Here is a 57,671-nt window from a genome sequence, read left to right as displayed (position 1 = left end):
TGCTATCATGAATTTTGTTGATAGCTTCCAGATGAGTTTGCACCACGGGAGCAGTTTTTGCGGCGAAACCCTTCAATTCGGCATCTTTTCCGTCTTTTGCTTCGTCTTTCATCAAATCGAGAGTCTTTTTGTGCCCGTCAACCATAGCGTCAACATAGGCCTTGTCAAAATCTTTGCCGGTTAATTTAGTCAGGTCATCCATTTTTTTCTGATGATCCGCATCAACAGCGGCTGGTAAAGTAATGTTTTTTTCTTTAGCTATCGCCATCAACTCATCGTTGGCTTTACCGTGATCGGCAACCATCATGGTTGCAAAGTCTTTAATTTGTGCGTTGCTGGTTTTGGTTAAAGCTAATTTTCCTAAAGCAACTTCGGCCATACCACCGTTAGCGGCAGCTGTGGCAAATTTAGCATCATCATTGGTAACCGCTATACCACCTGTATTCATAGCGTTGGATGTAGTGTCCTTGGTTTTGTTTAAACTGTCGGCATTTTCTTTGGCATCTTTGGCCGGGCCATTACAAGCCTCAACAGATACAGCAACAGCTGCAATCATCAATAAATAACTTAACTTTTTCATAGGATTTTTTTTGTATGAATAACATTATTTTATTGGTTAAGTTTTTAAACTATAAAAGAAAATTATATCTCCATGGTAATTTATCTTTCAGTTCAAGTATGCGTGGGAAGTATACCTGGTTTATAATGCCATCGTACCAACCAATTGAGGTATGTTCTTTCACGGTATAAAATTGCTATCCAGTTTCAATTTTACCTATCATATCAATAAATAAAATTCAAATCAATTATAATCCTGACAAACATCATTTTTTAGCCCATGCGGCGGCCCTTACTTTGTGCGTTCATTAATTTATAAAAACATGAGTAAGGTAAAAAACAGGTGGTTGGTTGCGGCATCTGCTGTAGGGATACACCTATCAATCGGCTCGGTATATGCCTGGAGCGTATACACCAAACCCCTAATAGAAAAATTTGGCTGGAGTTTAAAAGAAACACAGTTTACTTTTAGCCTCGCTATATTTTGCCTGGGCCTGTCGGCAGCTTTTTTAGGCCATTTTCTTGAAAAATATGGTCCCCGGAAATCCGGTTTGCTTACAGCCATTTTGTTCGGACTTGGCATAGTGGGCTCGGGCCTTGCCGTACACCTGGCATCGTTACCCTTGTTATATGTATCTTACGGTATTATTGGTGGTGTTGGCCTTGGTATAGGCTACATCACGCCGGTAGCTACACTGGTTAAATGGTTTCCAGACAAAAGGGGACTGGCAACCGGCCTGGCCATTATGGGCTTTGGTTTTGCAGCATTGGTAAGCGGGCCACTTATTGTTAAGCTTATTGCAACTGTAGGTATTGCCAATACCTTCTTTATCATGGGGAGTATTTATTTTGTAGTGATATTTGCATCCTCGCGTTACCTTACCCCGCCACCCGAAGGCTGGTTGCCCGAAGGGATGAAGGTTGCCGCCGAAACAGGCAAAAAAGAAGCCGATACCGATCTTTCTCAACTAAGTGCTAACGAGGCTATTAAAACCCGGCGCTTCTGGTACCTCTGGACCATGCTTTTCATCAATATCAGTTGCGGAATAGCTATTATTTCGGCAGCATCGCCCATGGCGCAGGAAGTTGCAGGTTTAAGCCCTGTAGCCGCAGCGGCCATGGTTGGTTTTATGGGTATATTTAACGGCGGTGGACGCATTGGCTGGTCGTCGCTATCAGATTATGTGGGCAGGCCAAATACCTTCTCCATGCTTTTGGGTATCCAGATCCTTGCATTCTTGCTTATCCCTAATATATCAAACGCTATTATTTTCCAGGCAGTTATATTTTTAATTATATCCTGCTATGGCGGTGGTTACTCAACACTGGCCGCGTACATCGGCGATATGTTTGGCACAAAAGAAATTGGTGCTATCCTGGGTTATATCCTTACAGCATGGGCTGCTGCAGGCTTAGCAGGCCCTTTATTTGCCGCTATGATCCGCACGGCTACCAATAGCTATAACGGAAGTTTGTATTGTTTTGCAGGCCTACTGGTAGTGGCACTGATAATATCCTTTATGTTGAAAAAAGAAATTAAAAAACTGAAGGCGGAAAAAAAACTGCTGGAAGAGTTAATGGGTGACTATGTGGACATGAATGTTACCGAATTTATGGATTGAGAGAGAGTGTGTGTTTAAATCAAATAGTGAGCATCGGCTGGTGAAAGGGCCGGTGCTTTTTTTTGTAAAAACCAGTATCGGTCTCGAGCCGGTAGTACTAAGTGGGGGCGCCTGTTTCACTTCCGGATCCTGACTCAAGCCTCAAGTCCGGCGCGATGATTAATACCCCAGAGTAGTAGCTCTTTATACATTAACTGCACAAAAAAATCGCTTTTTTAAATTGTCAATATGTTAAAAAACAAGCAAAATAACTATCACAAATTATTATTTCTGCTATTTACTTTAGTGTTTACAATATAAATGCTAATAATTTTTATTAATATTTAATTAGTGATTGCCGTCATTCTTCTCCCTGAAAAGCCGCCATACATTTGGGGTATAATTAACACTTAGAGTATGAAAACAGATGTTACAGCTATTCCATTCCAAACAGGAGACTGGAATAAAACAATTAATGTTTATGACTTTGTTATAAAAAACATAAGGCCTTATACAGGGGATTCGTCTTTCTTACAAGGGCCATCTGCCCGCACCACCAGGCTTTGGGATGCCTGTAAAGTATCCTTGTTACAGGAGCGCGAAAACAAAGGCATTTTAGCTATCGATACCGATACCATTTCAACAATCACCGCTTTTGCGCCCGGTTATATTAAACAGGATGATGAAGTAATTGTAGGCCTCCAAACAGACCAGTTGCTTAAACGCGCCATGAAACCTTTCGGCGGTATTAAGTTGGTAGAGTCGGCTGTTAAAGAGCGTGGCCTAACTGTTTCAGAAAGAGTTGTTGATATTTTTAACTATGCTAAAAATCACAATGAAGGTGTTTTTAATGCTTATGATGCTGAAATACGCGCCTTCCGCTCAAAACACCTTTTAACAGGTTTGCCTGATAATTATGCCCGTGGCCGTATCATCGGCGATTATCGCCGCCTTGCCTTATACGGTATTGCACAACTGATTAAAGCCAAAAAAGCCGACCTGGTTAAAATTGATGGCCAGATGACTGAACATAAGGTACGTTTGCGCGAAGAAATTAATTCGCAGATCAGCGCTTTAAACGATGTTCAGCAAATGGGCGCCACTTATGGTTTTGATTTGAGCCGCCCTGCAGAAAATGCTACCGAAGCCGTACAATGGATTTACTTTGCCTACCTTGCTGCCATTAAAGAGCAGGATGGTGCCGCCATGTCGTTAGGTAACGTATCATCCTTCCTGGATATTTATATAGAAAGGGATATCGAAGCCGGCTTGCTTGACGAAGAAGGTGCTCAGGAACTGATTGACCAGTTTGTAATGAAGTTGCGGCTGGTACGCCACCTGCGCCCGGGCTCTTATGACGAAATTTTTGGTGGCGATCCGGTTTGGGTTACCGAATCGTTAGGTGGTATTTTACACGACGGCCGCACTAAGGTTAGCCGTACATCGTTCCGCTTTTTGCAAACCCTATATAACCTGGGCCCATCACCCGAACCTAACCTGACTGTACTTTGGTCGGATTATCTTCCCGAAGGGTTCAAAAAATTCTGTGCGCAAATATCAATCGATACTTCATCAATCCAGTATGAAAACGATGACCTGATGCGCGAAACACGCGGATCTGACGATTACGGAATTGCCTGCTGTGTATCCTATCAGGAAATAGGCAAATCAATACAGCATTTTGGTGCCCGCGCCAACCTGCCTAAGGCCTTATTGATAGCCTTAAACGGAGGAAGGGAAGAGCACGATGGCCTTGAAGTGATCAAAAATATCCCTACCCTGCCTGACGGCACGCTTGACTATGTATTGGTGATGGATCTGTTTAAACGTACTTTGAGCGATTTAGCCAGGGTGTATGCCAAAGCCATGTTTATCATCCACTACATGCACGATAAATATTACTACGAAAGAGCTCAGATGGCCTTTGTTGATACCGATCCGCATATTGATATCGCTTATGGCGCAGCCGGTATTTCAATTATAGCCGACTCTTTGGCTGCTATTAAATATGCCAAGGTAACACCTGTACGTAACGAAAAAGGCCTTACCGTTGATTTTACCATTGAAGGTGAATACCCGCAGTTTGGTAATGACGACGACCGCGTAGACAGTATTGCCGAAGAAGTAACCCATTATTTTATTGGCGAGCTTCGTAAGCATGCTACTTACAAAAACTCTACACCTACCTTATCCCTGTTAACAATTACATCCAACGTGATGTATGGCACAAACACTGGTGCTACACCCGATGGACGGAAAAGCGGCGAGGCATTTGCTCCCGGCGCCAACCCTATGCATGGGCGTGACTGCACCGGTGCCATAGCCTCCCTTAATTCGGTTTGTAAACTGAGTTATATGGATGCACAGGATGGTATTTCAAATACGTTCTCCATGGTTCCTAAATCGTTGGGTGCTACACGTGCCGAACAGATTACTAACCTGGTGGGTACATTGGGCGGTTATTTTAAACAAGGCGCTCACCACTTAAATGTGAACGTGCTTGACAGAAATACCCTGATTGATGCCTACGAGCATCCCGAACTTTACCCGCAATTAACCATCAGGGTTTCTGGTTACGCGGTTAATTTTGTGAGGTTATCCAGAGCACATCAATTAGAGGTAATTACCCGGACTTTCCACGAAAGTATGTAAAATAAGTGTTGTTTTATTTTGTTAGAAAGTTGGGCCTGCATATCGGCCCGACTTTTTTTATGTTAAGTTTACACTAAAAACAAAGATGTTATATTTCCCTTTGCAGGATATTGATGCGGCTAAATTAAATATTAACGATCCTGAGCATTTGAGGATCCATTCCCTGGAAACATTTGGTACCCAGGATGGGCCTGGCATCCGGATGGTGGTATTTGTTCAGGGCTGCCAGTTTCGTTGCCTGTATTGTCATAACCCGGATTCCATCGATGTAAAAGGCGGATCGTTGGTTGAAATTACCGAATTGGTAAAACGCGCCGTGCGCGAAAAAAATTACTTTGGAACCGAAGGCGGCGTAACGGTATCTGGCGGCGAGCCGCTACTGCAAAGGAGCAAGCTCACCAGCTTTTTTAAGCTTTTACACCAGCAGGGTATAAACACCTGCCTGGATAGCAACGGGCGTTTAAATACGCCGGAAGTACATCATTTATTAGAATATACCGATTTGCTGTTGCTCGATGTAAAACATATTGATAACGAATGGCACCTTAAGCTAACAGGCCAGAGTAATAAAAACACGCTCGACCTGGCCGCCTACCGCGAACAAAGTGGCAAACGGATGTGGCTAAGGTATGTATTGGTGCCCGGCTGGACCGATCAGCCTGAATACATCGAACAGTGGGCCAGGTATTTTACTAACTATAAAACGGTCGACCGCGTAGAAATCATTCCCTTCCATCAATTAGGAATGCATAAGTGGGCCATGATGGGGATGGAATACCCGCTTAGAAATACCCCGACTCCTTCCGTGGAAATTAAGCAGATGGCAAAAGGCATTTTTGATCGTTATTTTGAAAATGTGGTCCTGAAGTAAGCGATTACAACCCTGTTTTATCTTGCTATTGTGCCTTTAGGGCCGCATGAGTGTTCTTTGTCACTTTAATTTAACCGACAAAATCACATTTAAGCGGCAAGTTAATGGGCATAAGCTGTTATGTTTATTTCCAGACGTTGTTTTATGTTGATTATCATGATTTTGACCCCATCAATGTCATTTACTTAGTGTATTTTATACACTACCTTTATTTCATAAATCAAATCATCCATTGGTCAAAGGATCTATAAATTATAGTCCGTTAAGAATGGTTAATTATTACAGTTATGAAAACAACAGATTCAGAAAAATTAATCCAGCAAATCGAAAAAATCAGGGAGGCCCAAAGGTTGTACTCTACCTTTACGCAAGAACAGGTAGATGAAATTTTCAGACAGGCTGCGCTTGCTGCCAACAACGCAAGGATTGAGCTTGCAAAAATGGCCGTTGCCGAAACAGGCATGGGCCTTGTTGAAGATAAGGTGATCAAGAATCACTTTGCTTCTGAAAATATTTATAACCAATACAAAAACGAAAAAACCTGTGGCGTTATCGAAACCGACGAAGCCTTCGGTATTGTTAAAATAGCCGAGCCTATTGGTGTTGTTGCGGCGGTAGTACCTACAACCAACCCTACATCAACCGCCATATTTAAGGCGCTTATCGCTTTAAAAACACGTAACGGCATTATATTCTCTCCGCACCCGCGCGCTAAAAAATCAACTATCGCGGCAGCAAAAATAGTATTAGATGCCGCAGTTAAAGCCGGTGCCCCTGAGGGGATTATCGGATGGATTGAAGAGCCTACCGTTGAACTTTCGCAAATTGTAATGGCCAATGCCGACCTGATTCTGGCTACCGGTGGCCCGGGTATGGTTAAAGCTGCTTATTCATCCGGCAAACCAGCTATCGGCGTAGGTGCAGGCAATACACCTGCTATTATCGACGAAACCGCACACCTCAAAATGGCCGTTAATTCTATCCTGCTTTCAAAAACATTTGACAACGGGATGATCTGCGCCTCAGAACAAAGTGTAATTGTGCTCGACCAGATTTATGAAGAGGTAAGAAAAGAATTTATTGACCGCGGCGCGTACATTTTAACCCCCGAAGAAACCAGTAAGGTTGGCGCAGTATTGCTGATCAACGGCATCTTAAACTCAAATATCGTGGGGCAGTCTGCTGCTAAAATAGCCGCGCTTGCCGGGGTAACAGTGCCCGAAGAAACTAAGGTTTTGATTGGCGAAGTGCAGTCTGTTGAGTTGGAAGAGCCATTTTCGCACGAAAAACTTTCCCCTGTTTTAGCCATGTACCGCGCCAAAAACTTCGACGAAGCGGTAGCCAAAGCCGTACGGCTGGTAAAATTGGGTGGCTTTGGCCATACCTCTGTACTTTATACCGATGCTGTTAAAAGCCAGGCCAGGGTTGATCAGTTTAGCGCCGCTATGAAAACCGGGCGTACCATCATCAACATGCCATCATCACAAGGTGCTATAGGCGATATTTTCAATTTCAAACTATCTCCGTCACTCACCCTGGGTTGCGGCAGCTGGGGCGGTAATTCGGTATCAGAAAACGTAGGCGTTAAACACCTTTTAAATATAAAAACAGTGGCAAAAAGACGCGAAAACATGCTCTGGTTCCGGGTGCCGGAAAAGGTATACTTTAAATACGGATGCTTGCCATTAGCATTGCGCGAGCTGAGAGAGATGGGCAAAAAACGCGCCTTTATTGTAACCGATAAGGTTTTATATTCCCTCGGCTTTACCGAACATGTCACCAAAGTTTTAGATGAGTTAGGCATTGAACACACCGTTTATTTTGAGGTTGAGCCCGACCCTACACTTTCAACAGCCCGCAAAGGCGCTGCCGAAATGATCAATTTTCAACCTGATACCATCATAGCCCTGGGTGGCGGTTCACCAATGGATGCAGCCAAAATTATGTGGGTATTGTACGAGCATCCTCAGGAAAGATTTGAAGATTTGGCCATGCGCTTTATGGATATCCGTAAACGGGTATACACTTTCCCTAAAATGGGCGAAAAGGCCATGTTTGTAGCCATACCTACTTCTGCCGGTACAGGCTCAGAGGTTACTCCTTTCGCCGTAATAACCGACGAGAATACAGACATCAAATATCCGCTGGCCGACTATGAGCTAACACCGGATATGGCTATTGTTGATGCCGAACTGATGATGAACATGCCAAGAAGCCTTACATCAGCTTCCGGAATTGACGCCCTTACTCACGGTTTGGAAGCCTTTGTTTCTATTCTGGCGTCAGAGTATACCAATGGTTTGGCTCTTGAAGCCATCAGGTTGATTTTTAAATACCTGCCCGATGCTTATAACGAAGGAACAACCAATATTAAGGCCCGCGAAAAAATGGCACATGCCTCTACCATAGCGGGTATGGCTTTTGCAAACGCATTTTTAGGCGTATGCCACTCGCTTGCTCACAAATTGGGCGCTACCCACCATGTGCCGCACGGCGTTGCCAATGCCATGCTGATTAGCGAGGTGATTCGTTTTAACGCGGTTGATAATCCACGTAAACAAGCTGCCTTTGCCCAAAATAAATTCCCCAACTCTAAATGGAGGTATGCCCGTATAGCCGATTACCTTAACCTGGGCGGAAAAGATGAAAGCGAAAAGGTTGAATTGTTAATTAAGGCTATTGAAGAGCTGAAGGTTAAAGTAGGCATCCCTAAATCGATCAAAGATTTTGGTGTGAGCGAAAGCAAATTTTATGCTACCGTTGATACCATGGCCGAACAGGCTTTTGACGATCAATGTACAGGTGCCAACCCACGTTATCCTTTAATTAGCGAGCTTAAACAAATTTACATTAAAGCTTACGAAGGAAACCAGCCTGCTGCTGCCAAGAAAAGTAAAAAAGCTGAAGAAATAGTTGCTTAATCTGTTGAATCGTTGTTTGTGTGGAGCGGCCCGCCAGGGGCCGCTTTTTTTATGCTTTGCCTGAGAGGAGCGCGGCTTAGAAAATGTTATTGATTAACAAGCTGATATAATTAGCCTGGATATTCCTATAATTCTCTAATTTCGCATCAAAACCAATTGAAACAATGAAAAACATCGCTTACACTTTATTATCTGCTATGCTGTTTTGCGCAACCTTCTCAGTAAACGCGCAGGGCATTAAAATGCCGCAGGCCAGTTCAGGCCAAACCATTATCCAGGATTTAGGTCTGGGTAAAGTAACCATCGCTTACTCGCGCCCTAATGTAAAAGGCCGCAAGATGCTGGGCGGTCAGGAGCCTTACGGCAAGGTATGGCGCACGGGTGCTAACGCCGCCACAACCATTACCTTTACGGACGAGGTAACTATAGAGGGCAACAAAGTAGCGCCGGGTACCTACGGCTTATTTACCATTCCCGATCCGAAAGAGTGGACCATCATCCTCAGCAAAACCAATAAAACCTGGGGCGCTTATACTTACAAACAAGAAGATGACTTGTTAAGATTTAAAGTAAAAGCGATTAACACCAAGGAATTGGTAGAAACCTTCACCCTGCAGTTTGACAATGTAATGCCCACCAGTGCCGACCTGAACCTGGCCTGGGAACATACCTCGCTAACTATCCACATCACCACCGATATTGATGCCCGCGTAATGGCCAGTATTGACGAGGCCATGAAAGGCGAAAAGAAACCTTATTTCGCTGCGGCGCAATATTATTACAGTAACGACAAGGATATGAACAAGGCGCTGGAATGGATAAACGAAGTAGAAAAAGCCAGCCCAAAATCACCAATGCCTAAACTTTGGAAAGCACGCATCCTGCTTAAGATGGGCAACAAAAAAGAAGCCTTGGCCACAGCGCAGGAAGGTGTAAGTTTAGCCAAAGAAAGTAAAAATGACGAATACGAACGTTTGAATGCCGCTGTGGCATCACAAGCGAAGTAGGGGAGTTAATTCGTGTTGATTGATGGTCGATGGTCCATAGTCCATGGACCATGGTAGCTTCGGCGGCAATTGAGAAGTATCAAAATTATAATATTCAAAGCTATATAAGTCCGCCAGTGGGAAACATTGGCGAACTATTTATTTTTATAGTTTAACCAGTAATCCAACACAACTACTTTGCAGTCTTTTTTAAAAACCTTAACCAGGTAACTTCCTTGTTTCTTTGATAAAGAATCTCCTTTTTCAATTTCAGGCTCCCATGCACGGAATATTGAAAATTTGTACTTGTTTTTCAATAACGCTATCCTGACGTTATGATTGGCATTGTCATTATAAACAGAATCTACAATGCCGCCGAAGTTTTCCTGTAAATCCCGGCTACGCATTACCTGATCGCCATCTGGTCCAAATATCAAATTATACGATACAAATATCAGCAGCGAAAATGGAATGGATAAAAAAATACCGTACAGTATTCGTTTATCAAGCTTACTCAATTTGAATTCGGCAAAAAAAGACCCGTACCTATTCATGTTGTATTAGAATTAATATGATGATCCTTCCTTAATCCTGCCCTCAAAACACTGCATTTAAGCAACCCTAATCATCAGATCGCATCTCAAATCAAGCAGATAACCAAGAACTATTCACTATCGGCTTTTCAAGATCAACACCCAGCCAACCATGATTTATGAACCATCAATGTCAAAAACCATGGACTATTGACCATCGACCATGGACTTTTCCCCCTTCCCCTCAAAAATCGAAGCAATCAAGGCTATCCCGATTACCAATAAGCAACCTATCGCGTTAAGCCATAAATAAGCTACCACATTATAATACCCGCAAATGCAGATGACGATCTCGGTAATTACGGCGGCTATAAATACAGCCTGGCCTTTTACCTGTTTGATGTAAAATGCTACCACAAAAACGCCCAGGATGGTGCCATAAATGTACGATCCTAACTGGTTCACGGCTTCTAATAAATTACCCAGGTGGCTGGCGTAAAGGGCCATGCCAATGCAAACCAGTCCCCATAAAATAGTTGCCGAGCGGGATGCCAGCATATAGTTTTTTTCGGTGGCGTTTGGGTTGATCATTCTTTTATAAATATCCACCACGGTTGTTGATGCCAGCGAATTGAGCGCACTGGCCATAGAACCCATGGAGGCCAAAAAGATGATGGCAATAAGCAAGCCAATTAAACCTTTGGGCAGGTAATGCGTAACAAAGGTGAGAAACACATAATTGGTATCGTTAGGATCGCTTTGTGGGTCGCTCTTTTTCATTAGGGCGATAGCGCTTTCGCGGATGATGCCTGTTTGCTTATCCGCGGCTTTTAAATCGCTTTGCGCAATATTGATCTTTTGCTGATCATGTGTATCCAGGGCTGCCACCAGTAGCTCTGTTTTAGTTCTCTTCTGTTGAAAGGCCGTGCTGTACTGCTGCTCAATCTGGTTGAAATCTGCCGCATAAGGGCCTCTTTTAATTTGCTCAACCTGGTAATTATTAAAAAATACGGGCGGCTGGTTAAACTGGTAAAAGGCAAATACCAATACCCCAATCAGTAAAATTAAAAACTGCATAGGTATTTTTACCAGGCCATTCATAATAAGCCCCAAGCGGCTCTGGCCAATAGAGCTTCCGGTTAAATATCGCCCCACCTGGCTCTGGTCGGTACCGAAATAAGAAAGCTGCAAAAAGAAACCACCGATAATACCGCTCCAGATATTGTAACGGTTGTTCATATCAAATTTCCAGTCGATCACGTTCATCCGGCCCATTTTACCGGCCAGCTTTAAAGTACGCACAAAGCCGGTTCCCTCGGGTAATAATTTAAATACCATTACCCCGGCAACAAACAAACCTGCAAATATAATGCTCATTTGCAGCATTTGCGTGTATGATACCGCCTTGGTGCCTCCATACACGGTATAACAAATTACAATGCCGCCGATAAACAAGGTAGTATAGGTAATGTTGATATGCAGGATGGCTGATAAAATGAGCGATGGCGCGTAAATGGTGATACCAGTTGAAAGACCGCGTTGAATCAAAAATAAAAAAGCGGTGAGTGCGCGGGTTTTTAAATCAAAGCGTTGTTCCAGGTACTCATAAGCTGTAAATACTTTGAGGCGGTGGAAGATAGGGACAAAGGTGATGCAGAGCACAATCATGGCCAGCGGCAGGCCGAAGTAGAACTGCACAAAGCGCATCCCGTCGGCATAAGCCTGGCCAGGGGCCGATAAAAAGGTAATGGCGCTGGCCTGTGTAGCCATAACCGAAAGCCCTACCGTATACCACGGCATGGACTGATCGCCAAGAAGATAGTTGTTAATATTTTTGCTGCCCCTGCTTTTCCATGTACCATATAAAACAATGGCAAAGATGGTAGCAACAAGAACAATCCAGTCGGTAAGGCTCATTCAAAATATTTGGTGATGAGCCAAAATACTAAAATTAACAGAACCAGCCATGAAATAATAATAGCATAAAACTGGTTCCAGTTAGATATGAACGGGGGAAGATCCGGCTCAGCCTTTCTCACTGCTGCGGGCCACAACGTTGGCAAAAAAAGCCGCTGTAAGTAAACCTAATACGCCACCAATGGGGATCCAGATAAAGTCTTTATCAATAACGAAACCGGTTATTAATCCAAAAACTAAACCAATCACATAATATAGGTAAGCGTAGCTTTTTTGTTCTTCTTCCTGATGCTGGTGCTGATGACTCATAGTAATTTATATGTTAGGCAAAAATAGTGATTAATTGATGTTTAGCAATTAATTTCCCAAATATGTTTAAGGTTGATGTTAGGGGGCTGATTAAAGGATAAGAGGCATGATAGACAAAACGAAAAAAATCTAACATTAAATTTAGACTTATCTAAATTTAATGTTAGATTTGCCTAACAAAATAACGTGCAAACTTATTTAAGTAATTACTGTATAGCAAATAACCATGAAGAAAATTTACTCTTTTATCATACTGTTTTTTATATCTTATTGCGCAACAGCGCAGAATACTCATTCGCCGGATTCAACTGAAAAATGGAATTCGCATTTTCAGTTAACTGTTATCGATCAAAGTCACCCCTCATTTAAATCGCCTTATTCGGGGACAAATAGTTTAACCAGCGATTCGGAGGAAGCTTTAAGTTTAACTACTACGCTGTTTATTGGCCGAAAACTTTGGAAAGGCGCGGCAGTTTATTTTAATCCCGAAGTTTCGGGTGGGAGCGGTATTAGCTCGGCCCGTGGTATAGCCGGGTTTAGCAATGGCGAAACCTTCAGGATAGGCAATCCGTCACCGGCTTTATACCTGGGTAGGTTATTTTTGCGCCAGTACATTGCCTTAACCAAGGATGAGGAACTGGTTCAATCGGATAACAATCAGCTCAAAGAATACGTTCCAACCAAAAGGATAGTGATCACGGCGGGTAAGTTCGCCCTGTCTGACCTGTTTGATAACAACAGCTACAGCCACGATCCGCGAAGCCAGTTTCTCAATTGGTCGTTAATGGGCAATGGCGCCTGGGACTACCCAGCCAACACCCGTGGCTATACTGATGGCATTGTGCTTGAATATATTACCCCGTCGTGGGAGGTAAGGGCGGCAGGTACGCTTGTTGGTACCTATGCCAACGGCCCCGATTTTGATTACCATTTTTGGGATGCTTACAGCAGCACGGTCGAATTCACCAAAAACATCAGTCTAAACAGCCATAAAGGCAAGGTTAATTTGTTATTGTTCCGCAATGTAAGCAAGGCTCCGGTTTACCGGGATGTAATTAATAATTACTTGAATAAAACCGATGTATCCTTGGATGTGATAAACGGCAAAGACTATGGCCATGCAAAATATGGTATAGGTATTAATGCCGAGCAGGAACTGACTAAAAGCCTGGGCGCGTTTTTCAGAAGCAGCTGGAATGATGGCAAAACAGCCACCTGGGCCTTTACCGAAATTGATCGCAGTATTAGCCTGGGCCTGAATTATACCGGAGCATCATGGCACCGGCCCGAAGATAATTTTGGCATTGCCGGCGTAATTAACGGCATATCAAAAGACCACCGCGACTTTTTAAACATAGGCGGATACGGCTTTATTATAGGCGACGGCCAACTAAGCAATTATAAAACTGAAGATATTTTAGAGGCCTACTACAGCGCCAGGCTCAATAAAAACCTGGTGGTATCCGGCGATTACCAGTTTGTACAAAACCCAGCCTACAATGCCGACCGTGGCCCGGTGAACGTATTCTCCATCAGGGCGCATATTGAATTTTGAGGGTGGTTATTGGGTGTATTGGTTGTTAGGTTATTGTAGGTGGTTCGATTAATAGTATTGCCATTATAAGTAATGGACCCGGCCAACCGGGAAAAACAGGGATGACGTTTGAACCTTATAGATTACCAAGCGCAGAAAGAAAAGTGCGCAAAAGCCAGACTGCACGCCGGGCCGGGAGCTGGCCTGTGGGCGGAAGGATCGGGCAGTCTTGACTTTTTGGTTACTTGTGTGTCAAGACAAAAGTAACAGCCCTTCACGCGGCGATTGAGCGTGCCGATGCTCTAAATTAAGAATACTGATTGTCGGAGCAAATAAGCACATTGATAATAAGTGCACCTAATATGATGCATACTTAACGCTTTTAGAAGATCCCTCCTCACGTCGGGATGACAAAATTTCGACAATAATCGTATTGACAATCAACAACTTAACAAGAACTTATTATAAGATTAAGTACTAACTAATTGATCAACGCGCTCTTTATGTCATTCCTGTTTTTTCCGGACACGCGGAATTAGTTACCCGTAAATAACTCACATATTCCTCACAATAGCGAATACCAAACCGGCTATCAGCGCCGAGATTGGGATGGTGATGATCCAGGCCCAGATGAGGTTGATGGTGATGCCCCAGCGCACAGCCGAAACACGTTTGGTTAAACCAACGCCGATGATGGAACCGGTTAGGGTGTGGGTGGTAGAAACAGGGATTCCGAAACGTTCGGTAACAAAAAGGGTAACAGCGCCCGCAGTTTCGGCGCTAAAGCCTTCGAGAGGAGTAACTTTGGTAATTTTAGATCCCATTGTTTTTACAATTTTCCATCCGCCAGACATGGTTCCGAAAGCAATGGCCGAATAACAGGCCAGCGGAATCCACTCGGGCATGGGGGCCTTGTTATCGATAACTTTCCCTGCAACAAGGGCCAGATAGATAATCCCCATTACCTTTTGGGCATCATTACCGCCATGGGCAAAACTTAGCGCTCCGGACGAGATGAGTTGCAAACGCTTAAACCACACTTCGGCCTTAGATGGGCGTGTATTTTTACAGAGGTGTAAAATTGTAGCATTAATCGCAAAGCCTATGATGCTGCCAATAACGGGAGCTAAAAATATAAAGGCCACTATTTTGATGATAGGGCCCGAGTTAACGGCATGAAAAGCATTCTCGTGCATAAACAGGGCATTGGTCATCCCGGCGCCTGCAAATCCGCCAATCAGCGTATGCGAGGAACTTGAAGGGATACCAAACCACCAGGTAATCAGGTTCCAGGTAATGGCGGCTACCAGCCCGGCCAATATTACATGGAGCGTTATAAAATGCTCAAAAACCGTTTGGGCCACGGTATTGGCTACTTTATGATCCTTAACCACAAAATAAGCTAAAAAGTTAAAAGCCGCCGCCCATAACACAGCCTGCAGCGGACTAAGCACCTTGGTAGACACAACCGTGGCAATGGAGTTTGCCGCATCGTGGAAACCGTTTATAAAATCAAAACAAATAGCAAGAGCAATAACAACAACCAGCAACAAGGTCATGCTTAGGCGTTTTTAACTAAAATGGTTTCCACCACGTTGGCCACATCCTCGCACATATCGGTAGCTGTTTCCAAATTAGCCAATACTTCTTTGTACTTAATTAGCTTTACGGCATCGCGTTCGTATAAAAACAAGTCGGCAACGGCTCGGTCAAATACATCGTCGGCCTGGTTTTCTATGCTGTTAATCCTAACGCAGCAATCGGCAATGTTGCGTACATTTTTTAAGTCCTTTAATTCTTTAATGGCTTTCTCCATTTCAGTACAGCCATGCAATATCAGGTCTGATAACTTGCGAATGGGTTCGGTTATCTCGTCAATATTGTATAAAAGCATCCGGTTGGCCGAGCCGTTAATGTAATCTGCAACATCGTCAATAGCGCTGGTCAGCGCAGCTATATCTTCCCTGTCAAAAGGAGTAATGAAGTTTTTGCTCAGTTCCAGGTATATCTGGTGGGTAATTTCGTCACCAATATTTTCCAGCTTATCTATCTGGTTGTACATTTCGTTCCTGGTTTTTTGCTCCGGCTGGCCAACTGCGTCAACCAGCATTTGGGCCATGGTTACTACGTTAGCGGCAGCCTGCTCAAATAAAGGAAAAAAAACCTTTCTGTCTTTTGGAACAAAGTATTGAAATATGGTGTTTAATGACATTGTGATAATTTATGTGGTGGCAAATGTAAGTGGCAACTATTAAGTTTATATTAACTTTTCAATACGGGTAATACCGGAAAGGGCATCTGGCGAGCCTTTTGTAAAGTAAACCCAAATGTTGAGCCTAATCCTTCGGTACTGCGCACGTTAATGGTTTGCTGGTGCGATTCGATAATATGTTTCACGATAGCCAGGCCCAAACCTGATCCGCCTATCTGCCTCGAACGGCTGCTATCGGTACGGAAAAACCGCTCAAACAAACGAGGTAGGTATTTTTCTTCGATGCCGATACCGTCGTCGGTAACTTCAACCAATACCTGGTCGTGCAGGTCGTAAAGCCTGATGGAAGTGTTGCCGTTCTCTTTGCCGTATTTAAACGAATTGTCAATCAGGTTTACAAGCACCTGCCTTATTTTTTCCCTGTCAGCGGTTACCAAAATGGGCTCATCGTATTTATCTTTATAAGACAGCTTGATTTTATGCTGAACGGCCTTCATTTCAAGCGATTCCATCACCTCCTTAATCAGGTCGTTGATCTTGAATTTAACGTAATTGATCGGTATCTCTCCCGATTCCAGCTTCGAGATCTCGTCCAGATCCTTCACCAGATAACTCAAACGGTCTACGTTTTTTGATGCCTTCTCCAAAAACTGTTTCACCATCACCGGGTCGTCCATATCATCCTGCAAGGCTTCAATATAGCCCTGTATGGCAAAAAGTGGCGTTTTAAACTCGTGCGAAACGTTGGATAAAAAATCGCGCCTAAATTGTTCCTGTTTTTTCAGGTCCTCAATTTCCGATTTCTTTTGCTTGGCCCATTCCTTCACGTCCTTCTCCACATCGTTAATAGGGTCTGACGTTACGTGGTCGCCAATGGCATCTTTCAGGTCTTTGCCTAACTTTAAATTGTGGATCAGCTTATAAATGATCTTGATTTTGGCAACAATGTATTTCTCTATCAGGTAGTAAATAAAAATAAAGCTGCTCACAAAGCTTGCCGAAAAAGTGATCATCACATCGTACCAGTTATGCCTGAAGTAGTAATTCACGATAGAGATGGTGATAGCTACAGCCAGCGCATTAATCAAAACAAGTACACGGAGTTTCATATTTTCAGTTTCAGGAATTTTTAATTTAGATATGAACGTAAAGTTACGATTTGTAAACGATCAGCTGCCATCTAAAAGCCCATTTCCAGCTGATTTCATAATTTGTTAACCCAGCACGACTTAAAAGTTTAACCAGTTCAGTTTTTTTAAAGCTGCGGCGTACGGATAAGGGACCGTCAAACCGGGCCATTTTGCTTTTGGTAAAGATGTGCGCTATTGCCCAAACAGCATAATAGAGTACCCAGTGACGATGCAGATCGGTTATAATGACGGCTTTTTTACTACAGGCAAGCATTTTTTTCACCAACGCAACCCATTCGTCATCTTTAAAATGATGGCTGAACAAACTCGAAAAAACAATGTCAAACTGATTTGTTAACAGAGCGGGGGCCATTACATCGCTTAAAATAAAATTAATGTTAGGGTAAGCAGAAGCCCGCTCTCTTGCAAAAGCCACGGCCGATGGCGTGGCATCAACGCCCGTTAGTTGTACCTGTAGCCCCGTTTTATTGGCCCATTGAGCTATAGCGCGTAAAGCATCTCCCCCGCCGCACCCCCAATCGCTCAGATGGTCACCACCCTTTAGGGGAATCTTTTTCAATGCCTTGATGAGCGTATTATGTCCGCCAAATAAAGCATTCATTTTTTCCAGCCCTTTTAAAACAGGTACAACCTCGTGGGCCGGTAAACTAAAGTCGTCCATTATTTCGGCCTCGGAGGCGCGTTTGCGCAGGTTAGGTATCATCAGGAAAAAGGTTGTCCGTGTGTTTTACTAATCAGGTAATCGGCCAATGGCGGCAGCGCATTCAGGGTTTTCAAGCTCAGGGTGGTCATGGCGTTGGCGCCGAATATCCGCTGTAATTGCCGCCCAATCCAGAGCCTGCGGGCAAAATTGCTTTCCCATTGCGCTGTATAGGCATTTTCAATCCGGAGGCGCTGTCGCGGATTAAAATCATGGGGTTTGTAATGTTGCAGAATAATGGCAGACAGGATCTTAGCCGAGTGGATAGCCATCGTCATGCCGTTGCCGCAAAGCGGCGCTATCATGCCTGCGGTATCACCGCTCATTAAAATATGGTTCTCAACCGGGTGCTTTTTTTCGAAAGATATTTCGTTAATCACCTCCGGTTTATCCAGCAAAAATTCCGCTGTATCAAAAAGTTTTTTGAGGTAAGGGTTCTGGCAGATGATATTTTTCTCCAGTTCCTGTAAATTGCCATACCGGCGCAGATCGTCGCGGTGGGCCAGGTAGCACATGCAATAACGGTCGGCCTCAATTTTGCTCACACCGCAGTAGCCATCTTTATAATTATTAAGCTGGATCACATCGTCCGGAAAATCGGCGCGGATATGAAACTTAACGGCCAGGTAGGGGCTACGTTTGTAAAAAAAATCGCGCTTTAGCTTTTGGTCGAGATTGGAGCGCTTACCGAATGAGCCTATAACCAGGGGCGCTGTTAATACCCTGCCGGGGATGTTGACCTCAAAGTGTTCATCTTTAAATTCAATGTTTTCAACCCGGGTATCCAGTAAAAAATTAACGCCTTCGGCAGATGCTTTTTTGTACAGGTAATGATCAAAAGTATAGCGGCTTAAACCGAAGCCGCCGAGGTCGAGTTTTTTGGAGAGCACGGTGCCCGATACTGCGGTTACCTCCAGGCGCTTAATGCGGGCAACGTCAAGCTGGCTCAGGTCGATATCCAAACCGGATAAAAAGGGTATAACCTCGTTGGATACATATTCGCCGCATACCCGGTGGAAGGGGTAGCTTTTGCGCTCAATTACGGTTACCTGCAAGCCGGCCCTGTTCAATAGCAAGGCATTGAACAAGCCGGCCAAGCCGCCGCCAACTATAATTACATCATTCATTTGCCGGTTTCCAATATCATTCCTTCAACAGTTAAACCGGGACCAAAGGCAAAACTCAAAATTTTCTGACCCCCATCCGGCGCCGATTGCAGAATTTTTTGTAATACAAACAATATCGTTGCCGACGACATATTGCCGTGCTCGCGCAGCGTTTGATAAGCCAGCTCGTTAGCAGCCGGGGGGATAGCTAAGGCTTCTTCGATAGCTTCCAGGATGCTCCTGCCGCCGGGGTGCATGGCAAAAATATCGATCTGCTCAAAGCTTAAACCCGCACTTTGCAATACATGCTCAGTTAAGGGCTTAATGTGTTTTTTAATATGCCTGGAAACTTTGGACGTGAGCTTCATCTCGAAGCCGAAATCGCCCACGTACCAACCCATATCACCGGCCCCTTCAGGGATAAACTCCGAGTAAAAATGATTTAATAACAGGCAAGGCCTGTTACGGGGGCGTTTTGATTCATGTTCTACCAATACCGCTGCCGCACCGTCTGAAAATAAGGAGTTGGCCACCCAGTTATCTAAGGTATTTGCCTTTTGAAAATGCAGGGTGCAAAGCTCCACGCTGATTACCAATACACGGGCGTTGGCATCGGCCCTGCAAATATAATCGGCCGCTTTAAGCGCGTTAATGGCGCCGTAGCAGCCCATAAAATTAATGCAGGTACGCTCGGTACGGCGGTTAAGGCCCAGTTTTTCAACCAGCTCAATATCAATTCCGGGGGCGTACATACCGGTACAGCTTACAGTAACCAGGTGGGTTATGGTGGGCGCTATATCTTCGTTAAACGCGCTGAAGCACTCGCGCGCAGCCTCGGCGGCAACATGAACGGCAGTTTGCTGATACAGGCTAAGGCGCTGCCGGGTACCGGGAAAAGGTTCGAGGTTGGCAGACTTGCCGAAGAAAATATTTTGGGCAGGATCGTCAAAAGAAAAATCGGGAATTACCGAGTGCCGCCAATCTATGCCCGAGCCATCATAAATTTGTTTGAGCCTCGCGGCGTTATTGCTGTCCAATCCAAATGCATTTACCATAAATTGGTAAATGGTTTGTTGTGTTATACGGTATTGAGGATTAGCCGTGCCTATGGCACTGATGCAACTGCCCATTGTTTGTTTGTTTTTAAAAAGCAGTCTCGACGTTTAAAGATACCGTAACTTCGTTTGATAACACCACGCTTTTATCGCCTATGGCAAAATCAAGGCGGTTAATTTTGAAACTTCCTTTAAAAATGGCCGTACTGCCTGATGTGATATACGTAAAAGGTAATTGAATGAGTTTTGTTTTGCCTTTAATAGTTACGTTAAAATCGCCGGTATAGTTGCTTCCGCCTTTTTGTTTAAAGGAAACCGACTTCATCGTGATTTTTGGGTAATGCTCCACATCAAAATATTCTTCCTTTTTAAGATGATTATCGCGCATGTCGTTATCCGAGTCGATGGTTTTAGTATCAACCGAAGCCTCAATACTACTACTGGCCAAATGATCCTTGTCAAATAAGATGGTAGCTTCGAGGCCGCCAAGCTTGCCGCTCGACTTAAAGCCCATGTTTTTAACTTCGTAGGTAACGGTTGATTGGGTTACCGTTTGTTTGGTTTGTGCAAATGCCAATGTGCTGAAGCACACGCATGCCATATAGAAAAATAGTTTCTTCATTTTTTTACAGGTTTAACAATAGTACCAAACTAACAATTTACAAACGGTATTGTTACATTAGTGCATGCAATTTTTACAATCGCTCATACCCAGCCGTTCTGCCATCGCACATTTACGCTTTGTTTTCTCGTTGTTTTTAATGCCGGTGTATTTATTTGCCTATAGCCAGTCTGTAGCTATTAACCCGCTAAACGCCTTACTGGTATTTTTAGTATGGCACCTGCTGGCGTTCCCGGCCAGTAATGGCTATAACAGTTATTTTGATAAGGACGAAGAAAGTATCGGCCTGTTGGATAAGCCGCCCGTGGTTGATATCAGTTTGTATTATTTCTCGCTGTTGCTTGAGGTTCTGGGGTTTTTATTAGGATTCATCGTTAGTTGGGAGTTTGCCTGCGCGGTGTTACTTTATGGCATCATGTCGAAACTATACAGCCACCCCAAAACGCGGCTCAAAAAGTACCCCATCATCAGCTTTTTAACAGTATTTATTTTCCAGGGATGCTTTGTTTATTATACTACCTATACAGCACTGAGTAATACCAGTCTGTTTAGCGCCTGGACGGGTGACAGGGTTATAGCCGGAGCGATTTGTTCCTGCCTCATCGGCGCTTCATACCCTTTAACGCAGATCTATCAGCATCACGAAGATAGCCGCCGGGGCGACATCACCATCAGTATTTTACTGGGCTATAAGGGCTCTTTTATATTATCTGGAGCATTGTTTGCAAGCGGGGTTTTGCTGTCGTTTTTTTATTGGCAACAACGTGATATGCTGGATTACTTTTACTTTTTTTTAATTTGCTCGGCCCCGCCGTTTGTATTTTTTAACTGGTGGTTTTACCAGGTTGGGGTTTCAACAACCAATGCCAACTATAAAAATGCCATGCGGATGAATTTTATCAGCGCAGGGTCTATGTTGTTTTATTTTGGAGCGATAGCGGCGATGAGTGGGCATGTAGTGGTGTAAAGTTTAGTTTGACCGATGGTAAGAAGATTTATAGCGCTTGGGTATGTCGCCATCAATTTCGAAGCCTCTTTAACCCATTGTCATTCCGACCGGAGGGAGGAATCTTCTGCATTCGATTGGTCTACTGGAAACTTAGCTCGCGCAAAAGATCTCTCCCTACGGTCGAGATGACAACGTTTTAGATTGAATTTAATTCGAATTGACTATTTCCTTTAGATGCCTTTTTAAGCCAGTGTCATTCGGACCGGAGGGAGGAGTCTTTTGCATTCGATTGGTCTACTGGAAACTCAGCTCGCGCAAAAGATCTCTCCCTCCGAGATGAAAACATTTTAGATTAAATTGAATTAATTTATCCTTCAAACCCAACCCCCATATTTACAAACATAAAAGCCCATTTATCTGCCGCTTCGCTGATGATCTGGGCGGTAGATTTGCCTGCTCCGTGGCCTGCCTTGGTTTCTATGCGGATCAGGGTGGGTGCTTCGCCGATTTGGTATTCTTGCAGGCGTGCTGCAAACTTGAAGGAGTGGGCGGGCACCACACGGTCGTCGTGGTCGGCGGTGGTTATTAGGGTGGCGGGGTAGCTGCCGGGTTTCAGGGCGTGGTATGGCGAGTAGTTCAACAGGTATTTAAACATCTCTTCGCTATCTTGTGCGGTGCCATAATCGTATGCCCAGCCTGCTCCGGCTGTAAACTCGTTATAGCGCAGCATATCTAAAACACCTACCGCAGGAAGCGCTACCTTAAACAGATCGGGACGCTGGGTGACGACGGCGCCCACCAGCAAGCCGCCGTTTGAGCCGCCCGCTATGGCCAGATAATCAGGCGAGGTGTATTGTTTATCGATGAGGTATTGGGCAGCGGCAATAAAATCGTCAAATACATTCTGCTTCTGCATTTTTGTGCCGGCCAGGTGCCAGGTTTCGCCATACTCGCCGCCACCGCGAATATTAGGGGCCGCGTACACACCGCCCTGCTCGAGCAGAATGATGTTAGACAGGCTGAAAGCGGGTGTTAGGCTCACACCAAAGCCACCGTAAGCATACAATAACGTCGGGTTTTTGCCATTCAATTCAATGCCTTTTTTATGGGTGATGATCATTGGTACACGGGTGCCATCTTTTGAATGGTAAAATACCTGTTTTGATTCGTAAAGCTCCGGATTGAATTTTGCGCCTGATTTTTTATATAACTCAGAAGCGCCGCTTGCAATGTGGTATTTAAAAATGGTGGTTGGATAGGTGTATGATGTGAAGGTATAATACAACTCCACTTCCGTTTTTTTGGCGCTGAAGCCGGTGGCGGTACCCACGCCGGGCAGTTCGATACTGCGTTCCAGGTGGCCATCCATGTTGTATTGCATTACCAACGAGGTAGCATCTTTTAAGTACTGAGCGAAAAGTTTGCCCCCAGCTGTACCCGCGCTTAAAACATTCGCGGTTTCGGGTACCAGGTCGGCCCAATAGTCGGGCGTAGCTTTGTCGGCTTCGGCGGTAACTATTTTATAGTTGGGCGCATGCAGGTTGGTAAAGACGTATAGCTTGCTGCCAATGTTATCAATTACGTGGCTTTCGGTATCAAAATTATCTACCAGCGTAATGATGGAGCTGCCGGGCTGGCTTACGTCTTGTAAATATAATTCGTTGCCGGTTGTTGATGTGGCGGCGGTGATCACCAGGTAACGCTCATCTTCGGTTAAATAACCGCCAATGTAACGGCGCGGTGTTGCGGTGCCTCCAAAAATCAATACATCATCCTTTTGTGGTGTATTTAACCGGTGAAAGTAGAGCTGATGGTATTGGGTTAGGCCCGAGAGTTGGCTGCCTGCATCGGGTTTATCATAAGTGCTGTAGTAAAAGCCTTCGTTGGCTTTCCAGGCTATACCGCTAAACTTAATGTTGGTTAAAATCTCGCCAATCTGGGTTTTGCTTTCGGCATCCATCACCACTACGTCGCGCCAGTCGGACCCGCCGACCGAGAGCTGGTAAGCGCATAAGCTGCCATCTTTGTTGAAATCAATACCGCCCAGCGATGTGGTACCGTCGATGGAGAAGGTATTAGGGTCTAAAAATACTTCGGGTTCGTCCTCTTCCAACTGCCGGTATAAAACGGATTGACTTTGCAAACCATCGTTTTTATAAAAATAGGTGTAGCGGCCTTCTTTAAAGGGCGCGCCATATTTTTCATAGTTCCACAAGTTTTCGAGCCTTTGGCGGATGCTTTCGCGATAAGGAATTTGCGATAGATAGTCCTGCGTTGTCTTGTTTTGTTCAATTACCCAGGCTTTGGTATCGTCGGCTTCGTCGTTCTCCAGCCAGCGGTAGGGGTCGGGCACGGGCGTGTTGAAGTAGGTGGTTATGGTGGTATCTTTTTTTGTTTGAGGATAGTTCATAAAGTACAGATTAACACGAATTTCACGAATAAGAACGAATTTTCACGAATGGGATGAAGGATTAATTTAATTAACACGAATAGGAACGAATTTAATTAGCACGAATTACACGAATAAAACGAATTTTCACGAATGCGGGGTTTAGAGGGTTGGGGGCGATGCGGTGGGTTGAGCATTAGCGATTGCAGTGTAAAGATATGAGCCCGGAATGAAGCGGAGCGTAATGAGGACTTGCAACGGAAAGCGCGGGCCGCAGGCAATGCCCAAATTTTGCTTGTATTGCTGCACCCATGACATAGAACGCGGCACTGGTGCAAACAACCATCCTGCCCCCCCAGGCATCAGTGTAATCAAAAAAATCATCTAATAATCAGTGGTCAAAAATCAGACAGTGCATCAGCGTAATCACACTAATCATTAAAAATCAGCGGTCAAAAATCACATCGAACAAGCCAGGCATCAGTGTAATCACAAAAATCATCTCATAATCAGTGATCAAAAATCATTATAATCAACCGCTAAAAACAATTACTTTTGGCTTTAATGACCAGCCGTTATAAACTGTATTTTGCTTCCGACTTTCATTTGGGGGTACCGGACTATATTTCGAGCCGTGCGCGCGAGGATAAGATTGTGCGCTGGTTAGACCAGATTAAGGCAGATGCCTCCGAATTATTTTTGATGGGCGATATTTTCGACTTTTGGTTCGAGTATACCACGGTGGTGCCCAAAGGCTACATCCGCCTGTTTGGTAAACTGGCCGAACTGACCGACGCGGGTGTTAAACTGTACCTGTTTAAAGGCAACCACGACATGTGGATGTTTGACTACTTTAAAAAAGAGTTGAACGCCACCATGATTAATGATGAGTTGGAAATTGAGCGAAACGGTAAAAAGTTTTACCTGCACCACGGCGATGGCCTTGGGCCGGGTGATGCAAAGTACAAATTGCTGAAAAAGTTTTTCCGCAGCCGGTTGTGCCAGTGGCTGTTTGAGCGGGTACACCCTAACTTTGGCGTAGGGATTGCTAATAGATGGTCGCAGCATAGCCGCATTGTGCAGGGGCATAACGAGGTGCGCAAAAACATTGAGCAGGAATGGCTGGTGGCTTTTAGCCGCGAGCAGCTGAAGGTTAAGCATTATGATTACCTGGTGTTTGGGCACCGACACCTGCCTTTGGATATTGATTTAGACGGGCAAAGCCGTTATATTAACCTGGGCGAATGGGTGAACTATTTTTCGTACGCGGTTTTTGATGGGCAAAAACTGGAGTTAAAATATTTTGAGAAGAGTGATAAAGTTTAAAATTGCAATTGGGATAGCCTTGCTTTATAGCCTATCGGCGCAGGGCGCACATCAAGCCGATTATGTTAAAATAGTTTCGGTACCTGCCAAAAAGCGCATTGATATTACCATTGGGGGCGAGTTATTTACATCGCTACTGTACGCCGACAGCTTGAAACGGCCAACCCTTTTCCCGATTTATACCGCCCAAAAAAATATGATAACCCGCGGCTGGCCTATTGTGCCCCAGGTTAAAGACCGGACGGATTATGCGCACCAGGTGGGCCTGTGGTTTAGCTACAGCAATGTGAACGGGGCCGACTACTGGAATAATTCGCCGGGGGTTGATACTGTTAGTCGTGCTTATGGCACCATCAGGCTGCAAAAGATTTTGAACATTAGCAATGGCGACGGCAAGGGCAGCCTGACCATTTTATCTAAATGGTATAACCCGGGCGCCAAAGCGGTGTTGGAAGAAACTTCGGTTTTTGTTTTTAAGGTGGATAAGGGCCTGCGCATTATTGACCGGTATATTACCCTGAAGGCGCTTGTGAATACCGAGTTTAAAGACGCCAAGGACGGACTTTATGCAATTAGGGTAGCCACGGAGCTGGGCCAGCCCGTAACATCGCTGGAGAGCGCTATATTACAGGATAAAAAAATGGCCACCGACTCGATACCTCTTACCGGCCACTATACCAACAGCCAGGGCATACAGGGCGAAGCGGTTTTTGCTAAACGGGCTAAATGGGTTAAGTTAACGGGGAGTGTACATACCGAGCCGGTGACACTGGCTTTGATGGATAACCCTCAAAATTTAAATTACCCGGCTTTTTGGCTTGCACGCAGCTATGGTTTAATGTCGATCAACCCTTTGGGTGCCGAGGTATTTACCCATGGGGCCGAAAAATTGAACTTCCGCCTGCCGCAGGGCAAACAGCTAAGCTTAAAATACCGCTTTGTGCAGGGTGATAAAAGCCTGGATAACGATACGCTGGAGCGACTATTTAACGAGTTTACGTCGGCCAGCCTTTAGCGCTCGCCACACGGGTAATGCGGGGCTTCTCATGCGTGTGTCAATAATGCCATGCTATGGGCGTGGTTGATACCATATTACCGGAAAAAGTGTTTATTTTTGCAAATTGTTATCAAGTTGTGCTATAGCCCGATAGGCCAAAGCAAAACGAGGTAACCAATAACAACAATTGATTTATGTTAGATAAGTTAGAAGCTATAAAAGAACGCTGGCAAGATGTGGAGCGCGAATTGAGTAGTCCGGATATTATGAAGGACATGAAGCGTTTTGCCCAGATGAATAAAGAATATAAGGACCTCACCAAGGTTGTGGAGCAATACAACATTTACTACAACGTAATGAGTAACATTGACAGCAACCGTGAGATTTTAGCTACCGAAAAGGACGATGAGTTCAGGGAGATGGCCAAAGCTGAGCTGGATGAACTGCTGCCACAACAGGAAGAGCTGGAAGAAAAGATCCGCCTGATGCTGATACCGAAAGACCCCGAAGATAGCCGCAACGCTATTGTGGAGATTCGTGGCGGTACTGGCGGCGACGAGGCCGCGCTGTTTGCCGGCGATCTTTACCGCATGTACATCCGCTTTTGCGAAAAACAAGGCTGGAAAACCGAACTGGTTGACTTTACCGAAGGCACCGCGGGAGGTTATAAGGAAATTGTGTTTAATGTTTTGGCCGAGGATGCTTATGGCACGCTGAAATACGAATCGGGCGTACATCGGGTACAGCGTGTGCCTGATACCGAAACACAGGGCAGGGTACATACATCGGCCGCATCGGTAGTGGTACTGCCTGAGGCTGATGAGTTTGATGTGGACATCCATGTGAACGATATCCGCAAGGATCTGTTCTGCGCATCGGGACCGGGCGGGCAATCGGTAAACACCACCTATTCTGCCGTGAGGTTAACACACTTGCCTACGGGGATTGTGGCGCAGTGCCAGGACCAGAAATCGCAATTGAAGAATTATGACAAGGCTTTGCAGGTATTACGCTCCAGGATTTACGAGATGGAACTGCAAAAACACCTGGAGGTGATTTCGAAAAAAAGAAAAACGATGGTATCTACCGGCGATAGGTCGGCCAAGATACGCACCTATAACTACCCGCAAGGGCGCGTGACAGAACACCGTATAGGCCTTACTATCTACAACTTACCCGAAGTGATGAACGGTAACCTGTTGGAGATAATGGAAGCGCTGCAATTTGCCGAGAATGCAGAAAAACTACAGGAAGGTAGTATGGCGTAAATTTATTTTCAATTTTACTTGCGGGTTGAAAATAAGTCCCTATATTTGCAATCCCAAACACGGAGTGGTAGTTCAGCTGGTTAGAATGCCTGCCTGTCACGCAGGAGGTCGCGGGTTCGAGTCCCGTCCATTCCGCGGAAATTAATGCAAAAACAACTAAAAGCCTGTAAATTAAATGTTTACAGGCTTTTTAGTTTGCCAAAAACACCAAATTATTCATCTTTTTGCAAAAAAATGGTGAGCAATTCGGTGAGCATATTTGGGCGATAAAATGCTCACCAAAAACAATGTAAGCTATTGTTTTACAGCAAGTTCAGTTATTGAACATCTTGACTGGAAGTGACGGAATTAACAATTTTGTTTCACTTTTAATTATTAGTCATGAGAACTAACATGAATTTGCTTTTTTATTTAAAGAAGCGTTCCACCTACACATTTGGCCCCGTGGCCATCTATTTGCGGTTCACCGTTGACGGGCAACGCGCAGAAACCTCCACCGGCAAAACATGTGAGCCTGCGCGATGGAATGTACAGGCAGGCCGCGCCATCGGCACCAAAGAAGATGTGAAAGTTTTAAATGCCTACCTGGACAAATTACAAGCCCAAGCGCAGGCATTGCACCAGGTAATGACAGCAGGAGAAGAGATCGTCACCGCTGAAACGATTAAAAACAGGTTTATAGGTAAAGCCGAAAAGGCGCGAACTCTGGTTGCCATATTTGAGGATCACAATGCCAGGATGAAAAGTCTCGTTGGGCAGGAATTTGAAAAAAGCACCTTGCAGCGTTATGAAACCTGCTTAATGCATACCAAAGACTTTATGGAGTGGCAGTATAACCTATCTGACATCCCGGTTAATAAGATCAACTTCGCTTTTCTGAATGATTTTGAGTATTACTTACGGAGTGTTCGCAAATGCGGAAACAACTCTGCTATCAAGTATATCAAGAACCTGGGTAAGATTGTTCGTATCTGCCTTGGCAATGGCTGGCTGACCGTTGACCCCTATCTCAATTACAAACCCAAACAAAAGGCGGTACACCGGGAAGTGCTCACCAAAGAAGAACTGGAACGAATGAGCAAAAAGAAGTTCGGTGTTCAACGCTTAGACCAGGTAAGAGATGTATTCTTATTCAGTTGCTATACCGGCTTGGCCTATGTAGACGTACACAAGCTAAAACGCTCCGAACTTGTAACAGGCATTGATGGCGGTCTTTGGATACATACCCATCGTCAGAAGACAGATACGTTGTCACGCATACCCGTTTTGTCTCGTGCCTTGTCCATTATTAAATCGTATGAGAATCATCCGGAATGCATCGTCAAAGACACACTTTTACCAGTGATGACCAACCAAAAGATGAATGCTTATCTCAAAGAAATAGCAGACCTGTGCAGGATTAACAAAGTACTGACCTTCCATATTGCCCGGCATACGTTTGCTACAACGGTTACTCTGAATAATGGCGTACCTATTGAAACCGTAGCTAAGATGATGGGACATACCAGCATTAAAACGACACAGATTTATGCCAAGGTCATGGATCACAAGATCAGTTCCGATATGCAGCAATTGCAAAAGAAGCTAACAGCATTTTGACGGATTATCTACCGGGGCTGCATACGCGGCCCTGGTAGATTTCTAAAAAGATTTACCCATACGCTTTAAAAATTAGGAACCATGATCAAAAAAACAAAATACATAGATTTAATGACCGATTTCGGCTTCAAACGCATCTTTGGCACAGATCCCAATAAGGATTTATTAATTGCGTTTTTAAATGAGGTGTTCAGGGGGCGAAAGCACATTGTGGACCTGGTCTACAATAAAAACGAGCATCCTGGAGACACGATATATGAGGGCGGAGCGATCTTCGACCTGTTGTGTACAGGCAATGACGGCGAACACTTTATTATTGAAGTGCAACGCGGCAGGCAGGAGAATTTTAAACAGCGGGCCTTATTCTACACCAGCCGGTTAATCAGCGAACAAGCCCCTAAAGGCAACCGCAGCCAATGGGCTTACAATTTCAGCGAAGTTTATCTGATCGCGTTGCTGGAAGATTTTACCTTAGAGGATAGCCCGGCAAATGACTACTTGCATGATATTTGCCTGTGTAACAGGGATACAGGAAAAATATTTTATGAAAATTTAGGTTATACCTATATCGAATTACGTAAATTTGTTAAAACGGAGGCGGAGTTAACCAGCGAGTTAGACAATTGGCTTTCTTTGCTGAAAAATATGAGCAGCATGGATAAGATACCGTTGTATCTGCGCAAGCCGATATTTGAAAAACTGTTTAACATTGCTGCTTACAGCAGTTTAACGAAAGAGGAAAAAGCCATGTATGACAGCAGCTTAAAAAGTAAGTGGGACAATAAAAATGTGTTAGACTATGCCAAACAGGAGAGCAAGGCTGAAGGGATTCTGGAAGGAATCAAGCAGACTGCAAAAAAAATGAAACAGAACGGCATAGAGATTAAACTGATTGCCAATATTACCGGTTTATCTTTGTCTGAAATCGAACAACTTTAATTTTTACTAATTGTATAATTATAATAAAAAAGCTACTGCTTCGCAGTGGCTTTTTTATTTCCTGCTAAGAAAACACGAAGCGGACGGTTATGCGCCCTGCAAATCAAGCACGCGGCATTTCATTTTTACCAGTTGAGCAACCAACAGCGCGTAGACGGGTAAAATGTCAAGGCCGGGTGGAGCCGCTGAAAGCGAACAACTCCCGCCCGCTTGTATAGCCTTGACGTTTTATCCCGGCGGTGGCTATCTTTGCTGTACTGGTGAATGAGAATGCTATTTTACACCACCTTTTTGTTTGCTATCATCTACCTCTGGGTGTAAATTTGAATGATGCTAACTTTGCAAGCGCCTCAATAACTTCAATTAACTCTTCATAAAATAAAAGCATATCGCCTATTTCGCTTGCCCCTCCGCTTTGCGAAGTGTTATAAATATAGGCTCTAAGTAATAACCAAAGATCTTCTTTGACACGATCTTCAGGGTTATTAAGGAAAAAAGAACAAATGTCTGTGCTAATTTCCTCTAATTCCCCCGGTGAAAAATTAGAGTTATTTTTAAAAGCATTCATAAAGTTTATTTTACTGCATCATATTCCTCAATCTCTAATTCTGAAAGCGTACTTAGATAAAGCTTTTCTGCTCGGACTATAAAACTGTAAAACCTTGCGTAAAGCTCGTTCAAATCTTTCTGCTCTATTAAATTTCGTACTGTGTAACGGAGTGCTGAATGGCTCTGCGACAGTGTAGCCAGTAATTTTTTATCATAAGGCGTTTGCATAGGAAAGCACTCTTCGTTTTCAGGCCAGAACATTTTGCAGATGTTTAGTAAGTGTGGTAAGCTGTGCAGATTAGGAGCGTAACCTAAAAAATTATAAATAAGTCCTAAACACGCCTGTTCTATGCCTTGTGACAACAAGAATACGGTTACTTCAAATAAATTATCCTTGACCAGCTCTGCGGCCATTAAGATGGTTACAGACCGCAAAATTCTCCTGGTACAATAGTTAACTGTCTGATCACGATTTTCATTTTTAGTTATCATGGGAATGCTTTCTTTATCTAAAAAGTCTCCCTTTGAATGTATCAAATTACCGTGTTTGAAAACCGTACAGAAAAATCTGTTCCGGTTTTCCAGTTTATTTAGAGCTTCCTCCTTCGTATGAACAAACAAGTTGATTGTCAACCCATCAAGACTGTTAACGATACTTTGAATATTAGTACCGTAAGGATTCGCCAGCGGGCTTATGGCAAGGAGATCATAGTGTAAATCAGTATTACCAGAAGATTCTTTTAAATTGAATAAATGTAAGTTGGTGGATTGTACGCAGAGGCTGCCAAAGACATAGACCTGATCAGGGTTGAGATGTCCCATAATTAAAGCGATTACCTTTTCCAGCCCCGGTTTCATTGGCGTATCTGTATTTTCCATCGACGATGCGATCCGATCATTAGACTGCGATAATGAATTTACCTTATTGACTTCCTTGTTGCCTTGTGCCTTCGCAGATGATGCTTGTTCAAGGATTTCTGCCTCCCTGATTTTGACATCAAGCAAGGCATTGAGTTCGCTGATAATGGTTTCTGTCCGTTTTTGCAAAAGATAAGCCCTGTAAAACAAGGTTGGTATAAATGCTTCGTTTACCTGGTGGTTTTGCTCATATCTTACGGACGAATACGCGTTATTAAGCGTTTTCAGGATCTCTTTTTCTTCGGGCGTATCGGCGGGGAATAATACGCCAAGCCCTGGGAGTAAAGGCGTAACCAATTCCTGGTGCAGGGTGATGCTGTGTGTTTTTTTCTCTTTTGCCAGCAGCGCTAATTCCAGTGTCCTAAAGGTTAACTCGATGAACTGGTGAAGCATAAATACGGTTAAACCCGCATCGTTTTTTTCGCTATAGAAATTTGCGCCATCCAGGAAGGCCGTAGCCTTAGCTGCTCCGTCCTTAAACTGCGCGTTGGCTTCACTTTTCCAGGCTAATAAATTTTCCGCTTTAGATTGCGGCAAATCAGGGCTATCCGCTTTATTGTAAAGCAGATTAGGTTCTATACATGCTAAATGAAAAAGAAGGTTGCCTTTTTTTAGGGCGGCCCTGATTTCCCCTGTTTGGTAAAACGTATAGGTGATGGCTTTACTTGCGTTCGTTGCTATTCTTACAAACGGCTCCAGTTCTGTAAACTTAGTACCGCAACTGGCCGGAATGATGATGATCAGGTGGTGGGTATTGTTGTCGGAATGACTAAGGCAGTATATTTTTTCTACCGCAATCTTTTCAGCTATTACCTCCCCGATTCTTTTTAGATCTGCTATTTCCATGACACTGGTATATAAAGTGATTAAAATGCTTTTTCGTATAAGCAGCCACGCTGCTTTGTTTTGATACGCTTAAACTTGGGATAGCCTTTACTTTGGGCCATATCTTGTAAAACAGCTTGAATGTGTGCCGGGCTGATAAATTCAGAGCCTGAAATCCTCCGGCTGCGGCGGTAGATATTCAAAGGGGTTTCCGGTGACTGGAACACTGCCCCCTCTAAAAGTGAATATAAAATCTCTGTAGCTTCTTTAATTCCCATTTCATAGGAGGTAGAATAGTTCCGCTTTTTATATTCAGGATTTACTTCAAACAGGTTAAAAACCTGGCAGGCTGTGTTATCCGGAAGAATTTCGAAAACTTCATGATGTATGAACGTTCTTTGAATGGTTCTGACCACCTGGTAATCGGCCATATCGTCAACCCTATCCATATTATTGATGATAACGCCTTTTAAACCATCCTCAAGCACGTTCGTATAATGATGGATATCCAAGATCGTGAGTTCCTTAAATTGAAGCTGTTCTATTCTTTCAATCGCATTATCTTCATAACCCATGAGAAATGACACTTCCGATGTACTGTAGCCTTTGGCGATGCGCTTAACCATCAGGCTGTAAAGCACACCTATATCCACAGGCGATATTTTCGCCTGAAACGTTTCCTTAACTGACGCTTCGGTTATTTTATTTTCCATGGGACTGCGTATTAGGTGATATAACTTCGTTTAAGCTGTAAACAACTTTCTTTGTGGAATTGAAAGGCTGGTAGGTGACCGCATAACACTCGCTTAACCTATCAAGGAAGCGGTTATGGAAGTCGGTAAAATGCTCCTTTAAAACGGTAAGCTTATTGCCTGATATTCTGAGCCAGTTCAAAAGGGCTTCATCCTGTTCGGAATGAACAAGGTAAAACGTGTAATCTTCCGCATCGATCAGAAAAAGCGGCACCTTTCTGTAATGGCCTATAGCTTTTGCAGGTGACTTAATGACCGGCTCTAAAATTAAGTGGCCTTTATGGTCTTTCAGATTAAAGGCAATGGTAAACGGCTCGCTCGAAATTCGCCAGTCCGCCATATTAGATTTGACTGGCTTATTGTTCCAGGACAAATGCCCTTCACCCTGACTTTTACACACAAAAGGCTCATAGAAAAGCATCGGTATTGCTTTCTGCCATAGCTTAATCAGGATCGGCACAGCATGCAACCACTTTATCACATTTGCTTCATGGTCTTGCCTGCCTACAGACTTGACCAGCGTAAACATTTCGTAGCAAATTTCATTTAAGGCGATCTGATTCTCTGTGAAAATAACCTCTCCCGTAATGGCCTTATCCTTTCGCAAATATTGGCCGTAGGATACGATGCGACTACTATGTTTACCCGTTTTACCGATGAATGGCATCAGCATCGGTAGCTGTGAGAACCATAACCCTAATTCGGTATAGATGACGTTGTAGCCGACTACTAATTTATTTGTGGTTTCTACCCTTGTTTCGTTCAACATGGTAGCATCGAATTGGTGATAATGATCTAACGAAAAGCCCCAACCCACTTTAAAGATGTTACCATATTCCGGCTTGGGATAGATAAATACATGATGCCCCTGTACATCCACATATAAATATTTTAGGTCTTTTTTATGCTCCTGCTCTAATCCCGGCCAATAATAATCTTCCAATTCCATGGCCCTATGATGCATCAGGTCAAACATACCACCATAGGCATGTTGGCAAAGGATATTACCGGGCATTCCGCAATCGCACGCTACATTGATGTCATGCCGTCTGATTTGAACAAATACATTATGGGGTTGGTCGTTTTCGGCTTCAACGGAAAGAATGAAAACGCCCTTATCGTATTTAACAGCAGGCACCGTAACCCGCAAAGATCGTTGGTTGCCGTTTGATACTGTATAATGCTTGTACAGCACTTCTTTAATTAACATTAGATCATCATTCTCTAGCGGGATTGTATATTGAAACTTGTCAGGTAATATGATCGTCTCTGGCTTTTTATGTTTGGTTGCCATAATATTACCTCGTTTCTGTGTTATACTTTTCCAAAAATTCCTTTACCTCTTGTTCGCTTTGCATCAGGCGTTCCTTTAAGCGTTCAAGGAATGCGTTATCGTCGGTTACAACACCATCGTTCACGACGATATGAGGGGAGAAATCTCTAATATCCGGTACAGTTGGCCTTTCGGCACTTATGTTAATTGTGCTTTTGTACCCGGTGTTAAAGTAGATATTGATGTTATTAATGATTACTTTCATGATACATTGATTTACTGTGTAATCTAATTTCATGAGATTGCATGGTCTATCGAAGTCAAAACGAGACTGTTTTACTCATTTAAGCAACTATTTTATGTAACAGTGTATTTTGTATCTTTACATTTTATAATCTTGCATCTCGATCTTATGACAACATCTGAAAAACCGACAAACCAACATATAGGCCGAAAAATTAGCCGTATTCGCGAACTAAGAGGGATTAAGCAAGAGGATTTGGCCACTCAATTAGGCGTAAGTCAAAAGACTGTTTCCCGTATGGAGCAAAGCGAAGTGATTGAAGATGATGTCTTAGAAAGTATAGCTAAGATTTTAGGCGTTACTACCGATGCAATTAAGAATTTTTCTGAGGAGGCCGTGATAAATTATTTTAACACTTTTAATCAATCAGTTTCCAGCAGTAATTTTGGCCATAACAACACCTGCACATTTAATCCCATTGATAAACTGGTTGAACTGTTTGAAGAAAATAAAAAGCTGTATGAGCGTTTATTACAAGCTGAAAAAGAGAAGATTGAGCTTTTAAACAAAAAATAGCTTATATATAAACGAATACATGAATTGATCTTCATAAAACTTAATACAAAAACCAAAATTAATTTAATCATCCAATGTGTTGGAATGCTAACGGGGACAGCAACACATCTACTATGGATCATTAATAATGGATTTCTGTCAGAAAAATATAATGCACCAGTTTTATCTACGTTTTTCTGGGATAGTTTGACTTTTTTAGATCCTATTGCCGCAATTTTATTGATACTAAAACCCAAAACAGGTATTTGGGTAGTTGCGGTTATTGTTGTTGTTGATGTATTGCACAATGGCAATATATGTTTTAGAGCGCTGTTGTCAGAGCCCCAATCCTTTACCAATTGGATTAAAAATAACTGGATGCTCTGGACTCAGGTTTTTTTTGGATTATTTGTTATAATATCATTTAAAAATAACTGGGAAGAACTAAAATTTAAAAACACCCATACAGGGTAATTTTAAAAATTAACGCTAGGTCAACATTATCCCGAAAGCACTCACAGCTTCGGATAGTCTACTTTCCTTCACTAGTGCTGGTGTTTTATTTCCATGGAACAGCGTTGTTTGTTCTATTAATAATCCGTTTTTTTATTTAAATCTTTCAGTTTATCGTTTCAAGGCTTGCCCCTCATTTTCCTCAAACTGTCTGCCTCGCTTTCCAATTGCTTAATCCTCAATTCCGTTGTCTGTCTTTCCAGGTAACGTGCAATGCTGTCCGTCCGGTATTGATTGATAGCCGTTACATTCAGGCTGTCCAGTTGATTCTGTAATTTTTGTTTTTTAATACTATCTGCAACAAGATAATTCCAGTACCAGGCTTTGCGGAAACGGCTGTTCTGGCTGTCCTTATACCAGTAACGGAAGCCAAACCAACTCACCAAACCAACCACGATAGCTAAAGCAGACAGATACATACCGCGCTTAGCCATAATCTTTAAAAAGCCCTTTCCAGCATCCTCCGGCAATACCAAGATTCTGTTTTTGGAAAATGCCTCACGCAATACCTGTATGACTGCCGATCTTGTGGCATTCATACCCTCACTGGCAATATTAGAAATGGATAATGTACTTGGCGGGGGGACGGTGACCTCAATCTTTTTGTATTTATCTTCAAAGCTGCTGATCAGCTTCTTTGTCTCCTTGTCCTTTTCAATAATGATTTGATTCTTCCCGTCGATCTGCTGCTGTTGCTCTTTTATAAAGTTTTTGATCTCCTTTAAGTCTGTAGCGTGCTCGTTCAACACGTCTTTTAATGTCGTTTCATCCATTGAGGTTTCTTCGTTTGGTTTCATGATGTCATCTTTACTTAGTTCATAATTCTGTTTACTGTCAATTTAAGCATAGCTTACCGTCCTATGCCCTGGGTATACTGACGTACTTGTTGCTGTTGTTCCTTTTCCTGCTCTTGCTGTTTCTTCAATTCCTCCTGATGCTGCCTTAATAATTGCGCCTGCCGGTTCTGTTCCTGCTGACGTAAAAGCTGTTCTTGTTTCAGCTTCTTTTCAATATCCATCAGGGCATAGCCCACCTGGCTGCCCTTAAAGCGGACGTGCTGCGCATCTGTAAAAGCGATACCCCGGCCCAACTCTACTTCGTAGCCCCGCTGCTCCATGTACTTTTTGACTTGCTGCACATCTGTGCTTTGCTTGATGGCTGTTTGCAGGTGCTTTTTCAAGGCTTCCTTACGGTTATCAACCCGCTGGCTTTGTGCAACCCTTTGCTCCGGTTTTAAGAACTTGTTCGGGCTTAACACCTGCTCTAATTTGTATTCCAGTTCCATCTTCCGGGCGAACTCGGCCACATGCTTATAGCTATTGCTGTCACTGGCCGTCTTACCATCAAAGCCGATGCGATTTGCGACGATATGGAGATGCTCGTGGCCTGTATCTTTGTGCGCCACTACTACATACTGGTGATCCTCAAAATCAAACTTCTCGGCCAGCTTTTCCACGATGTCGATCTTATCCTGCAAGCCTAACTTCCCGGCATCGCTGTGGGCGAAGCTTAATGAAAAATGAAACACCGGTTTGGACTGGTCAGGATTCAGTTTGGCCACTTCGATCATCTCCCGTACCAGTTCTAAGCGGGTGCCGAAACACTGGTTATAGGCGATCACCTCGACCTGCTTCTTTTCCAGTTCCTGCATTTGCAGTTCTTTGCTTTCCTGCCGTCTGCCTTCAAAGAGGTAATGCAAGACACCCCGGAAACTTTTACCTGTGCCTACTTTACCGATCATGATACATAGGTATTAATGTTCTTCACTAATCCACGCAGGCTTCGGACATCCTGGTCGAGCAAAGCTCTTTCCATTGCGTTCAGATCATCGCCCTTATTTCGCTTCCTTGCGATCTGGTTGAGGTTGGCGGCGATGTGATTGAGCGTACCCCGCATTTCTAAAACCGGTTTGGGCAGTGTCTTGACCCTGACTTCTATCCGCGTGTTCAATCCAAGGTTCCGCAGGAAAACCGATGGATTCATGCCTACGCGTTTAGCGTTGGCTTCAATGATCTTCTTCTCAATGAGCGTGCACATCACGCTCACGGCGGTGCGCCGCTTATGCGGCACTTTCGGTCTGCCGCCCCGGTTCACCCGGCCCGCCGGGGCCGGAACTTTTGTACCTACTGCCTTTTTAACTGCACTTTCCATAAGCTTCTATTCGTTAAAAATCCTCAAAAAAATCCCCCCGAATGCGATAGCATGAGCGGGGGCCAGCAAGTTTCGGCATGGCCGAAACATAGCTGGCTCCCCTGACAGGCCAAGGGCCTGTTCCGCTACCCGGCTGTATCGCTGTGGCGATACTCCGGGGCTGTTCATGCAGCACCTTTGGTGCTGCCCCGCCAAAAGCGGCCTGCCGCTTTCGCGGTTCTTCGGTAATCGCTTTAGCGATTATCGGGCTGTTCAAAACGGTGGCACCAACGGTGCCGCCGTTTACTCCGGCGGCTTGCCGCCGGTACTGTTTTACACCCGCCTGCGGGTGCCAGGCTTTCAGCATGCCGCTCGCGGCATCGCTGATTTGCCCGGTGTTCTTTTGATGCGGCACCCTGGTGCTGCATCGGCGTATATCGGAGTTATTAAATCGCTGGTTACACAATCACCCGCTACATCCTAACCGGAGAGGGTATATCACGTTATCCAGCTATTTTATATCTTGATATATTTTTATCCTGGCCATTCGGGCCAGTAAACCAGGCTTCCCCTTGTCGGGTGATAGGATGGCTGATAGCGGATGTAGCCCCATTCATCCAGTTCACGGATGCACTTATGATAGGTCGCTACCGATGCGATCCGGCTGTAGGACATGAGCGTTTTCCGGTTAACGGAAAACGGATTTGCAAATCCGCTCCGCTGCCAGCAAACGAACAAGCCAGCGAACAGGCTCACATGGGTGGCCAGCATCCTGCTGTCGGCGCTCATGCGCCTAACCCACCGGCTATAATCGGCGGCCTCCCGGTGGATTACTGTAGATGTCATTGCTGGCCTCCCTCTAATAATTTGGTGATGTCCTCCAACTTGTAATACATCATCCCGCCGATCTTTGTATACCGCAGCGTCCCGTTAATACGCAAGTTTTGCAGGGTGCCCGGTGAGATGTTGAGCAACTTACGTACTTCTGCACTTTTGAGCCATTGCTTGCTTTGGCTTTGTTCTCCCGGTTTGATAAACTGTTTGATCTCGGTCAGCATTTCGCATTTAAACTGTTTTAAATCTTCTTTGGTGATGATCTCCACATTCATAGTTCTTTCCCTCCATAAAGTTAATCTGTAATGTTTTGCTGCATGGCTTTCAGCACATCGCTCTTTTTGAAGTAGACCCGCTTGTGCAGGCGCAAAAAGGGCAGTCCCTTTTTCATCCAATCGGACAGGGTCGCCAGTGACACGCCCAATTCAGCGGCCAGTTCCTGTTTGGACAATAGCCGTTCTTCAGCCGTCTGCTGCTGGCTGCCACCTGTTTTAAAATGTTCCTGTAGTTCTGCCCTTACTGCATCCCTGATGCACTGGCTAAGGGCTTCGTTGTTGATAATTTCCATAGCCTTTGTTTGAGGACAAAAGAATGCTATGGAACAGGCTTTTTGTTACCACGATGCCTGCGTGGTAAATTTGAAGTGCTTTGGATATAGTTAAGTAGAATATTAAACGGTTCAATATCAATTTGATAGAGAACTGCTGCTTTTGAAAATGTCAATAAAGCAGTAAAAGCATTATTTCCCTTTTTTTACCGGGGTGATGGTGTAAAGCCTATGCTTTGCGGGTATTTCATTTTCTCTTTTCAAAGGATTTTTAGGGTCGATGCCTCGCAGATAGTGCCTTAACCTGTCTATTTTAATTTCTTTCACCTGGCCTTTATTTTCATTATCATACTCCCGGAAGTACTTGCTGATCATCTTGGCCCAGGCATTTTGTGCCGGAGTGATCAATAGCTCTTTGCCATCCGTAGCTTTCAGCTCCTGCATTTGCATGCAGAGGTCGAGTACAGCCAGCACCTGCCCATCCCTGACTATAATATAACCATCGGTTTCCCATTGGCGGGTTTCTTTCAATTCCGCTTCTAAATCTGCAACCTGTTGTTTGAGGGTATGGATTTCAAACTCTTGCTGTGCAATAACAGCATCGTTAGCTTTATGGATATTCCAGCGGTCGGCAGAGATCAACACTTCGGTGAACTTATTGAGCTGCCTGATCTGCCGCTCGTTTGTCACGTGGTCTCTATCGTAAATGTTTCTTCCCATCAGCACTTTGAGCTGCCTTTCGATCAGGCCCCATAAATACCGAAGAAATATTTCTTCACCGCCATCGGCATGCTTTGTTAAGTAATAGGCCAGGTGGCGCTGGTAAAACTCTTCAATTCGATCTTCGCTGATGGCGAATATCCTTTTAAAAAGGTGCTTTAAAAACTGCTCGCGATCCCATGTCAGCGGGTTGCCGATATCAAGGGTGTCTTTTGAAAAATCAAAAGGGTCTCGGGGTTTGAAATAGTTGACGCTCATTAGTAGATTGATTTACTCAAAAATAAGCGTTTCTGTTGCCGGAAAAAACACATGGGAGGCACATTCATCATGCAGGCATGTTTTCAATTAAAAAATAAGTTTTTAAGAGATGATTAGCTCTTTTTGATGACTATAAAGATACTTTAATGTATTTGGTTCGATCCCTCTTCGGGCTACTTGAACAGGAAATATAAAAAAATCTCCACTTTCATGCTTTTTTTATTTGAATCAAATGCTTGTAAATCAAATAAATACGACCAACTATTTCGTTCAATCGAACAGTTCGATAACTACTTCCATCAAAACTTAGTTTTTACGGAAATATCGAACTGATGATCTTTCTTCTACCTTCCGAATTAAAATCAGTCTAGTAAGAATCCAGCTTAGCGAGGTTAGAAATGGCCTTTTTAAGCAAATCCCCCACATCGTCGGTACTTTTCGACGCGTCTGCCAACTTTGATTCCAAAACTGCAATCTCATCCTCACATTTTGCCTTTTAAGCTCTGTATTCCTGTTCCTCCGTTATAAGGTCGTAATATTTATCGGTTGCATTTTTTATCCGTTTATGGATCACATCGATCTGCTGAATGATCGCTTTGCGTCCGCCTTTCTCAACTACTTTTTGATCGGCGCCATAGATGACATTCAATTCATGTGTATATACTTCCTCCATTCCTGGCCTTACCGTAAAACTGCTTAACAACTCTTCAGACTTGGAATTAACGAGCTCTGCTCTGAAACGGGACTTGCATTTCGCCTGGCAATGGTAATAATAGTAGTAAACGCTCCAGCCTTTAGATGCGCTGTTCGGTAAGCATCCGCTGACACTTCGGGCAAATCAGGTAACCGCGTAGAGGCAAGTTGTCCATCGAAACAATCTTTGGCCCGGTGTCCTTAGTTCTACCGTTCAGCACATCCTGAAACGGGCAGCATGAAGGCATAAGAAATTATGCCTTCATGCTGCCCGGAACTATTGTCCGTTCTTCATCTTTATGCTTGGCTACCTCGATCTTTCCGCAATATAAGGGGTTCAGAATAACGTCCCAGAAGTGGGCGCTACCGTATTTCAAACCCTTCTTGTTCACCTCATGCTTTACTTGTTCTGCCGGATAATTTGCCTTCAGCGATCTGTTCAAATGCCCATCTTAAAATAGCGGCCTCTAGTTCCTTAATAGCAATATATTTTTTACCGTTCTCAGTAATGCGATTGATATAACCGATGGGTGCTAAACCCATGTAATTGCCTTCTTTGCGGGCACGGCGCATACCATAATAGGTATTCAATCCTCTACGGTCGTTTTCTACCTCCGGGACGGCCAAATAAATTGCGAGCATCATTTTATTCTCCGGTATGCTCAAATCGAGCGGCTGGTCGATGGCTTGAACTTCTATATCCAGCTTCCGCAAGGTATTAATCATCCCGTAGGCATCACCCGCATTATGGCTGAAACGATCCCATTTGGTAAAGATCACCAAATGCACTTTGTCCCTCTGTTTGCGCAGGTCTGCCAGCAATTTAATCCATGACGGGCGTATAAAAGTTTTGGCTGAAAAATCCTCATAGACAACCTGCATGACCTTAATATTGTTTTGCAGACAATATTTCCTTAAACGCCCCTCCTGGTCGCGTTGGGAATATCCTTTATCGGCCTGTGGACATCGCCGGTCAAGAGGTGTTTTCTGGTAGATACTGTAATTTGGAGTATGATGCTGATCTGGGTAATAAAGGTGACATGTTTATCCGTATTACCCAACACTTCGCAGGGGTCTTTCTCTTCTTGTAATATTTCCTCCATTAGCCTGGTTAACCTGAGTTTTTTGACAGCTGGAATTGCCTCTTCCTTGATCAGTTTTTCGACGGAAACACAACGCGGGATCTTTAAAAAGTAATAATGAAAAGGAAACCAATCTCTATCAAAAGGAAGGCGACCTCATCGAATTAGCAAATTCGTCGACTGTTAATTTTTGCCTATTGTTTTTGGTAATATTTTTCGTTTGTTTTCAATGAAAATAATATATTTATACTAGAAATTTTCCAAACCTTTCATATAGTGTTATAATGATCGATGACCCCCTTTTTAAAACATAGTGCAACTATTTTATTAACGCCGGGAATAGGCTGGCATTGGGTTGGGTGGGACGGCATACTCACGGTAAGCTCGTATGGCAAACCACTGATGCTATCAATGAACCATATCATCATCGAATCTGACGTTCCGTTGTTCACCCTGATAAGCCCACGTAATTACGCTTCCTTTTTTTGTCAGGATGTACCCGGGACGATTACAGAAGCTAATTTTACTGTTAATAAACCTACCTTGTCCGACAAAATTGTGGTAAATGGTGTGTCACCGCTACTTCTAACTACTACCGGAAACTTCACCTGCTTTTTTTCTTCCCCATCCGAAAAAATGACCACATTTGGTCCCATTCCGGATGTAATCCCATTTAAAATGGGAACATGGAAGGTGATGGAGACCAAGCAGGATGTGTTTATCAGGGATAAAGGATGCGTAGATAGCAGGGTGCACAGCATGTCTCATGTCGATAAAATGGAGGCATCGCTAAAGCAATCAAACGTACCTCATGCGATATTAAACGAGCTTGGCGGCTGGGGTGGCGTTGCTACCGGTTTGGTTGCAGCTGGAGTAATTTTAGGGGCAATTGCCCTTGCGCCCGAAATATTGGTTGGCAGCGCTATTGTTGCAGCAGTAGGCGAGGTGGCTACCTTGACAGGCGTAGGCCTCAGTGGATACCAGATAGGCGAAGGCATTGCCGACTTAGCCAATTTTTACCAACGTACCGACGAAGCAACAACCTGTGCCGATTTGAAGGATGCATCTAAAAGCTTCGAACAAGGGCTAGCCAAAGTGGGTGTTGGCGGGGTTAACACTGTAATGGGACTTACAGGTGCAGCTAAAGCGGGCACAAGTAAAGCAAGTTCAGAAGTAAGTGAGCTTAGAGCATCCCGATTAAAACTCGTTGAGAAATTAAGAAAAGAACGAGCTTTAAGATTTTATAAAGACAATGGATTTAACGAGAAAGAGGCCCTCTCGCATATGGAAGGGATCGATTTTTCTAAGCCAATAAAGGTAAAAACGATTGAACGAGGAACCCGGGTACGACAATGGGTAAGGAATGGATCTGAACCAGGAGACTATTGCACCACCCCAGAAAACGGGATAAAGAAAAACTTGGGAATAAAATATGATAATAGAAGTATTCAAGACTTCACAGTAACAAAAAAATCTAAGGTTTTAGTTAGTACGGCTGCGAACTATAAAAAGAATGCAGGCGGGGGGCCACAGTTATTTAGTCCCGGAATTAAGCAAAACATTACACAAAAAAGGTAAGATATGAAAAAAAAAGAATTGATTACAAGCATCGAAGTAGCCTTAAAGGAGGCTGATATATTAAAAGAATTTTCCAAAGATTATACTGAGGATGTAGAAAGCGCTAAATATGTGTTGAACCTTCTAAGAGAAGTTGTTATTAAAGATTTTGAAAATATTAATATAAGAATCTTAAGAGCAATGCACGATGTTGGAATGTCGTCCTACAAGGATTTTGCGAATACCAAATTGGAGGGCGCGATAAATAAAATTACCAGCATTCTGTATGATGAAATACCTGGTTATAAAGATTTGGAACCTCTTAGAATGGATTTTGGCCAACAAAATCCCATTTAGGGCCTGCTGAAAAACTCAAATAACTCTGAAATACAGGAAGTTGTGTCATGATTTAACGAATGAAGTGCAAGGGGCTATGCTATTTTTACTCAAAATCCGAGCACTTCAATTTTAGTTAAATTTATTTGCTGTTCAGAAATTCAAAAATACCGGGTATTTCATCGCCATTTTTAACAAAACACCTCGAGAAATTAACTTTTTCATGACGAAATCACTTTTGGGGTGCATCTACGAGTTTTTCAGCAGCCCCTATTTAATAAAAAAAGAATTTTGTGCTTGAAAGTATTAAAGATGCCGCATTTCCTACTAATTCTCCAACCACACTTTTGTTTCCTTAAATTGATTTAATCGTTTTACATAATGTTCTTTCAAATCCTGATAAATATCCTTGCGGCCCTTTTTATTAATTTTATCATCTTTTTTCAAGGCATCCCCAAAAAGCCTTTCTGCAAGCTTGATATCACTTTCGCTAATGTCGTGCTGTTTTTGAAAAGCATTTTGCAGGTTGCTTTCCATTTGATCAAATTGGCCAATTTTCATGAGATAGCAGGTTTTCCAAAACAGGGCCTTGAAATATAGAGGTCCCTTTGTCATTTGTAAGGCCCGTTCAAGGCATGTATTAGCGGCGCTATCCTGACCGGTAATTAACAGTATTGTGCCATAATCAACGTGAAAAGTTGAATCGTTTACGGCAGCAGGTATTTTTCCGTATTCCGCAAAATTTTCAAGGGCTATCGCATAAGTATCTTTGTTTTGCGCATAGCATGAACCCAGCAGTTTTTTTAAGACTGGATAATTACTTACAGAATCTGCCGGTATTGCGGTTAAGTTTTTTATGGCATTTTTGTAATTTTTGTCATAATAATAAGTCTGTGCATTGTAAAAATAATATCTAAAAGTTTGTTGTGAAAGCTTCACTGCTTCATTAAGGTCTTGATTTGATGCTTTGTAATTGTGTGTGTTATAATAGCACATACCGCGCAGATAATATGCTTCGGCATTAACTTTATTCTGTTGCTTATTTAAAAACCTATCCAGCATTTCTATAGCGTTTTCGTATTTTTTGTCTAAAAACCACGCGTTCGCGCACAACCATAGCATATCTAACTGATATTTAATGATAAGCGCTGTAGCAATGCCATCTTTCTTATTTTGCGCCAGTGCAAGCTGTGCCGTTAGAGACCCCAAGGCAGCAACGTCGTTTTGTGCCGCTTCGCTATATCTTCCCAGCCTTGCCAGCAGCCGCCCTCTTTCAGTATACGCATCATTTCTGTTGTTATCAATCTCAATTGTTTCAGATAAACTTTCGGTTGCCATTGAATCTTTACCGATTTTCTCCAGGGCAAGGCCTCTTTTGTAAAATGCGTCGGCAAATTTAGGGTCGCTTTTTATAGCGTTGTTGTTGTTAATTATGGAAAGAGCGTACTTATCGATAGCGCTTTTAGATTTACTACCGGCGGGGTCCTCTTCAGCCATTTTGAAATCGACCTCTGCAATTCCATGATAGGCATCCGAGTTACCCGGCTTTATTTTCAATACTTCACCATAAAACTTCCTTGCTTTAATTGGATCCTTATCAAAATTGGCTCTGCCATTTGCATAGTATTCATTAGCAATAGAATCTATAATTATTTGTCTTGGGCCTGATATGGCTTTTAAGGTACGCAGCGTTGCAAAATCACGTCCTGCATCTTCAGCAAGGTGCAGGCGAGCATAGGTAAGTCCACGCAAATAATATGCGTTAGTATCTTTAGGGTTTAATGATATGGCTAAACTGAAATCTTTACCGGCATCGGCGTACTTTTGCATTTCAAATAAAATTTCGCCGCGCCGTATGTAAAGTCTATCTCGCGGAGCTAATACAATAGCTTTACTGTAATCATCTACAGCCCCATCTTTATTGCCTATAATTTTTTTCCATTGTGCTTTGGTTTCAAAATAATGTGGTTTCACAATAGTGTCATCAAGGGCATTGGTAGTTAAAATATCGTAATCGGCAATGGCGTTAAAGTATTTTTTTTGAAGGTTTGCATATACATCTGCACGGGTTATGATGGCCTGAGTAAAATTGGGAAAACTCGCTATGGCCAAATCTAAATTCTTGATCGCTTTTTCCTGAAGGTTTGCTTCGGTCCGGTTATTTTCAGCCAAAACTTTATAAGCTTTTCCCTCGAAAAAATACAATTCAGGATAGTTGTTCTTCTCGGTCTTATGTAGTTTTAGTAACCGTTCGCATTCGTTTATTGTTCCCTGATAATCATCACTTTGAAAACGGTTTTCGGGGATGGATAACTCTTTAATAAAAGCGCTAAGGCTATTAACAACACCAACTAGTTCTATTTGCTGAGGCTCAATCTCCATGGCTTTCCGGTAAAAAGTCACCGCTGCTGAAAATTGCCGTTCGTTCTTTTCCTTATCACCCTTTTTCTTTAAATTATCATAAGTGTTTTCCTCAATCAGTTTTTCTGCTTCCAGCAGTTTTATTTCAAGCGGGGCAGAGTAGCGCCTAATACCTTGGGCTTTAAGTAACATCACTTTGGCCTCTTTAAATTTATTTACTTTAACCAGCGAGTCGGCCGATTTTAAAAAGTCGTTAAAAACAAGTTCTTCCTGCTTTCTTTTTTCTTCCCTCACTATGCTGTCTTTTTTCAGTTCGCGAAGTAGCTGTTCGTCTGAAAGAAATACGGCGTTTGCCGACGAATCGACAACTATATCTATTTTTTTATCGTTGACATTGATAGAATCTGCCGGATCAAAAAAGCGGACACTTTTTATACGTGTAGTCCATGTGCTTTCGTCATTTTTTTTTACAACCAGAACTGCCTCACGTTGCGTCGCTTTATAAGGTAAATGGCTAACGCTATTTTTTCCGCTGAATATAGTTTGGTATTGTACCCTGATAAATAACGAGGAATCTCCAATTCGTACGGGTGATAACTTGTTAATTATATAATCAGCTTCTTCGCTTTTAATCATGGACAGGTTAAGGTTGGTTAAATAAGGCGAAACTGCATAATCATTTGTATTATGCAGGCCCAAAGCGGGGTCGATATCGTTTTCTATTATTGCATTGGCATTATAAAACACCTGATTTCGGGATTGAGCATTGTAGCTGCTTTTAATATTTTCAAAAAGCTTGCCTTTTCCAAGTTTAGGTACTGTACAATCGTTAATAAGGTCAATAAAATTTCTGATAGTTTGCTGCGCCTGAAAGTTTATTTCTTTGGCATCGGATAGTGTTATTTTAGTTTGCGAATAACTCTTTATTGAAATTAAAAAAATGATGAAGACAAGTATTTTTTTCATATCCGGAACTTTATGGTCGACAATTGAAATTTGAAAATGATATTCTTGCTACGTTTTGGTCAGCTTACTAATTAGCCAACCCGAGTTTTTGGAATATCGGCTAAATTGACTCACCTCAATAATCCATCCTTTTATTTGGAAAAAGTAATACTGAACAGCATATGCTTTTTTTACTATTAAACGATTTTTGATAATCTCATCAATAAAAACCTTCATCTCACCCAGGCAGGAATTGTTTGATAGCAGAAAAAAATCACCGACATTGGCTTTGTTATTTGATATCAGATTAATATTTGAAAATGATGTTGCATGACTGTACGGATGTAGAAACGATTGGTGGTTAACCGGTTGGGGTATATAGTAAGTGATATTGCTTAAACTATCGGTCAGACGTTTGCTTTTTAAAAACGGAGCGTCAACACCACTAACAACCCACTTTGAGGAGCTATCGGATTGAAGTACAATCTTTAGCGTAAGTACAACGTTTTGAGGTTTGCTTTTCCATATCACAATACATTTCACCTTAGCGCACCATCGCATATCATAATAGGGAATGTACTGTTGCCTACTTGTATCAGTTATTTCTTTTATAAAAGTTTTAATCTCGGCTATATTCCAATTTCGATTATCTAGATTGAATAAGCTTTTTAACATCACCTCACGTGAGAGCACTAATTGTGGGTTGTTTTTTTTGTTATATTGAGTAAACTCTTCGTCTGCATTATTAAAACGATCGATAAATTGATTGATATGCTTTACATTCCAAGCAAAATTGCTGTTAAAAGTATTGTCAAATAGCTGCGGGAAAGCTAGAAGGCATTGATGCAGTAAAATAACAATCAACAAATATTTCCGCATGGCACTATGATTACTTCGGGTGTTAAATAAAAAGAGGTTTGCAAATATTGTAAAAGAGGGAGAATCAGTTATTTTTCTTTTTTGTAGGTACAGGTAGCGAGATTGTCTCATCCACGCCAATATCCGACAAAAACACATGCCAAAAAGTTTTTGAAACTCCGTTAGTCCCCATCTTCGAGTAGGTTTTTAATACTACTACTACATTTTTTTTAGTAATGTCGCCATAGACCATTTGTTGCTCATTAGAGCCAGTGAACCGTTGTTCAAAAGTCACGACACTATAGAAGTTGCCGTCTGGCCCTTTTTTAAACTCCGGCACATATGCGATATTGGAATAAGTGACTTCAATTTTGTCGAAATGAGTATGTAGTTTCAGTCCGTTTAAATAGGGCTTTATCTTAACAGGGAGACTATTTTTATTATGTATGCCCGCTTGCGAAATTTCAACTGTGGCATTTTTATTTACAAATAGCGTAAGAGCCTGGTCAATAGCAATATTAGCATTGTCGTTACTGCTGGCATTATTGGTAATAACACCGATATATTCGGTAAGTTGTTTTGTTTTCTTTAAAGCTTCGGCCCTGAACTCTTTCATATTTATAGTAATAGAGCCAAGCTTATTATCATTTATGGTTACAGAATCAAGCAATTTTGCTTTGTTCGGGGACGGCTGTTTTGAGGATGCGTTTGGCTTAGATGTAGAATAAACGGATGGGGTGTTTTGCCCGTGGCAAATACCATTGCCAAAAGAAGCAATAAAGCTTAGTAAAAGTATTCTTTTTATCATTTTATGTAAGGTCGGTTTAAAATAGTAAAAGTTCTTTATAACAACTTCAAGCACTCAAATTAAGAAAAAAAACGCAAATATCTATTCCGAAATAATATTATTTATATTTATCGAATAATGCAATTTATTGTTAATTGATGCTATGAAACCATTTTTAAAAAAGGCTGCGGTAATTAATTTGATAGCCGATGAAACGTGGGATTGGTTTGGCTGGAATGGTCATTTAACCATTAATGGGGCAGATAATGCGCTACTGCTCTCAGAAAATAATTCTCTGCTGGGCGTTCATGTACCTGGTTTTGCTAATGATTATAAACCGCAACAGTATACAACGAAGATTTTCAGGGATGTACCTGGTGTTATTGGCACAATTGAATTTATTGTAGACGAACCAACGCTTTCAAAAATTGTCAGTGTAAATGGCTCACGTGCCATGTTATCAACTACTACAGGTAGCTTCACAGCTGTGTTTTTAACCCCGGCACAAAAGGTATCTGGTTTTGGTGCAACACCAGATACCCAAGCCATGAAAAGTGGCACGTGGAAAGTCGTTGATACCAACCAAAAAGTGTTTAGGGAAGAGAGGCGGCTGGAAGTGAAAGGACATATTACTAATCAAAAGGCTGAAGGAAACAAAGCAGGGGAATTAGGCGGATTATCGGAAAAATATGAGACTGGAGGCCGTGGTCCTGGCACTGTTTCGTCTGGAAATAACGACCCTGGCGGTGTTTCATATGGAAGTTATCAGTTAAAAAGCCGTGATAATAATGGCAAGATAGGTGGGCGTGTAAAAGAATTTCTGGAAAGCTCGCAAGGGGCTAAATGGAAAGATAAATTCGAAGGATTAACACCAGGTTCTAAGGAGTTTTCTGATAAATGGAAAAGGATTGCAACAGATAACTCAGATGAATTTAAACAAGCGCAGTTTGATTTTGTAAAAAGGACTCATTATGATGTAACACAGAGTCGCTTGTTGGATCGCTTGGGCTTGGATTTAAACTTGAGGTCAGATACGCTCCGAGATGTGGTTTGGTCTACGTCAGTTCAGCATGGTCCTAATACCAGGATAATTGATAACGCTTTAGCAGGGAAGGATTTATCAAAGCTAAGTGATAAAGAAATTATCCAAGATATTTATAAACAGCGGGCTGACGAACACCCAGCCTATGAGGCAAGGTATTCCGACGAAGAAAGCGACGCATTAAATAGTTTGAGTGCCGAGTGACAGGACACATACGCTAATCAAAACTCGAGATTATCAAAAATCTTTATAATCCTTGTTACTATCGGCGGCTCTGTGGGTGATGAAAAAGTTGTACGCTGATCGGGCTGTGCCCGTCCTTCCAATATATCATTGTAACGCTTTCTTTTCTCAGGATTACTAAGTACCTCGTAGGCCAATTTAACCGCAATAAATTTTTCTGTCAGAACCGGATCATTGCCTGTTTTATCCGGGTGGTACAATATCGACAACTTCCTGAAAGCACGTTTTATAGTATCCTGGTCAGCACTTTTGTCAATCTCTAAAACGATATAATGATTTTGTTCCGACATAATTGTTTTGTTATTTCCAGAATGTGCGTGCGTTAGATAAGGTGAGCCGCTTTTTTTTAATTAAAAAATACCAAACTAATACTATTATGGCTATCAGTAAGCCAATAACGGCGTAAATTAAGTACTGCAGCGTGGAACCATATTTCTTGATTAACACATCTTGGGTAACTGGCACCTTTGGACTAAACTTGTTGCCATATTTTATTAAGTTGGCGTTGTCAAGTAATTTTTTACCGTTAAATCCCAAATACAAGTTTTTAGGTGCCTCGGTCGTAACTTTGAAGGTTATAGTATCTGCAAATTTGATAAAAGGGTCGACCACATCAAAAAGCTGATATTTTACCAATAGCTGTCCGTAATATACGGTATCCGTGGGCATGTTAGCATATAGTTTCAAATAAGGCTGTACCATCTCGTAAAGCGGAAAGACATTATTGACTCCGATTTTACCCATTATCACGCGGGGCAATGTATTATCGTTACTTTTCAAAACCACAGGACCGGCGTTGGGCAAAAGATTTGATTGGCTATCTTTCCCTTTTATATAATTGAGCGTAATGGCATCAATTTGAATTTTTGTGGCATTTTGAAGGTTAAGTTTCAGGCTGGTATAGTTATCTTTTACCTTAAGGCTAAGGGATAAAGTGGACGGTGCCGTTTCGCGCACACTGTTAAAAGTCAACGGCATTTGTTGACCCGGTCCCAAAAATATATTATCAACAGTTCTTTTTATGCGGTATTCATAAACGCCTACTCGCGCGGCGCGCGATTCGCCGAGGCTGTCCGGCTTTATAGTTGATGTGCGGTAATTGAAAGTAATAAAATCATTACGTGGAACCTGTTTGAAAGTAAGCATGGTGTTGAGACCTCCTGTGTTTGTGCAATACGGAAAGGGGACCTGGCTAAGTATAACGAAAATGGTTTCACCTGCGGATGATGCCAGCGAATGGTTTTTGAAGGCATTTGCATCAAAAATGCTTAAAAATTCAAAAGCATTGCCATAAGTTTTTGAGCTTTTAATGTTTGAAAAAAGTGAGTGGTATCTTTCCACCAATTCAATTTCGTGCCAACGATGGCCGCTATAGACCTCTTTAGCATAAAACTCGTTTTTGCCTGGAGAGAAAACGTATAAAGAAAAATTAAACGTATTTATTCCAGGGGCACGAAAGCGAACAATTTTATCTGGCAAAGCTTGCGCCACTTGTAACTTAAAGTTGTCTAAATCGGCAATGTTATTCGTTTTATTAAAAATGGTACTGTCGATCATGATGATGATCCTGTCTTGCGCGGTACAAATTTTTGAAGCTAATAACAATAATCCAACTAACATTAATTTAAAGGTAGGTTTTGCACACATTGGGGTAAGGTAATAGGGTTAATTAGGAGAATTTAACTGAATATTAGCAACATACGAAGTGTCAGCAGTACGATAATATATCTGCCCTCCGGTACCAATAATATCTCTCACTTTAACAAGGCACTTATTTTTGTTGATACCAAATTCATTAAAATCGTAGTGTTGTTTACGATTGATTTTGTTATAAGCTTGAATATCCCCATCAGTCATTATTGCAAACTGCATATCGCCATTATCTAGCTTCCATGATCCTCCTTCTACGGGTGGCTTTAGTTCAAGTTTTATAATATCTCCTATAATATATTTTTTGTTTTTAAAGACTATTTTAGGAGCATTTTGGGCTGCCCCTCTTCCATTATTAATTTTGGCATTGGGCGTGCTAACGGTTGTTTCTTTTGATGCGAAATCAATGTTAAAGATTTCTTCGCTGTTATCTTTGCCAAACAAGAGGGACACAGTTCCATTACCCTCAACTGAAACTCCAGGGCTACCTTTAATATCTACATTCTTCTGCTCGTTCACTAATGTCAATACTAAAGTATTCCCTTTCAACTTATAAGGAGCAGTTGATGTAATCGTAGTTTGAGCTTCCTTCACATTAATTAATACCCCGCCACGGTCATTTCCTCCTTGTTTATAGTTCAGAGAAATTTTAAACGGACTATTTACATTTATTCTGAATTTGTTTTTCTTGAGCTTCTTCATTTGAGAAATGGCACTGGAAGGTATCCAATCACCCTCCTGTGAAACAACTGTGGCCGTTTCATCAATAACCCGAATTGCTTTTTTAAAGTTATCGTTACTAAGCGAATAGGAGATAATAACATTTCCCTTAGCTTTTCCAGTTACCAACCCTATACTTTTTTCTACTTCGGCAATCTTAGTATCAGAACTCTGCCATAAACCATTTGTTTTTCTGGCAGTTAATTGCAATGTGCCTTCCACCCTAACCGTCGAGTCACCGGTTATCCCGGCGCTATCGGTTGCTTGGACAATATGCCGGGGCGTATTTGGAGTAGCCGTTTTGCCCCCTTCAGCGGGGACGCCATGTGAATAAATTAACAAGCCTGCAAAACTAACCACCATAATCGACAATGTAATAATTGCAACATTTTTCCATGGGAATGGCTTTTTGCGGAAAACGTCATTGGTGCCGGTTTCGCTAAGCATTTCTTGATTTTCCTTTTTCTTTAAGCCATGAACCAATATCCTTTCGGTATCTGCAGAAAGTGGTGATTCATTTTTGCTATCTGCTGCATCAACTGTTATAATACGATATATATAATCAGCTTTTTTATCTATATCACTGTCAAAAAACTTGTCTTCGCGCAAACCCGAAGCCACTTGCTTTTGAACAGGGTTACCTCCATCCTTAATAGCTGTTTTAAACACACTGTAAACTACCGGGTATTGGTTTTGAGGTGTTTTCCAAGTTAAGGTAATGCTGTTTTCATGCGGATTGTAATTAGCCTCGATAAGCGATTCTATCACTGCCGGGGGCATTTTTAACGGCAATAATTCTCTGCTACTGTCATCGCCTACGCTATCGGCCATTACGGCAAAGCGTATTTTGTAAATATAGACTCTCCCATTTTCAGCCGTTTGGTCAATATAACTGCTTTTAGTGTTAGCGGCAATCTGTAAACCACTTTTCAATACGGTAAATTCCTCATTGGCATCTGTTTGCCGCCGCTCAACAGCTGCAATAACATTTACGTTATTGTTGTTCTTAAAATCAATGTTGACCTTTTTCTTATCAATTACCACGTTAATATCTACAGGCGGTGCAAGTTTAACTACAGGTCGGTCAGCGAGAGGTATACCACTTCCATAATCAAGCTGCCTTTGAACAAAAGAGGTCGGGGGGGCGTTTGTAAACTTTGGATTTTCGGCAACCACCTCTGCTTCTGTTGGATTTAACAAAGTTAAATCCTCGCCGGCCATTTGGTTAAACCAGGTAGGGACGTTTTCAGTATACATATTTAAAAAAATCACATGAAGCGCCTTACCGTATATCTGCTCCAGTGTATTGGCCGTACAGTTTAAAATAACTCCGGACGAATATAGGGCCAGGCGGTTTGCCACCGGCAATAATTTTAATACGCTTTCGGCTTCCTGGCCATCCTGCTTGTTAATGAGCAAATATTGTGTAAATGGGTTATAAAAAATATCAGGCGAATTGTATGGCACCGCGTCCAACTGCGGCACATCCTTAACTACAGTAGGTGTCATCGCACAATCGTCCCGTTTTAACCAAATCTGAGAGTCCCAGCTAACAATTTCTTCAGGAGAGTAGCTTTTTACAAAATTACGACGCAGGCGCCACGGCATGTAGTTAATTTGCCTTAGCTCTTTGCTGTTAAAAATAAATGCATGGAACAATCCTAGAATCTGGGAGCCTCTTACATCCATAAAAGGCGCGAAGAATTTGATGAACAGATAATCGCTATCTACCTTAATGATCACTTCTGGGTTAACCGATGGAAATGAAGGATAAAATAACGCACTGAGTTGCTTAATAACAACAGCTCCGATCCTGTCATATTGACTGATTAATTCGCCCGGCGAAGCCGAACTATCCACTACCCTGGGATTATAATCGGGAAACTTTGAATTAAATTTACCATATACAAAATGACGGATTTTCATGTTCCTCTATTTATAAAAAATTATAGACATTAACACGGTTTTATCTTAACGATAAAATCCAGAATATACAAACAATCAATAAAATAGCACAAATGATGATAACAGCAAGGGCCGCTGTATTAGGCTTACCAACTTTAATGATTTCACTAAACACGGGCCGAGAGATTCTTTCCTGAACGGGTTCGAAAGTAACAACCTCATACATATAGCTGAAGCCCTTTGATATTTTTTGGTCGTTATAAAAATTCCCTTCAATCAATGGAAACTGTTCTGTTGCAATAACGCCACCTTTGTTGTTAAGGGTGCTACGGGTAAGCCGGTACGAAACTGGATAGCTATTATTTAAGGCTTCATCCCAAGTAATTGTAATATACTCAATATAATCTTTATTGGGTTTAGGCTCGCATTTAATTGCTTTCACAGCATACGGATTGGTGCGTACTACTTTTATCTGACTATAGCCACTTTCGTTTAAGAATTCATTCGCTTCGAATGAGCGCATTCTATAGTAATAAATTTTCCCCTTCTCGGTATTTGTATCCAGATATTCTGAAATTTGTGCCTCCCCTTGATCCTCAAATACCATTTTAAAATCGTTGTTGTTGTCATTTCGCTCCAGGCGGTTGCCCACCGGTATGGCATTAATATTATTCCACTCTAACTTTACATGATCTTTTACTATAGTTTCTTGCAAATCTACAGGCGGGTAAACAGGTTTAGCAGGTGGTCCGGGTACCGTTACCGTTACCGTTTCGGATGGAATGCTAGAATTCTGATCGGTGACATTATCAATAAATTTCACCTGATACAAGTAAGTTTGGTTATGTCTTATCTGGTTATCAACGTAATTACCAGTCGCTTGTGGCGGAACGCTTACTGCCGCGCCGATAATTCTGAAAATGCCATCTTCAAATTGGCGTTCTACGATGGCCAATAGTTCTTTATCACCTGCATTAAAAAAAACTATACTAACTTCATTGTCGCCCAATAAAGCTTGTACTTGTGAAGGCCTGGTTTTAACACCTTGTTTTTTTCTGATAAGCCAGGCCATGTATTGGGCAAAGTCATTAAAAGCTTCGGGATAACCAGTCCATAACGATTTCCTAACCTCTTGCATAATTGCGCTACTGGCAATATAACAGTTTACGACGGGATGTTTTTTACTGCTAACAATTACCTTGAGCAAGTGTTTTATACGTTCAAGTAGCAATTTTACAGTATTACTCAGCGGAGTATCTTCGCTGTTATTTTTGTAGCTTTCAGCTATAGATGCTACTAGCAAATCCCAGTTTTCATCCGAATCATTTTCCATAAAACCCATGAACCGATCAATTTGATTTTTATTATGGATCATGGTTTTAGACCCTCTGATCACAGAGCCATATTCATCAAATTTGGCGAATATCAATGCAACCATTGCGTGGTTGCTTTGGTCGAAGAGAAAATCCAACCGAGCTGTGATAAAATGAAGAATATCCACAAAAGAGTGTTCAGTAGCTTCTTCCTCGTAAAATATAGTTTCGGGGTCTAAAACAATTAATAACAAATCAGTTTTAGTAAGTACCGTCTCGATAACATCCGTGGCATTAACCTTTTTACTAACATATTTAGGGGGTGTTGTAACAAGGCTTCCTCCTCTGACATCGAAAAATGAAAGCGGATATTGTACACCTCCTATTTTCACTTCGCCCGTAACTTCTGAGATAGGTAAGTTGCTGCCTTGGGTTCTTTTACTTAAAGGGCCAAAAAAATTTTTATTTTCAACATCTCCTGTCTCGCGTACCAAATTTAATGCTGTAATTGGCAACGTTGCGCTAGACATTTCGAGGCGTTTATCAGCCGGAGCGGCCAAAACATACCGGGCCATTTTTATAATTGTCGATTTGCCGCTGCCCGGTATGCCAAGTGCCAATATGTTAATAGGACTGTTGCCATCAAGCAGCGGGCTAACATCAACTTTTTTAAGGTTAACCTGCTCAAAAAGGCTTTGCGCAAGATAGTCCGAATGATTACCGTTGTGCTCTATCAACCTATTACCATTTTTATGAAAGTCTTTAACAAAATCAATCAGGCGATCGTCGCTAATGGACGATTTGCCTGTCTCTACACAATGTAGATAGTTGGCGAGACTGTCTGCATCATCCTTCTTTCCTCTCATTTGTATTTTTTGGTATATTTTATCGTCACCTAATGCCGCAGCAAATAGCAAATAAAAAGCATAAGGCTGAGCAAATTCCCCCTCCCTGGTAAGGTATCCTTTCCAAAGTCTATATAAATTAGCAAACTCGTCAATTACAACCATATCTGATTCAACCACCTGGATGCCAATTTGATTCTTGAATATTGTTGTCCAGATAACGGGTTTATCCAATGTTTTTGACAGCATTTGAAGTGATAGAAAGATCACAGATTTGATCCAGGGTAAGTGTTGCGCTTTTTCCTTTACCCTTTCATCGATGTAGGTTTTTGAAAGGTCGCAAAAATCCTTAAAATCTTCTACAGTGGTTTTTTTCTGAAATTCAGATCTTAAATCATCTATCAATTCAGATAATACCCATTGCTTTACAGGCAACAGCATCCGCTCAAAAGAAGGCGTAAACCGTGCGGGTGAATTTTCTAATTTTTCTATAAAAAATTTCATGTATATGGATAAGATAAAAGTTAACAATTATTACATGACCGTACGGTAATACACGCTAAAATCGAGATCTCCCCAAGCATCGGGTTTAGAAATAGTAAAATCATCTTCGGAGATGGATCCCGGATATGAAATAATATAACAATAGGTTGATCTGTTGTTATTGTCGGGCTCTACAGAAGGCTCCACATCGAACAAAAAGAACTTGTCTACAAAAAGACGTTCCACATCTTCTAATTTATTGGCAAACCTGAACTTTATTTCTGATTTGGTTTTAAAATTACGGTTTATTATAATTTCATTATCTTTTTCAGTAATAATAGCCTTGGGCAATAATCGCCATTCAATTACATCTTCTCCCTGTTCCAAAATATTTGATATGGTAACCGGAATATCCTGCGGATGCATTTTTTCCAGCGATTCGGGAAAGGGATTAACCATAAGATTTGTTTGTAAATCTTCCATTATCTCTTCCTCAAGTAACTCATCTAAGCTTTTATCACTTTTGCAAAACCACTTT

Annotated in this window: 54 protein-coding genes and 1 tRNA gene (2 of these 55 cut by a window edge); 18 read left to right on the top strand and 37 right to left on the bottom strand. The window is 42.5% G+C overall.

Annotation, left to right across the window (positions count from 1 at the left end; all coding sequences use genetic code 11):
- On the bottom strand, positions 1–580 hold the 5' portion of the coding sequence (locus MUCPA_RS13925; RefSeq protein ID WP_008507178.1) for a DUF4142 domain-containing protein. The gene continues 8 nt to the left of window position 1, outside the view; 580 of the gene's 588 nt are visible here — the first part of the coding sequence; its start codon is at positions 578–580; its stop codon lies beyond the left edge, outside the window.
- A gap of 301 nt (positions 581–881) precedes the next feature.
- Here MUCPA_RS13925 and MUCPA_RS13920 point away from each other — a divergent pair, with 301 nt between their 5' ends.
- The 5 genes from MUCPA_RS13920 to MUCPA_RS13900 all read left to right on the top strand — a co-directional run bounded on the left by MUCPA_RS13920 (position 882) and on the right by MUCPA_RS13900 (position 9,610).
- Positions 882–2,180, top strand: a complete 1,299-nt coding sequence (locus tag MUCPA_RS13920) for an L-lactate MFS transporter (protein WP_008507177.1) — start codon at positions 882–884, stop codon at positions 2,178–2,180.
- 396 nt (positions 2,181–2,576) lie between these two features.
- On the top strand, positions 2,577–4,811 hold the full coding sequence (gene pflB, locus MUCPA_RS13915) for a formate C-acetyltransferase (RefSeq protein ID WP_008507176.1): 2,235 nt from the start codon (positions 2,577–2,579) through the stop codon (positions 4,809–4,811).
- Between the two features lie 85 nt (positions 4,812–4,896).
- Positions 4,897–5,682 carry a pyruvate formate-lyase-activating protein gene (gene pflA, locus MUCPA_RS13910; protein WP_008507175.1) on the top strand — a complete coding sequence of 262 codons (786 nt, stop codon included), beginning with the start codon at positions 4,897–4,899 and terminating at the stop codon, positions 5,680–5,682.
- A gap of 287 nt (positions 5,683–5,969) precedes the next feature.
- A complete protein-coding gene (adhE, locus tag MUCPA_RS13905) occupies positions 5,970–8,603 on the top strand; it encodes a bifunctional acetaldehyde-CoA/alcohol dehydrogenase (protein WP_008507173.1) in 2,634 nt (877 codons plus the stop codon).
- A gap of 164 nt (positions 8,604–8,767) precedes the next feature.
- Positions 8,768–9,610 carry a DUF2911 domain-containing protein gene (locus tag MUCPA_RS13900; protein WP_008507172.1) on the top strand — a complete coding sequence of 281 codons (843 nt, stop codon included), beginning with the start codon at positions 8,768–8,770 and terminating at the stop codon, positions 9,608–9,610.
- Positions 9,611–9,744: 134 nt separating this feature from the next.
- Here the strand turns inward: MUCPA_RS13900 and MUCPA_RS13895 are convergent, their stop codons facing one another.
- From MUCPA_RS13895 to MUCPA_RS13885, 3 genes are all read right to left on the bottom strand, one after another.
- Positions 9,745–10,143 (bottom strand): hypothetical protein, encoded by a 399-nt coding sequence (locus MUCPA_RS13895; protein ID WP_008507171.1) that lies wholly within the window; start codon positions 10,141–10,143, stop codon positions 9,745–9,747.
- A gap of 186 nt (positions 10,144–10,329) precedes the next feature.
- Positions 10,330–12,039, bottom strand: coding sequence for a sodium:solute symporter (locus MUCPA_RS13890; RefSeq protein ID WP_008507170.1), 1,710 nt, complete (start codon positions 12,037–12,039; stop codon positions 10,330–10,332).
- A gap of 108 nt (positions 12,040–12,147) precedes the next feature.
- Complete coding sequence (locus tag MUCPA_RS13885; protein ID WP_008507169.1) at positions 12,148–12,348, bottom strand: hypothetical protein; 201 nt, start codon at positions 12,346–12,348, stop codon at positions 12,148–12,150.
- A 226-nt stretch (positions 12,349–12,574) separates the two neighbouring features.
- On the opposite strand from MUCPA_RS13885, the gene MUCPA_RS13880 reads away from it, so the two are divergent.
- Positions 12,575–13,903 (top strand): carbohydrate porin, encoded by a 1,329-nt coding sequence (locus MUCPA_RS13880; protein ID WP_008507167.1) that lies wholly within the window; start codon positions 12,575–12,577, stop codon positions 13,901–13,903.
- A gap of 533 nt (positions 13,904–14,436) precedes the next feature.
- Here MUCPA_RS13880 and MUCPA_RS13875 read toward each other — a convergent pair.
- From MUCPA_RS13875 to MUCPA_RS13845, 7 genes are read right to left on the bottom strand one after another with little or no spacing between them, the layout of a single operon-like run.
- Positions 14,437–15,441, bottom strand: a complete 1,005-nt coding sequence (locus MUCPA_RS13875; protein ID WP_008507166.1) for an inorganic phosphate transporter — start codon at positions 15,439–15,441, stop codon at positions 14,437–14,439.
- A gap of 2 nt (positions 15,442–15,443) precedes the next feature.
- Complete coding sequence (locus MUCPA_RS13870) at positions 15,444–16,094, bottom strand: DUF47 domain-containing protein (protein ID WP_008507165.1); 651 nt, start codon at positions 16,092–16,094, stop codon at positions 15,444–15,446.
- 50 nt (positions 16,095–16,144) lie between these two features.
- Positions 16,145–17,203 carry a sensor histidine kinase gene (locus MUCPA_RS13865; protein WP_008507164.1) on the bottom strand — a complete coding sequence of 353 codons (1,059 nt, stop codon included), beginning with the start codon at positions 17,201–17,203 and terminating at the stop codon, positions 16,145–16,147.
- Between the two features lie 43 nt (positions 17,204–17,246).
- Entirely contained in the window at positions 17,247–17,948 is a 702-nt protein-coding gene (locus MUCPA_RS13860) for a methyltransferase domain-containing protein (RefSeq protein WP_008507163.1), read from the bottom strand.
- Positions 17,948–19,072 carry an NAD(P)/FAD-dependent oxidoreductase gene (locus MUCPA_RS13855; RefSeq protein WP_008507162.1) on the bottom strand — a complete coding sequence of 375 codons (1,125 nt, stop codon included), beginning with the start codon at positions 19,070–19,072 and terminating at the stop codon, positions 17,948–17,950. The genes MUCPA_RS13860 and MUCPA_RS13855 overlap by 1 nt, the downstream gene beginning before the upstream one ends.
- Positions 19,069–20,181, bottom strand: coding sequence for a type III polyketide synthase (locus MUCPA_RS13850; protein WP_008507161.1), 1,113 nt, complete (start codon positions 20,179–20,181; stop codon positions 19,069–19,071). Before MUCPA_RS13850 ends, MUCPA_RS13855 begins: the two co-directional genes overlap by 4 nt.
- Before the next feature lie 13 nt (positions 20,182–20,194).
- Positions 20,195–20,728: a YceI family protein gene (locus tag MUCPA_RS13845; RefSeq protein ID WP_008507160.1), complete on the bottom strand. Its 534-nt coding sequence runs from the start codon at positions 20,726–20,728 to the stop codon at positions 20,195–20,197.
- Between the two features lie 64 nt (positions 20,729–20,792).
- On the opposite strand from MUCPA_RS13845, the gene MUCPA_RS13840 reads away from it, so the two are divergent.
- Complete coding sequence (locus tag MUCPA_RS13840; protein ID WP_008507159.1) at positions 20,793–21,695, top strand: UbiA family prenyltransferase; 903 nt, start codon at positions 20,793–20,795, stop codon at positions 21,693–21,695.
- A gap of 349 nt (positions 21,696–22,044) precedes the next feature.
- On the opposite strand, the gene MUCPA_RS13835 is transcribed toward MUCPA_RS13840, so the two are convergent.
- Positions 22,045–24,087: a prolyl oligopeptidase family serine peptidase gene (locus tag MUCPA_RS13835; protein WP_008507158.1), complete on the bottom strand. Its 2,043-nt coding sequence runs from the start codon at positions 24,085–24,087 to the stop codon at positions 22,045–22,047.
- A gap of 543 nt (positions 24,088–24,630) precedes the next feature.
- On the opposite strand from MUCPA_RS13835, the gene MUCPA_RS13825 reads away from it, so the two are divergent.
- The 6 genes from MUCPA_RS13825 (at position 24,631) to MUCPA_RS13800 (ending at position 30,195) form a co-directional block, all read left to right on the top strand.
- On the top strand, positions 24,631–25,392 hold the full coding sequence (locus tag MUCPA_RS13825; protein WP_008507157.1) for a UDP-2,3-diacylglucosamine diphosphatase: 762 nt from the start codon (positions 24,631–24,633) through the stop codon (positions 25,390–25,392).
- Positions 25,379–26,407 (top strand): DUF6807 domain-containing protein, encoded by a 1,029-nt coding sequence (locus tag MUCPA_RS13820; RefSeq protein ID WP_008507156.1) that lies wholly within the window; start codon positions 25,379–25,381, stop codon positions 26,405–26,407. The genes MUCPA_RS13825 and MUCPA_RS13820 overlap by 14 nt, the downstream gene beginning before the upstream one ends.
- A gap of 176 nt (positions 26,408–26,583) precedes the next feature.
- Entirely contained in the window at positions 26,584–27,657 is a 1,074-nt protein-coding gene (gene prfA, locus MUCPA_RS13815; RefSeq protein WP_008507155.1) for a peptide chain release factor 1, read from the top strand.
- Positions 27,658–27,718: 61 nt separating this feature from the next.
- Positions 27,719–27,792 (top strand) — tRNA-Asp (locus MUCPA_RS13810).
- 246 nt (positions 27,793–28,038) lie between these two features.
- Positions 28,039–29,256 (top strand): site-specific integrase, encoded by a 1,218-nt coding sequence (locus tag MUCPA_RS13805; RefSeq protein ID WP_008507154.1) that lies wholly within the window; start codon positions 28,039–28,041, stop codon positions 29,254–29,256.
- An 81-nt stretch (positions 29,257–29,337) separates the two neighbouring features.
- Complete coding sequence (locus tag MUCPA_RS13800; RefSeq protein WP_008507153.1) at positions 29,338–30,195, top strand: Rpn family recombination-promoting nuclease/putative transposase; 858 nt, start codon at positions 29,338–29,340, stop codon at positions 30,193–30,195.
- 301 nt (positions 30,196–30,496) lie between these two features.
- On the opposite strand, the gene MUCPA_RS13795 is transcribed toward MUCPA_RS13800, so the two are convergent.
- The 5 genes from MUCPA_RS13795 to MUCPA_RS13775 are packed head-to-tail and all read right to left on the bottom strand — an operon-like array spanning position 30,497 to position 34,777.
- Entirely contained in the window at positions 30,497–30,763 is a 267-nt protein-coding gene (locus tag MUCPA_RS13795) for a hypothetical protein (RefSeq protein WP_008507151.1), read from the bottom strand.
- Positions 30,764–30,768: 5 nt separating this feature from the next.
- Complete coding sequence (locus MUCPA_RS13790; RefSeq protein ID WP_008507149.1) at positions 30,769–32,508, bottom strand: HEPN domain-containing protein; 1,740 nt, start codon at positions 32,506–32,508, stop codon at positions 30,769–30,771.
- A 20-nt stretch (positions 32,509–32,528) separates the two neighbouring features.
- Positions 32,529–33,200 (bottom strand): hypothetical protein, encoded by a 672-nt coding sequence (locus MUCPA_RS13785; RefSeq protein ID WP_008507148.1) that lies wholly within the window; start codon positions 33,198–33,200, stop codon positions 32,529–32,531.
- Positions 33,190–34,533, bottom strand: coding sequence for a hypothetical protein (locus MUCPA_RS13780; protein ID WP_008507147.1), 1,344 nt, complete (start codon positions 34,531–34,533; stop codon positions 33,190–33,192). The genes MUCPA_RS13785 and MUCPA_RS13780 overlap by 11 nt, the downstream gene beginning before the upstream one ends.
- A 4-nt stretch (positions 34,534–34,537) precedes the next feature.
- Positions 34,538–34,777: a hypothetical protein gene (locus MUCPA_RS13775; protein WP_008507146.1), complete on the bottom strand. Its 240-nt coding sequence runs from the start codon at positions 34,775–34,777 to the stop codon at positions 34,538–34,540.
- Between the two features lie 147 nt (positions 34,778–34,924).
- On the opposite strand from MUCPA_RS13775, the gene MUCPA_RS13770 reads away from it, so the two are divergent.
- Together MUCPA_RS13770 and MUCPA_RS13765 are read left to right on the top strand one after the other, a co-directional pair.
- Positions 34,925–35,332 carry a helix-turn-helix domain-containing protein gene (locus tag MUCPA_RS13770; protein ID WP_008507145.1) on the top strand — a complete coding sequence of 136 codons (408 nt, stop codon included), beginning with the start codon at positions 34,925–34,927 and terminating at the stop codon, positions 35,330–35,332.
- A gap of 24 nt (positions 35,333–35,356) precedes the next feature.
- Complete coding sequence (locus MUCPA_RS13765) at positions 35,357–35,785, top strand: hypothetical protein (protein ID WP_008507144.1); 429 nt, start codon at positions 35,357–35,359, stop codon at positions 35,783–35,785.
- A gap of 158 nt (positions 35,786–35,943) precedes the next feature.
- Here MUCPA_RS13765 and MUCPA_RS13760 read toward each other — a convergent pair whose 3' ends face one another.
- The 12 genes from MUCPA_RS13760 to MUCPA_RS37730 form a co-directional block, all read right to left on the bottom strand.
- Positions 35,944–36,621 carry a hypothetical protein gene (locus tag MUCPA_RS13760; RefSeq protein ID WP_008507143.1) on the bottom strand — a complete coding sequence of 226 codons (678 nt, stop codon included), beginning with the start codon at positions 36,619–36,621 and terminating at the stop codon, positions 35,944–35,946.
- Positions 36,622–36,674: 53 nt separating this feature from the next.
- Positions 36,675–37,565, bottom strand: coding sequence for a relaxase/mobilization nuclease domain-containing protein (locus MUCPA_RS13755; protein WP_008507142.1), 891 nt, complete (start codon positions 37,563–37,565; stop codon positions 36,675–36,677).
- The gene (locus MUCPA_RS13750) at positions 37,562–37,975 is read right to left on the bottom strand and encodes a plasmid mobilization protein (RefSeq protein WP_008507141.1); all 414 of its coding nucleotides are present in this window, start codon (positions 37,973–37,975) and stop codon (positions 37,562–37,564) included. Before MUCPA_RS13750 ends, MUCPA_RS13755 begins: the two co-directional genes overlap by 4 nt.
- A 13-nt stretch (positions 37,976–37,988) precedes the next feature.
- Complete coding sequence (locus MUCPA_RS13745; protein WP_040625937.1) at positions 37,989–38,369, bottom strand: hypothetical protein; 381 nt, start codon at positions 38,367–38,369, stop codon at positions 37,989–37,991.
- A gap of 119 nt (positions 38,370–38,488) precedes the next feature.
- Positions 38,489–38,800 (bottom strand): hypothetical protein, encoded by a 312-nt coding sequence (locus tag MUCPA_RS13740; protein ID WP_008507140.1) that lies wholly within the window; start codon positions 38,798–38,800, stop codon positions 38,489–38,491.
- Positions 38,797–39,063, bottom strand: coding sequence for a helix-turn-helix domain-containing protein (locus MUCPA_RS13735; protein WP_008507139.1), 267 nt, complete (start codon positions 39,061–39,063; stop codon positions 38,797–38,799). The genes MUCPA_RS13740 and MUCPA_RS13735 overlap by 4 nt, the downstream gene beginning before the upstream one ends.
- A 20-nt stretch (positions 39,064–39,083) precedes the next feature.
- On the bottom strand, positions 39,084–39,356 hold the full coding sequence (locus MUCPA_RS13730; RefSeq protein WP_008507138.1) for a helix-turn-helix transcriptional regulator: 273 nt from the start codon (positions 39,354–39,356) through the stop codon (positions 39,084–39,086).
- A 171-nt stretch (positions 39,357–39,527) separates the two neighbouring features.
- Positions 39,528–40,313, bottom strand: coding sequence for a hypothetical protein (locus MUCPA_RS13725; protein ID WP_008507137.1), 786 nt, complete (start codon positions 40,311–40,313; stop codon positions 39,528–39,530).
- Positions 40,314–40,809: 496 nt separating this feature from the next.
- Positions 40,810–40,986 (bottom strand): hypothetical protein, encoded by a 177-nt coding sequence (locus tag MUCPA_RS37740; RefSeq protein WP_008507135.1) that lies wholly within the window; start codon positions 40,984–40,986, stop codon positions 40,810–40,812.
- 274 nt (positions 40,987–41,260) lie between these two features.
- Positions 41,261–41,398 carry a hypothetical protein gene (locus tag MUCPA_RS37735; RefSeq protein WP_157543902.1) on the bottom strand — a complete coding sequence of 46 codons (138 nt, stop codon included), beginning with the start codon at positions 41,396–41,398 and terminating at the stop codon, positions 41,261–41,263.
- Between the two features lies 1 nt (position 41,399).
- Positions 41,400–42,002 (bottom strand): recombinase family protein, encoded by a 603-nt coding sequence (locus MUCPA_RS37035; RefSeq protein ID WP_083839335.1) that lies wholly within the window; start codon positions 42,000–42,002, stop codon positions 41,400–41,402.
- On the bottom strand, positions 41,921–42,109 hold the full coding sequence (locus MUCPA_RS37730; protein ID WP_157543901.1) for a hypothetical protein: 189 nt from the start codon (positions 42,107–42,109) through the stop codon (positions 41,921–41,923). The genes MUCPA_RS37035 and MUCPA_RS37730 overlap by 82 nt, the downstream gene beginning before the upstream one ends.
- A 270-nt stretch (positions 42,110–42,379) precedes the next feature.
- Here MUCPA_RS37730 and MUCPA_RS13715 point away from each other — a divergent pair, with 270 nt between their 5' ends.
- Both MUCPA_RS13715 and MUCPA_RS13710 read left to right on the top strand, forming a co-directional pair.
- Positions 42,380–43,666 carry a polymorphic toxin type 46 domain-containing protein gene (locus tag MUCPA_RS13715; protein WP_008507133.1) on the top strand — a complete coding sequence of 429 codons (1,287 nt, stop codon included), beginning with the start codon at positions 42,380–42,382 and terminating at the stop codon, positions 43,664–43,666.
- 3 nt (positions 43,667–43,669) lie between these two features.
- Complete coding sequence (locus MUCPA_RS13710; protein WP_008507130.1) at positions 43,670–44,002, top strand: hypothetical protein; 333 nt, start codon at positions 43,670–43,672, stop codon at positions 44,000–44,002.
- Between the two features lie 306 nt (positions 44,003–44,308).
- Here MUCPA_RS13710 and MUCPA_RS13705 read toward each other — a convergent pair whose 3' ends face one another.
- From MUCPA_RS13705 to MUCPA_RS13695, 3 genes are all read right to left on the bottom strand, one after another.
- A complete protein-coding gene (locus MUCPA_RS13705; RefSeq protein ID WP_008507128.1) occupies positions 44,309–47,308 on the bottom strand; it encodes a tetratricopeptide repeat protein in 3,000 nt (999 codons plus the stop codon).
- 48 nt (positions 47,309–47,356) lie between these two features.
- The gene (locus MUCPA_RS13700) at positions 47,357–48,166 is read right to left on the bottom strand and encodes a hypothetical protein (RefSeq protein WP_008507127.1); all 810 of its coding nucleotides are present in this window, start codon (positions 48,164–48,166) and stop codon (positions 47,357–47,359) included.
- A gap of 64 nt (positions 48,167–48,230) precedes the next feature.
- Positions 48,231–48,953, bottom strand: coding sequence for a hypothetical protein (locus MUCPA_RS13695; RefSeq protein WP_008507126.1), 723 nt, complete (start codon positions 48,951–48,953; stop codon positions 48,231–48,233).
- 142 nt (positions 48,954–49,095) lie between these two features.
- On the opposite strand from MUCPA_RS13695, the gene MUCPA_RS36120 reads away from it, so the two are divergent.
- Positions 49,096–50,178, top strand: coding sequence for a VgrG-related protein (locus MUCPA_RS36120; protein WP_008507125.1), 1,083 nt, complete (start codon positions 49,096–49,098; stop codon positions 50,176–50,178).
- Positions 50,179–50,195: 17 nt separating this feature from the next.
- Here the strand turns inward: MUCPA_RS36120 and MUCPA_RS13685 are convergent, their stop codons facing one another.
- The 5 genes from MUCPA_RS13685 to MUCPA_RS13665 all read right to left on the bottom strand — a co-directional run.
- On the bottom strand, positions 50,196–50,507 hold the full coding sequence (locus tag MUCPA_RS13685) for a J domain-containing protein (protein ID WP_008507123.1): 312 nt from the start codon (positions 50,505–50,507) through the stop codon (positions 50,196–50,198).
- Between the two features lie 10 nt (positions 50,508–50,517).
- Positions 50,518–51,837, bottom strand: coding sequence for a hypothetical protein (locus tag MUCPA_RS13680; protein ID WP_040625934.1), 1,320 nt, complete (start codon positions 51,835–51,837; stop codon positions 50,518–50,520).
- A gap of 45 nt (positions 51,838–51,882) precedes the next feature.
- Complete coding sequence (locus MUCPA_RS13675; protein WP_157543900.1) at positions 51,883–54,276, bottom strand: Ig-like domain-containing protein; 2,394 nt, start codon at positions 54,274–54,276, stop codon at positions 51,883–51,885.
- Positions 54,277–54,553: 277 nt separating this feature from the next.
- Positions 54,554–57,154, bottom strand: a complete 2,601-nt coding sequence (locus MUCPA_RS13670) for a fibronectin type III domain-containing protein (RefSeq protein WP_008507116.1) — start codon at positions 57,152–57,154, stop codon at positions 54,554–54,556.
- A gap of 30 nt (positions 57,155–57,184) precedes the next feature.
- On the bottom strand, positions 57,185–57,671 hold the 3' end of the coding sequence (locus MUCPA_RS13665; protein ID WP_157543899.1) for a hypothetical protein. It continues 524 nt past the right edge of the window; 487 of the gene's 1,011 nt are visible here — the last part of the coding sequence; the start codon falls outside the window, past its right edge — the gene reads right to left on this strand; its stop codon occupies positions 57,185–57,187.

It is taken from the genome of Mucilaginibacter paludis DSM 18603 (assembly GCF_000166195.2).
Lineage (GTDB): Bacteria > Bacteroidota > Bacteroidia > Sphingobacteriales > Sphingobacteriaceae > Mucilaginibacter > Mucilaginibacter paludis.
Note: the sequence above shows the minus strand (reverse complement) of the source record. Positions and strands in the feature narration are given on the sequence as shown.

Excerpts from the sequence above, each read along its gene's own strand:
- MUCPA_RS13920 (WP_008507177.1), top strand. The coding sequence starts at position 882 with ATGAGTAAGGTAAAAAACAGGTGGTTGGTTGCGGCATCTGCTGTAGGG.
- pflB (WP_008507176.1), top strand. The coding sequence starts at position 2,577 with ATGAAAACAGATGTTACAGCTATTCCATTCCAAACAGGAGACTGGAAT.
- pflA (WP_008507175.1), top strand. The coding sequence starts at position 4,897 with ATGTTATATTTCCCTTTGCAGGATATTGATGCGGCTAAATTAAATATT.
- adhE (WP_008507173.1), top strand. The coding sequence starts at position 5,970 with ATGAAAACAACAGATTCAGAAAAATTAATCCAGCAAATCGAAAAAATC.
- MUCPA_RS13900 (WP_008507172.1), top strand. The coding sequence starts at position 8,768 with ATGAAAAACATCGCTTACACTTTATTATCTGCTATGCTGTTTTGCGCA.
- MUCPA_RS13895 (WP_008507171.1), bottom strand. The coding sequence starts at position 10,143 with ATGAATAGGTACGGGTCTTTTTTTGCCGAATTCAAATTGAGTAAGCTT.
- MUCPA_RS13890 (WP_008507170.1), bottom strand. The coding sequence starts at position 12,039 with ATGAGCCTTACCGACTGGATTGTTCTTGTTGCTACCATCTTTGCCATT.
- MUCPA_RS13885 (WP_008507169.1), bottom strand. The coding sequence starts at position 12,348 with ATGAGTCATCAGCACCAGCATCAGGAAGAAGAACAAAAAAGCTACGCT.
- MUCPA_RS13880 (WP_008507167.1), top strand. The coding sequence starts at position 12,575 with ATGAAGAAAATTTACTCTTTTATCATACTGTTTTTTATATCTTATTGC.
- MUCPA_RS13875 (WP_008507166.1), bottom strand. The coding sequence starts at position 15,441 with ATGACCTTGTTGCTGGTTGTTGTTATTGCTCTTGCTATTTGTTTTGAT.
- MUCPA_RS13870 (WP_008507165.1), bottom strand. The coding sequence starts at position 16,094 with ATGTCATTAAACACCATATTTCAATACTTTGTTCCAAAAGACAGAAAG.
- MUCPA_RS13865 (WP_008507164.1), bottom strand. The coding sequence starts at position 17,203 with ATGAAACTCCGTGTACTTGTTTTGATTAATGCGCTGGCTGTAGCTATC.
- MUCPA_RS13860 (WP_008507163.1), bottom strand. The coding sequence starts at position 17,948 with ATGATACCTAACCTGCGCAAACGCGCCTCCGAGGCCGAAATAATGGAC.
- MUCPA_RS13855 (WP_008507162.1), bottom strand. The coding sequence starts at position 19,072 with ATGAATGATGTAATTATAGTTGGCGGCGGCTTGGCCGGCTTGTTCAAT.
- MUCPA_RS13850 (WP_008507161.1), bottom strand. The coding sequence starts at position 20,181 with ATGGGCAGTTGCATCAGTGCCATAGGCACGGCTAATCCTCAATACCGT.
- MUCPA_RS13845 (WP_008507160.1), bottom strand. The coding sequence starts at position 20,728 with ATGAAGAAACTATTTTTCTATATGGCATGCGTGTGCTTCAGCACATTG.
- MUCPA_RS13840 (WP_008507159.1), top strand. The coding sequence starts at position 20,793 with ATGCAATTTTTACAATCGCTCATACCCAGCCGTTCTGCCATCGCACAT.
- MUCPA_RS13835 (WP_008507158.1), bottom strand. The coding sequence starts at position 24,087 with ATGAACTATCCTCAAACAAAAAAAGATACCACCATAACCACCTACTTC.
- MUCPA_RS13825 (WP_008507157.1), top strand. The coding sequence starts at position 24,631 with ATGACCAGCCGTTATAAACTGTATTTTGCTTCCGACTTTCATTTGGGG.
- prfA (WP_008507155.1), top strand. The coding sequence starts at position 26,584 with ATGTTAGATAAGTTAGAAGCTATAAAAGAACGCTGGCAAGATGTGGAG.
- MUCPA_RS13805 (WP_008507154.1), top strand. The coding sequence starts at position 28,039 with ATGAGAACTAACATGAATTTGCTTTTTTATTTAAAGAAGCGTTCCACC.
- MUCPA_RS13800 (WP_008507153.1), top strand. The coding sequence starts at position 29,338 with ATGATCAAAAAAACAAAATACATAGATTTAATGACCGATTTCGGCTTC.
- MUCPA_RS13795 (WP_008507151.1), bottom strand. The coding sequence starts at position 30,763 with ATGAATGCTTTTAAAAATAACTCTAATTTTTCACCGGGGGAATTAGAG.
- MUCPA_RS13790 (WP_008507149.1), bottom strand. The coding sequence starts at position 32,508 with ATGGAAATAGCAGATCTAAAAAGAATCGGGGAGGTAATAGCTGAAAAG.
- MUCPA_RS13785 (WP_008507148.1), bottom strand. The coding sequence starts at position 33,200 with ATGGAAAATAAAATAACCGAAGCGTCAGTTAAGGAAACGTTTCAGGCG.
- MUCPA_RS13780 (WP_008507147.1), bottom strand. The coding sequence starts at position 34,533 with ATGGCAACCAAACATAAAAAGCCAGAGACGATCATATTACCTGACAAG.
- MUCPA_RS13775 (WP_008507146.1), bottom strand. The coding sequence starts at position 34,777 with ATGAAAGTAATCATTAATAACATCAATATCTACTTTAACACCGGGTAC.
- MUCPA_RS13770 (WP_008507145.1), top strand. The coding sequence starts at position 34,925 with ATGACAACATCTGAAAAACCGACAAACCAACATATAGGCCGAAAAATT.
- MUCPA_RS13760 (WP_008507143.1), bottom strand. The coding sequence starts at position 36,621 with ATGAAACCAAACGAAGAAACCTCAATGGATGAAACGACATTAAAAGAC.
- MUCPA_RS13755 (WP_008507142.1), bottom strand. The coding sequence starts at position 37,565 with ATGATCGGTAAAGTAGGCACAGGTAAAAGTTTCCGGGGTGTCTTGCAT.
- MUCPA_RS13750 (WP_008507141.1), bottom strand. The coding sequence starts at position 37,975 with ATGGAAAGTGCAGTTAAAAAGGCAGTAGGTACAAAAGTTCCGGCCCCG.
- MUCPA_RS13740 (WP_008507140.1), bottom strand. The coding sequence starts at position 38,800 with ATGACATCTACAGTAATCCACCGGGAGGCCGCCGATTATAGCCGGTGG.
- MUCPA_RS13735 (WP_008507139.1), bottom strand. The coding sequence starts at position 39,063 with ATGAATGTGGAGATCATCACCAAAGAAGATTTAAAACAGTTTAAATGC.
- MUCPA_RS13730 (WP_008507138.1), bottom strand. The coding sequence starts at position 39,356 with ATGGAAATTATCAACAACGAAGCCCTTAGCCAGTGCATCAGGGATGCA.
- MUCPA_RS13725 (WP_008507137.1), bottom strand. The coding sequence starts at position 40,313 with ATGAGCGTCAACTATTTCAAACCCCGAGACCCTTTTGATTTTTCAAAA.
- MUCPA_RS37740 (WP_008507135.1), bottom strand. The coding sequence starts at position 40,986 with ATGGAGGAAGTATATACACATGAATTGAATGTCATCTATGGCGCCGAT.
- MUCPA_RS37730 (WP_157543901.1), bottom strand. The coding sequence starts at position 42,109 with ATGGAGGAAATATTACAAGAAGAGAAAGACCCCTGCGAAGTGTTGGGT.
- MUCPA_RS13715 (WP_008507133.1), top strand. The coding sequence starts at position 42,380 with ATGACCCCCTTTTTAAAACATAGTGCAACTATTTTATTAACGCCGGGA.
- MUCPA_RS13710 (WP_008507130.1), top strand. The coding sequence starts at position 43,670 with ATGAAAAAAAAAGAATTGATTACAAGCATCGAAGTAGCCTTAAAGGAG.
- MUCPA_RS13705 (WP_008507128.1), bottom strand. The coding sequence starts at position 47,308 with ATGAAAAAAATACTTGTCTTCATCATTTTTTTAATTTCAATAAAGAGT.
- MUCPA_RS13700 (WP_008507127.1), bottom strand. The coding sequence starts at position 48,166 with ATGCGGAAATATTTGTTGATTGTTATTTTACTGCATCAATGCCTTCTA.
- MUCPA_RS13695 (WP_008507126.1), bottom strand. The coding sequence starts at position 48,953 with ATGATAAAAAGAATACTTTTACTAAGCTTTATTGCTTCTTTTGGCAAT.
- MUCPA_RS36120 (WP_008507125.1), top strand. The coding sequence starts at position 49,096 with ATGAAACCATTTTTAAAAAAGGCTGCGGTAATTAATTTGATAGCCGAT.
- MUCPA_RS13685 (WP_008507123.1), bottom strand. The coding sequence starts at position 50,507 with ATGTCGGAACAAAATCATTATATCGTTTTAGAGATTGACAAAAGTGCT.
- MUCPA_RS13680 (WP_040625934.1), bottom strand. The coding sequence starts at position 51,837 with ATGTTAGTTGGATTATTGTTATTAGCTTCAAAAATTTGTACCGCGCAA.
- MUCPA_RS13675 (WP_157543900.1), bottom strand. The coding sequence starts at position 54,276 with ATGGATGTAAGAGGCTCCCAGATTCTAGGATTGTTCCATGCATTTATT.
- MUCPA_RS13670 (WP_008507116.1), bottom strand. The coding sequence starts at position 57,154 with ATGAAATTTTTTATAGAAAAATTAGAAAATTCACCCGCACGGTTTACG.